Here is a 57671-nt window from a genome sequence, read left to right on the forward strand (position 1 = left end):
GGTTTTTTAGCTACGGAAAGCTCAAACCAAAACTGACCCTCAGGTAGTACCAACTCAAATTGCTTGCCTTGTGACCTACCTGCAACATCAGCCTCGTATATAGCTGACATTACAACATTTGCCGTACTTTCTGGCATAACGTCATGCACAGTTTTTCCGATTAAATCTTCTGACGGAATAGGTAACAATTGTTCACTGGGAGAATGAGCAGAAAAGTATCGACCATAGATATCAATTTCAAACAACAAGTCTGGAATAGCATCGATAGTCGCTTGCAACCTAACATCTGAACGTTGTTTTTCTTCCTCAGTATGTTTTAGTTGAGTCACATCAAACATCGCTATGCGTAATATAGGTTGATCAACCTCATCATCCATGCGCAGACAATTGAGATTTGCTGTGGCGATTGCACCGCTGACATGTGTCAATTTAATATCGAAATTTAGCTCTTCCCCACCATCTATCTCTTGCATACTTAAAAATAAGCTTTGCCAACGAGTTTTTTCTTCATCTACCACAAACTCGCTAAAATACTGCTGGTAAAGTTCACTACGCTTAACACCTAGCATTGAAGTCACTTTCCAATTTACTTGAGTGATCATGCCTTGCTTGCTGATTGACAAATAGCCTATAGGCGCGAACTCATAAAGATCTCGATAACGATCGCGTGATTCAGCCGCCTCTAATTGCGCGATCTGCAACTTATCGTGTGCCAAGCGACGTTGCGCTTCGCGATCGAAATTATCCAAGGCAAAACTAATGTCAGATGACATTTCACTCAGTAACGCTATTGTTTCTTTATCGAATGCATCTACTTCAGGACTGTAAACAATAAACATGGCATATGGCTTACCATTTCTAGCAATAGGGAAATGTCCTGAAGCGTTCCAGCCAAATTGTAGTGAATAATCTCGCCATGGCTGGGTGAGCGTATCTTCTAAAAAATTATTAACAACAACGTAATGATTTTCTCTAAATGCAATACCACACGGGCCTTGGCCTTCTTGAATGTCTGCACGACTCGAAATGAGAAGACTATCTAAGAACTCTAAGCCGTCACCATAAGTGCTAACAGGTATAATCAATTGCGTAGGTTCATCTAAAACTCCCACCCAAGCCATTTGCATACCACCAAATTTAACAGCGCACTTACATACCAGAGGAAATAAATCATTTTCGTCCGACATGCGAACAATGGCTTGGTTAGTTTCACTCAGGGCTTCATATAGATTGTTTAATCTAACAATCCGCTGTTCATTCTTTTTACGATTTGTCAGATCATGCAAAATAGCAAAGTAAGTTTGGCTATCTAATTGACGCGCATTCACCTCCGCAATAAACGTAGTGCCATCCTTGCGCACATGCGCCCACTCTTCCGTATGGGACTCGCCAGCCATGAGGCTTTCTAAAACGCGATTCAATCTACTTTTCTCTGTATCTAGCAGTATGCTGGGTAAGTGAAAACTTAAAAGTTCTTCGTGCCTATAACCAAGCATCGTTAGTGCCGCTGGATTTGCTTCAAGTATACGTTGCTCTCGATTGAGCATTAAAATACCAAAGCCCGACTGTTTAAAAAGTTTGAGATAACGGTTCTCTGCAACCTGTTGACCTTTGACTAATACCCAAGATAGCAAAGCCAACATTAAAGATAAGGCTAAGCCCGCGCCAGCAATAGTTTTAGACTGATTAAGATTTGAAACTCGAGATTCAAATTCTGGCGTGGTATTTAATAGCAATGTCCAAGTATGGCCTGCAAAATCCAGCTGGCGTTTAGTTTGTAGCATGCCCTCAGCGTGACTATATTTAGCCAACTTTGTAGAGGAATACATACGAGATTGATCGGAAATCGCATTGCCATCATAAATCTCAAGACCTACATCTTGGTCAAATTCGCCCTTAAGTCCAGCCATTAAATCATTAATGCGGAATGGCACATCCACCCAGCCTGTAATATTTATGCGCCTAGCATTAAGCGTATCAAGATTTGCACCCGATTTAAAAATTGGCAAATACATGACAAATGAAAATACGCTTGGCTTTCCTTCATCTTGCGCCAAGGTAAAGTGATTTGAAATAACGACTTCATTTGTGTCGCGCGCCCTCTCCATTGCCGCTCGGGCAAATGGCACAGCAAGCAAATCCAAACCGAGAGCCTTAAGATTATCCCCAACCATCGGTTCCATTCGAATGATTGGAGCATATAATTGACGGTCACCTTCTGGCTTAATTTTGTAATCGGACAATCCTAGTTTACGAATATTCTCTAAATGCCGATCTTTATCATTACCCAGCACAATCGTGACAAGCCCTATTCCTAAAACGCCGGATTCTTTTTCTTTTAATTTTAAGGCATCTATGTAAGATCGGAACTCAGTGACAGTAACAATATCTGACCCGTCAATTAAACCTTTAACACCCCGCATCACTGTTTCGTAGGCATGTAGACGAGCACGTATATTGTTTTGAGTTTGATCAGCGGCATAGTTTAATGCCGCATTTAGATTCTCAGTATGGTTTTTTTTAGCTTCCCACCAAAGTGTTGTGGTAATGGTTAGCCCAACAAGCAAGACAATAGCTGAAATTAACCATGGTTTAAGCTTAGGTTTAATTGAATCTAACAAACGTTTTTTGTACAAAGAAGCCATATCCTCAATTCGTAAAATTGATTTTTATTTAATTTCCAGCTCTTTTAATACCCTCATAACCATTCATACCATGATACCCATGTAAAACTATGAAATACAATAAATCATAATTATTCAAGTTATTAATGCCTAGCTTATGTGCATTACTATCGGCAACTTAATATAAAAATTGATATCTAGTTTAGTCTGCACAAAATTTTCGTTTTGAATCAATACGTAATAACGAATATTAAATAACGATCTTTTTTTGCACTAACATTGCGGCACCTATAATTCCTGCTTGATCGCGCATACTAGAGATGCTTACATTCACTTTACCGCGTAAAACTGGAATTAAATCTTCGTTTAATCGCTGTGTAAAAGCAGGTTCTATAAGTAACCAAGCAGCGCTCATACCGCCGCCTATCACTATATTGGTCACATCGAGCACTTTTAAAATGTGCGCTAATGCTTGAGCAAGTGTTTTACCCGCTAAAAAATACGCAGCAATAGCATGTGTGTCACCTTGATGAGCGAGGTTAGCAATCTTATGCGCGCTAAACTGTTGACCCGTCGCTTCGAAATAGCTAATAGCTACGCCACTGGCTGAGGCGTATTGTTCCATACAGCCATGATTACCACAGCCGCATAATCTACCATTTGGTTGAACGGTAATATGCCCAACTTCCATAGCTACTCCATGCTGACCTTGAAACGACTGACCATTTAAGATCAAGCCACCTCCAACTCCAGTGCCTAAGCCCAAATAAATGAGATGGTCGATTTGGGCCATGCGCATGACATATTCGCCATAAGCAGCCGCTAATGCATCATTCTCCGTCATGACAGGCAGTTCAATCAGTTGACTTAAATCAGTGCTTAAATCGACATCGATTAAACCAGGCAGATTGGGAGATTGCGAAATTTTTTGTGTATGTGGATTAATAAATCCTGGAAAACCTATCCCAACAGCTGATATTTCTGGATATTTTACATGCATGCTGTCTATTGCCACTGCTGTGGCATTTAAAATGGCTCGCCAAGCTTGCTCGGGAGGATGAATTTTACAAAAATTAGAAAAGTCAGTTTGAAAACGCTTCTCCTCTATCAAGCGAGGGTGAGCATTTGTGGCAGTTTCATCATAATCCACCACGCCCAAACGCAAATTTGTACCACCAACATCAATGCCGATTAATACTGCCATGCTGACATCTCAATCATTTTGACCTCTTCCTGTTCTAGCATTCACTTCAGCAATACTTTCTATTTGAGCCTGAGTTAATTGTTGCCAATTAAAACGCCAATGCCAATTGTCTGAGCATGTGCCCGGGGTATTCATACGGTGACTAGAATCTAGCGCTAATATATCTTGCATAGGAACAATCGCTAATTGTGCATGAGAATCAAATGTCATGTTAATCAAGTCAAAAGGCATGTGCGCCTCATGATCTTCAGAACGTGAAGAGTGCATATAGGCCTGCACAAGGCCACGTAGATGATCATCTAAACTGTTATACCAGCCAAGTGTGGTGTCATTATCATGAGTACCCGTGTAAGCCACACTATTGGCTTCAATATGATGTGGTAAGTATGGGTTATCTTCTTGACCACTAAACGCAAACTGCAAAATTTTCATACCTGGCAAGTTAAATTGAAGTCTTAATGCATCAACTTCGGGCGTGATAATTCCCAAGTCTTCTGCCACTAAACAAATATGAGGTAAGGCTTTAAAAATGGCTGTCAGCAAAGCTTCACCTGGCGCCACCACCCACTGACCATTAATCGCAGTCTCTTCACTCGCAGGAATTTCCCAAGCCGCTTCTAAGCCTCTAAAGTGGTCAATACGCACGATATCAAATAAGGCATTTTGTGTGGCCATCCGCTTAACCCACCAATTAAAGTCATCAGCCAACATGGCATCCCAATTATAATGAGGATTACCCCAACGCTGACCTGTCGTGGAGAAGTAGTCTGGCGGCACGCCTGCTACTACTCCCATATTCTTATATTCATCTAACTTAAATAAATGCGAGTGCGCCCAAACATCGGCACTGTCGTATGCAACAAAAATTGGAATGTCTCCAAACAAATAAACATTCTTATCTGCAGCATAGGTCTTTAGCGCCTGCCATTGAGTGAAAAATATAAACTGCGTGAATTGGATAATGGTGATTTCTAATGCTAATTCTTTACGCGCCTGTTTAAGTGTGGCTGCGCTTCTATTCCGATAGCCATCAGGCCAGTATTGCCAGCCAGCTTGGTTAAACTTATTACGTAATGCTAAAAATAAGGCGAAATCATTCAGCCAATGCGCTTGTTTTTTGCAGAATTTTTTAAAATTTAGCTGTTCACTCTCAGCTAAAGATTCCGTTTGTTCAGCTTGGCTGCGAAAAGCCTCGTAGGCTTTAGCAAGTAAATCGGTTTTACTGGTTAACTCGCCGCTTAAATCACCTTTAGTGAGCAGCCCTTGTGATTGCAAGCTTTCCAAGCTAATAAAGTCTGGATTACCTGCAAAAGCGGATAAACATTGATAAGGAGAGTTATCTGCGTGCGTCATATTAATTGGCAACATTTGCCAAACACTGATGCCAACGCTATTTAAGAAATCTACAAAGCGGTAAGCTTCTGCACCTAGATCGCCCATACCCAAATCAATTGCGTCAGGTGAGCTAGGCAAAGAGCTAATATGTAACAACACACCTGATCGGCGCTGAGATAAAAGAGATAAATTAGTGTGTTTCATTATTACCTACATAAATTATGTTGACGTGAATCTGGTTAACACTAATTACATCTAAATGCATACCCTTACATTGAGCTTAAACCTGCCCTCTACGCATTGTGCCAGCATTATCTGCATTACCACCGCCTGCACTAATCGATTTATTCAAAATCATTGGTACTGGTTGTTGCAACAAGGTATACAAGTTAATTAAATTGCGACGATAGAGTTGATCAAAGCTCGCCACGCTATCAGATGAGTTGTAATCTCCAAACCACCAAAACCAATCTGATCCTTCACAAATAGACAACTGACGTTCACAGGCCTTCAATTGATTGGCGTCTAAAATATTACTCAACATCACATCATCGTAAGTTTTTTTCGCAGCACAGAGTAAATCCCATGCTAAGTTTTTATCTTTACTGCCAATCCAAGTACTAAATGTGCCGTATACCCAACTACCTGCCGCTATTTGCGACAATGCGGGGGCGGATATTCTATGAGTTTTATATTCTTTGGATTGATATAAATCAACGACATCACTAAAAGTTGTCATTTCAATATCTGGGTGATTGGTCAATGCCGCATACAATTCGTTCAAAAAGTAATAACCATTGTAGGGATAATATTCCCAAGCATTTTCACCATCTAGTATTACGCTAACAATCTTTGCGCTTCCATTTGAATTTGCTTGATGAATGCCCTCAAGTGTTTGAATGAAATCTCGCACCGCATCAGGCGTGTGCATTTTTGCATATTCAAAGCCAATTTTATCTGAAAGATTATCGTCTCTAAAAAAGCATAAAATATCTTGTTTTCCGTTAGTCACACGATATGGTTGGTAGAGATATTCGCTTTTGTCTTGTAAACCCATCTGCGATTTCAACAAACTATTGGCCAATACTGCCTGGCCTGTAGCTGCCCATTCCACGCCTTGTTCCGCCATTAAGGAGAGCGTAGCATTCGATACTCCACCCTCTGCAGGCCACATTCCACGAGGTACTTGGCCAAATAAATTGGCATGATATTTACTCGCAGCAATCACATGTGCCGCAGCGCGTTCTTGCCCTCCCGCATATCTGGCAAATTTAGGTAAAGGGGCATACGGCATGGCATCTATCGTAGATTTAAAATCAATTAATAATGGCAATATTGGGTGATAGTATGGCGTGGTGGAAATCTCAATTTGCTTAGTTTTCATCAGCGCTTTATAGCGCGGAATCAAGTTTGTAATGGTTTCGGCTATCACGTCAAACAGTTCAACTCTATCCTCTAAAGTAAAGTTTAGCCCCTTTGTCATTAGCGCTTGCACTACTTTGTTATTACGTCGCAAACTCTCGCCACACCAAGCTAAGTGATACCACACTAATAAATCCGCTTTATATTGTGCTGATAAATAATGGAATTCCTCTTTATCATCCGCAATTGGCTCTATAAGCTGGTAAAGATGCAGTAAGCGTTGATAATGCGGAAACGGACTCAGCATTTTCTCGTGATGGCTCTTGAAGCAGCTTTTCACAATTAAATGACATTGTTCATAGCTAATATTGCCTAAATCTGGCTCTACTAACAAAGCCAATAGTGGATCACGAATATGCTTTTGTTTAAACTGAGTGGTGTAATCTTCTAACTGCTCAAGCAAAATGGGCACAAAATTAAAGCTGACGCGCGCTTTTGGGTTGGCTTCTAGGTGATATGCCATATCACTATAATCTTTTATCGCATGCAAATATGTCCACGGCAGCACGTATTCATTGCTGACAATGTCCCGGTAATCTGGCTGGTGCATGTGCCAATAAAGATTAATATAAAGTTTTGGGCGTGTTGGTTTCATTTCAATTAACAACCTTAAATTAAATAAAAATAGTTAAAAATTATTTTTTAACTATTTAATTTATATTCAATCAATTACATTAAATTACCCTATACAAATCTTGTCCCAACATATCTGGCGTCACAAGAGTGATACCTTTTTCTGATACATAAAAACGTTTAGCATCTAAAGCCAAGTCCACGCCTATTTGCATACCTTCAGGAATACTACAACCCCGATCTATCACTACATTTTTGAGTATCACATTACGATGAATGGTCACTTTTGGCAAAATAACCGCACCTTCAATATCACAATAACTATGCACACGAACATCAGAAAACAGCACAGAATCAGTCACAGAGGCACCGCTAATTAAGCATCCGCCAGATACTAAGGAATCTGTTGCCTTGCCCGTTCTACCCTCGTCATTAAAGACAAATTTAGCTGGAGGTAACTGTTCTTGTGAAGTCCAAATCGGCCATTCTCTATCGTATAAATTAAGCTCTGGAATCACTCGAGTTAATTCCATGTTTGCTTCCCAATAAGCATCAATCGTACCAACATCGCGCCAGTAGTGGTTATCGTTTTTAGCGCCTACACAGCTTTCGGTAAAACGATGGGCTTGGACTTTATATTTTTTGATAATGTAAGGAATAATATCGCCACCAAAATCGTGGGTTGATTTTGAGTTGCCAGCATCGCGGATGAGTTGTTCATAGAGGAATTTAGCATTAAATACATAGATACCCATACTCGCAAAAGCCTTGGAAGTATCGCCAGGCATATGCTTTGGATTGTCTGGTTTTTCAGCAAATTCAATGACGCGGTCAGTATCATCTACCGCTAAAACACCAAAACCTTTGGCATCTTCTAATGGCACGTTGATGCAAGCCACGGTCATATCAGCATTGCTTTTGACATGGGTGGCTAACATTTTACCGTAATCCATTTTATAGATATGGTCACCCGCTAAAATCAGAATATATTCACCGCCGCCTTCACGTAATATATCAATATTCTGATATACAGCATCTGCGGTGCCCTTGTACCACTCTTCAGAAATTCGTTGTTGAGCTGGAATAATATTCACATACTCATTAAATTCACCACGTAAAAATCCCCAACCGCGTTGCAGATGTTGAATTAAACTTTGCGCTTTATATTGAGTAGCTACGTTAATACGGCGAATACCAGAGTTGATACAGTTTGATAGGGGGAAGTCAATGATTCGGAATTTACCACCGAATTGAACGGCAGGTTTTGCGCGCCAATCGGTTAAGTTTTTTAAGCGGCTCCCACGTCCACCTGCAAGAATAATAGCAGTGGTGTTTTTGGTTAATGTACTAATAAAACGGTCTGAATGCTGATCTTTCGGCATGGTGCCCTCCTGAAGTTTAATTAATCATTACTTAACTAGCCGGGCTCACTAGTTTAATTTTTTGTTCTTACAGTGTTCGTTTACATTATAATCAGCTTAAAGCACTATAATCCAGCTAATCACTAGCAATCTAGCAAATATTATTAAATATATTTTTTAGAAAAAATGAAGGGAAATGTATCTTGGATAAATCTGAAGCGACTCCTGTTGATTCAACAACCAAAGTAGCCGCAAAAACACGCGCTAAAGCCACATCGGTCTCTAACGCAAATTCAGATGCTTTGAAACTGATTTTAAAAGCACAACATCACGATCCTTTTAGTTTTTTAGGTTTACATGCTATTGAAAACTCCTATATTTATCGGGTTTTTCTTCCAAGCGCATCTGAAGTTTGGATTAAGAACTCTAGAACATGGACCAAGCTAAATAAAACACACGCTGATGGTTTATTTGAATTTGTCAGCGAAACCGCTTTCAAAATGCCATGCCTTCTAAAAGTTAACACTGGTGCTAACGAGTACGAAACCTATGATCCATACACCTTTTCATCAAGCCTGACGCAAGATGAACTTCACTTGTTCGGCGAAGGCCGACTATTGCAAGGCTATAAAACGCTTGGTGCACAATGTATCTCTCAAAAAAATATTGAAGGCGTTCGCTTTGCCGTTTGGGCACCTAATGCTGAACGCGTCAGTGTAATTGGTAGCTTTAATAACTGGGATGGCAGAGTACACTCCATGCGGGCACATGGCTCTAGCGGTGTTTGGGATATTTTTATCCCTCATTTAACCACAAATGACACCTATAAATTTGAAATTCGCAACCGTAACACTGGCCATATTTTAGCTAAAACTGACCCTTATGGCTTTGAGTTTGAACCTCGTCCTGGTACTGCTGCAAGAATCAGCAAAAGCAATCATCAATGGCAAGATAAAAACTGGTTAGATGCACGCCAAAAGCGTGACTGGCTTCATGCGCCATTCAACTGTTACGAAGTGCATTTAGGTTCATGGCAACGCAATGAACAAGGTCACTTTTTAACGTATCGCGAACTAGCAAGCAAATTAGTGCCTTATGTCACTGAAATGGGCTATACGCATATTGAGTTGATGCCAATTTCAGAACATCCGCTTACTGAATCTTGGGGCTACCAAACCACAGGTTACTTTGGCGTAACTAACCGATTTGGCTCTCCCGATGATTTACGTTTTTTGATTGATGCATTTCATCAAGCTAATATTGGCGTGATTTTAGACTGGGTGCCAGGTCATTTCCCAAAAGATGATTGGGCATTAGCACAGTTCGATGGCACAGCATTATATGAACACGCAGACCCGCGTTTAGGAGAGCATCAAGACTGGGGCACACTGATTTTCAATTACGGCCGTAATGAAGTCCGTAATTTTTTGATGTCTAATGCCTATTTTTGGCTAAATGAATTTCATATTGATGGTTTACGTGTGGATGCCGTTGCATCTATGCTTTACCTAGACTACTCACGTAAAGCTGGTGAATGGTTACCAAACAAATTTGGTGGGCGTGAAAATCTAGAAGTTATTGATTTCTTAAAACAACTTAATGTGATGGTCGGCGAAGACTTCGCAGGCGTTTTAACTATCGCGGAGGAGTCTACCGCATGGCCTGGCGTATCACGTCCAGTATATTTAGGTGGTTTAGGCTTCAATATGAAATGGAACATGGGCTGGATGAACGACACCCTTGCTTACATTGAACATGACCCAATTCATAGACGTTATTATCACGACATGCTGACCTTTGGTCAGTTATATGCTTATTCCGAGAACTTTGTACTGCCCTTCTCGCATGATGAAGTGGTACACGGCAAGCATTCACTATTAGACAAAATGCCGGGTGACGCATGGCAAAAATTCGCTAACCTCCGTTTGTTAATGACTTATCAAATGACAACCCCAGGGAAAAAACTTAATTTCATGGGCAATGAGTTTGGTCAAGGACGTGAGTGGAATGTTAACAGTAGCCTTGATTGGCATTTGCTAGGCCAAGACTATGAAGGTCATCAGTGGCATCAAGGTGTTAAACAAGCCACAACTGACTTAAATAGAATTTATAAGAGTATTAATGCGCTACATGCGCTTGATTTTGAAGTGCATGGTTTCGAATGGATAGACTGCCATGATAGCGATCAATCGATAGTTAGCTATATTAGACGTGGCTTAGACAATAGTTTTGTTATAATAGTGTTGAATTTTACACCTGTGCTACGAAATGAGTATCGCATTGGTGTGCCGCAAGCAGGTAACTATCATGAAATTTTTAACAGTGACGCTCATTGCTATGGCGGTAGTAATCAAGGCAATGGCGCTGGACTACAAACTGAGAGCATTGCTTGGATGAATCAAAATCAATCGCTTGTCATCACACTGCCACCTTTAGCAGGTATCGTTTTACAATTAAACTAATTTTTTTAACATCAAATTTAAAGTAATTTCACAAATGGCTGCATTAACTACTCTTCCAGTCTGGCAAAAACTTTGCCAGCATCAACTAGCAATCGCAAAAACTCATATGCGCGATTTATTTGCAAACGATGCAAATCGTTTTGATAAATATAGCCTAAAATTTACCGATATATTGTTTGATTTTTCAAAACATCGCATGAATGACGAAACGCTACCTTTGCTTATGCAACTGGCACGCGAAGCGAATATTGAAAACTGGCGTGATCGGATGTTTGCTGGTGAAAAAATCAATATTACTGAAAATCGTGCGGTGCTACATACAGCACTTCGTAACCGCAGCAATACCCCAGTATTGGTAGATGGCAAAGATGTGATGCCCGATGTAAACGCGGTACTTGCGCAAATGCGCCAATTTACAGACAAAGTGCGTAATGGCACATGGCTTGGCTACACCGGCAAGCGCATCACTGATATTGTTAATATTGGTATTGGTGGCTCTGATCTTGGCCCAGTAATGGTCTGCGATGCGCTAAAACCCTATGCGAGTCCAGATTTAAACGTGCACTTTGTATCAAATATCGATGGCGCCCATTTAATGCGCGCCTTGGAAAAATGTAATCCTGAAACCACCTTATTTATTGTGGCTTCAAAAACATTTACCACGCAAGAGACAATGACTAATGCGATGTCAGCGCGAACTTGGTTTTTATCTACAGCACAAGATAATGCGCATGTAGCAAAACACTTTGTTGCCCTCTCTACCAATGCAAAAGCTGTACAAGAGTTTGGTATCGATATTGCCAATATGTTTGCATTCTGGGATTGGGTTGGAGGTCGCTACTCACTATGGTCAGCTATCGGCTTATCTATCGCCTTGTATGTTGGCATGGATAACTTTGAAGCATTGCTCACTGGTGCGCATGAAATGGATAACCATTTCAAAACTGCGCCTTTAGAGGAAAATATGCCTGTCATTATGGCGTTGATTGGTGTTTGGTATAACAACTTCTTCCATGTTGATACCAATGCAATATTACCTTACGACCAAGGTATGGCGCGCTTCCCTGCGTATTTACAGCAAGCCGATATGGAAAGTAACGGTAAATTTATTTGCCGCGATGGTAGTCGTGTTAAGTACAAAACTGGCCCAGTAATTTGGGGTGAAGCTGGCACCAATGGTCAGCATGCTTTTTACCAACTGATCCATCAAGGCACTCAAATTGTGCCATGCGACTTTTTAATGCCAGTGCATAGTCACTATGCGATTGGTAAACATGGTTATGCTCATCACAAGATTTTACTGGCTAACTTCTTAGCGCAAACACAATCTTTAATGCTGGGAAAAACCGCTGAAGAAGCTCGCGTTGAGCTTGAAAAACAGGGCATGAGCGGAGAAGCGCTAGAAAATCTATTGCCACACAAGGTATTTGAAGGCAACCGCCCTAGCACTTCTATTATGTTTGATAAACTTACGCCAAACACGCTTGGTAAACTTATTGCTTTATATGAGCATAAAATATTCGTGCAAGGCATGATTTGGGACATTAATAGCTATGACCAATGGGGCGTAGAATACGGCAAACAAATTGCCCAAGAAATTCTGCCTTTGTTAACCAACGATGACAAAATCAGCGACTTTGATAGTTCTACAAACGGTTTAATTAATTACACCAAAGCACGTAAATAATTACATTATTTCCGCGTATTTTGTAATAAAAAGGCCCAACTAAACTTTAGTTGGGCTTTTTTACATATAGAATCAACGATGCTTCATTAACAAACTTAAGAGAGATTCACGATGGCAAACTTCGATCAATATCGCGTTAACTCAAAAAAATTCTCGCTAAAAAATTACAATCCACAAGATAAAAGTGAGCGTTCGAAAACAAAGGAGCAAGACTTTTTAGAGTTAACGCAACTTGCCACTGAGATTAACAGCCTTCAAGACATTCTACATGCTGAAGGTAAACGTAAAATTTTACTAATATTGCAAGGCATGGATGCTAGCGGCAAAGATGGAACAGTGCGACATGTATTTAGTGAGTGCGACCCACTTGGCATAAGGCTAGCAAGCTTCAAAACACCAAGCAGCGAAGAGCTAGCACATGATTATTTATGGCGTGTACATCAAGAAATACCCAAAGCTGGCGAATTGGTCATTTTCAACCGCAGTCATTATGAAGATGTGTTAATCGTAAAAGTGCACGACTGGATTGACGATGCCGAATGCAAGCGTCGCTATGCGCAGATCAATGACTTCGAACGCTTACTCGCAGAAACTGGCACCGTTATTATTAAATGCTTTTTAAATATCTCTAAGGAAGAGCAAAAGGCTCGAATGCAAGAAAGACTAGCTGATCCAAGCAAAACATGGAAATTTAATCCTGGTGATTTGAAGGAACGTGAACTATGGCCGAAGTATATGCAAGCATATGAACAAGCGATTAAAGCCACATCCACAGAATATGCCCCGTGGTATGTGATACCTGCTGACTCTAAAACCAATCGTAACCTGCTAATTTCTAGACTATTACTAGATGCTTTAAAAAGCATGAACTTAAAATTTCCACCGGTACCTACAGAATACAAAAATATTGTCGTAAAAGACTAAGTCTAGATTTTCATAGTGCCATGCAAATTATTATGAAAAAAATCCATACACAATATTCGTCAAACACATTTGACGTTATCACCTCCGGAAATTAATAATAAATGAAACGCAACAATTTTATAGCATTGATCCTTTGTGGAATAACATTATCACCACAAAGTAATGCGACAAACGGCATCAATTTAATTGGTTACGGAGCAGAATCAACACTTATGGGTGGTGCAGATACTGCTGTAGCGCGTGACTCCAGTGCATTAAACACCAACCCAGCAGGTTTGGCGCAAATCAAAGGCAAGCTATTTGATGGTTATGGATCATTACTGCGTACTACCGATTTGGCGCATAAGGACGCACTCAATGATCAGCATGCCGACAATCGTTACGTTTTGCTCGCTGGCGGAGGTTATGCGCAACAATTGGAAGACTTGCCGTGCACAGCTGGCCTTGGATTTTTCTCTCAAGGTGGCGCAGGTGCAAAGTTTAAACATATCAAAACGCCATTTGGTACCGATGATGAAATGAACTCATTATTTGGCATTGCCAAAGTGACGCCAGGACTTGGTTGTCAAGTAACAGACAAACTTTCAATAGGTGGCTCGGTTAGCTTAATCTACGCAAGTATTGAACAAAAGTTTTTTTACCACACGCCTCCTGTCGGTAATTTTGCAGGCTTTGAAAATACAGGCGCAGATACCATCCGCTTCGGCTTTAAGCTAGGCGCTCAATATAAATTAGACGAGCAATGGACTTTGGGGGCAAGTTACACAGAAAAAACTGAATTACCGCTGACTGGCGGTACCGCCAAGTTTAATTTTGGCCCGCTAGGCATTGTTAAATATGACAATCTTAGTATTAAAGGATTTGCGCTACCACGCGAAGTAGCCATTGGTGCAGCGTTTAGACCCAATGCCGATTTATTACTATCAGCCAAAATCAATTGGATTAACTGGGCGGACGCCATTAATGATGTAACGACTAAATGGAGCGACCCTTCAAATACGCTTGCACAAGCAACTATGATAAGTGTCACCCCGCAAGATTGGCACAATCAAATCGTATATGCGCTAGGTGCAGCCTATGCTTATGATGACAAAACCACCTTATATGCCGGCTACAACTATGGCAAAAATCCTGTGCCAAAGAAAAACTCGAGTGCTTTGCTTGCTGCAACATTAGAAGACCACATTACACTGGGCTTTGCTCGCAAGCTAGATGAGACGTGGAAGCTAACCAGTGGTATTGAATTCTTATTACCTAAGAAAGTGACTTACGATAGTCCATTATTTGGTAATAATACAGAAGTACGTAACGAAGGGTTTTTTATACATTCCATGTTAAGTAAAAGCTGGTAATTGCTTTCCGTTATTCCCATCTACAAGTGAATAACGGAAGTAAAATTTACCATTAGTGACCTTTGCCATCAGCCAGCAAGCTAGAATTAAAATTGAATACCTTACCTGCCCAAATAAACACTACCCACACCAGCACGCCAAAGGGCAAGTAACCAAAAAATCCCAGTAATGGCATTTCCGCATGAATATGAATCACGTTCACATATGGAATATCGTACACCCAGTAATTCGGGTTGCTGACGGGAAGCACTGGGTGTGCGCTGCCAAAATTCCAAATTTCCCAAAAAAATCCGTTAAATAACGAACTTAAAGCAATCAGTAAAGTTGGGCTCCAATTGCCATTTGATATTGCGGTGAATGGCGTCCAAACATTTTGCATCATTAATATGCCTGCAATACCAATCAGCGGCGCAATCCACATTGCCCAAAATAGCGGATAAGGCCAAAAAGGAACTGCTGCAAACAAAATAAAGCTTAAATACAACATTGGCTTGCCTGGCAAGCTCAGTTTAGGACCTTGCGAATAACGATTGGCAATTTGAGGAAAGGCGTTAAGCAAGGTATACCACTCAAACACTGCTGGCCAAACGGTGCTGTAAGCAATGAAAAACAGCCCTACAATATTGGCATGACTTAAGCCAGGAATTACCGTGTTTGGGTAATACCAGTTACCTAATGCAAAATAGTCAAAATATTCAAAGAAAAACCAACCCCCAACAGACACAATCGCACTGATTAAAAATGTCTTTGGCTTACTTGCAAATAACGAATAACCGCCAGAATAGCGATAAGTCAGACCGTCTAATACAAAAATAAAACCCCACCATAAGGGGGTAAATGCATAGTAAACCAAGCTGCCAAATACTGTAGTACGTGTCCACATAAGCCACCAAAAAAACAAAGTAACGCCTAATCCCAGCCAGAACCAAATAGGCAAGGCTTTTAAAGTTGGTTTTGGAGGTGGCGCGACTGGCTTAAAACCAAACCATTGTGGAAAGACAAGAAAGGTAACAAAGGCTGCTTCAATTAATGCCACCCCTATAAAAACTATTAGATTAAATCCTGGCGGATCTTGTACAAATAATGGGGGAAATACCCCAAAACCTGGTGGCAAATGTATGACTGGGTAAGCGAACCAAGAGGCAATCAAGGGCAATATAATCATTGCAACCACGGCTGCTATTAAAGTTAGACGAGATGAGTCATTTGGCATACGGTTTTCCTAAATCATACCGATTTATTAAATTGAAAAAGTGCTCGTATATTATCTCTCTCAAGCTTGCGTAGTCGTTTATTTGCATACATGCGCTCATCAGACAAGCTCATAAGACTAGCAATATTATGCGCCTCATAGCTGTATGCCGAACCTACACTGGCACCTGCAAACTCAAACCCAGTCGCTTTCATGGTTGCTAGCGCTTCGTCCAGCGCATTTTCAATGAGAGGTATTTCTCCTTCATGACTGAGCACTGCAAACTCATCTCCACCAATTCGATATAATTTAAATGCATCACCAAGGCTATCTTGATAGCAATTAGCAAAACTCACTAATAACTCATCCCCACGAACATGCCCATAAGTATCGTTATAAAACTTTAAACCATCTAAGTCGACAATAGTAAGACTGCCGTGTGAGGGTAAGTGCACCACATCTTTGGTTAAGGCATGACGATTTGGTAAATTGGTTAATGCATCGGAGTATGCTGTTTTATAACTTGCATCGCGCTCTTCTAACGCTTTTTGTTTATCTGAATGCAAATCTGAAAATTGGAATGAGAGTACGAGCGCCAGTAAAATAACCTCAACAGCCACGCTAACTAAACCTATATGCTCAATATAATAGGTAAACTGACTGGTAATTTTATTGAGGCTGATAGCCACCAAGCCTAATATAAAGAAGATACCAATCGCTATAAGATAGCGCTTTGCAGTGGCATTGTTATTAAGGCTTTGTGTGATAGCAGCAATTAACCCATAACTTAAAAACATTGCAACGCCATAGCGGCAAAATTCTAAAGCCCAATTTGGATAGCCTATTGCCAAGCCTAAAAATAGCAACATGATTGCAATGATACTAATGCCTGCCCAATACAAGTGTTTATGTATGTGTTTTTTAATTTCCAATAAATGCATTACAAATAGAATATAGGCAATATTTGATAGCAGAACAGGCATGGAAACTAAATAAATTGAGTGAAAGCCTAAAATATCCGAAAATACTAATAAAGCAGCACTGTTAAAAATAAAGTTACCCGCAATAAAAATAGCATACATCGCCTCTACCTTTCGGTTGCGAGTAGTAGCCAGAGCTGCGTAGTAAATACCTAAGCCCAAAAATATGCCCAAACCAAAAAATGTAAGAGCGTTACCAACTTTAATCGCAACTTGATAATGTGCTCTATCATCAATATAAGGCTCTGGAATCGCCAAATAGTTAGCGGAAATAAGCTCGGTCGCTAAAGTATAATGACCAGGCGCTAAAGTTAAATCACGCCCATGTCTTACAAAATAAGGGTTAGAAACGGTGTTCTCAATACCACCTTCTAAAGTATGAATTAATTGATTTTTATCATTAAATACCTGATGCCTGAATTTTCCGATCGTGCTGGTATTTTTAAAGTCCAGTACGTATTCATCATATTTTGTGATGTTAATTGAAGCTATGTAAAGATAATGTCCGCCCGTGAGGCCAACGCTATTAACCACAGAGCTTTTTGATGCTAAAGGATTGTCAAGAAAATCGGCTTTGCTATTATCAGCCGAATAAGGGTGAATTAGATGCCAAGTACCTAGAAGGTGCTGTGGGGTTGCGTATGCAGATTGTATGCTGAGCTGAAGAGCTACAAGGCAAATAGCGATGGTGAGAATAAAATTGATGAGGGAGCGCAACTTGGCCATAAACACTTTATTATTCAATTATTTTTTTAGTGGCTAACCTAGGTAACTATAAAGCAAAATACTCAAGCTGTACACATTAAATAATGTTGTGGTAACAAGCATTTAGCACTATAGAGATTGTATTAATGCCATAAAATCACCCTTAAAAGAATAAGGTTTTTAAGAGATTTGAATGATGTAAGAGTGAACAGGTTCACCCTTACATCACATTTCTTGCATATCATTCAAACAGAATCTATTACACCCTTATAACTTATCGCAACTGTATGCCTTTTGTTAGCGCATCAAGACCAACCTCCTTTGCCATACTTGCCCCTATGCGCTTTGCGATGCGACTTGTAAAGTCTTCTTGAGCGGTAAAGTCGACGATCTTATCTTCTTTAATGACATCTCTAGCAACATAATCTGTGCTACCGAGTGCATCTGCTAGACCCATTTTAATGCCTTCTTCGCCACTCCAGAACAAACCACTAAAGGTTTCTGGTGTTTCTTTTAAACGACTACCACGACCTTGACGCACTACTGTTATAAATTGTTCGTGGATTTGATTCAACATCGCTTGTGCTAAAACTTGATGTTTTGGATTCACTGGTGAGAATGGATCTAACATCGCTTTATTTTCTCCAGCAGTCATCAAACGGCGCTCAACGCCAACTTTTTTCATCACCTCTGTAAAACCATAGCCATCCATTAACACGCCTATTGACCCAACGATACTGGCTTTATCCACATAAATCTTATCAGTCGCCGCCGCAATGTAATAGCCGCCCGAGGCACAAATATCTTCCACTACCGCATAAACTGGTATTTTAGGATGCAATTTCTTTTGGCGCTTAATTTCATCATTAATAATGCCTGCCTGGACAGGGCTGCCACCTGGGCTATTAATGCGTAAAATAATGCCTTTAGTATTTTTATCGTCATAAGCATCGTGCAGACTGCTCATAAACGAATCTGCGTTTACCGCACCACCCGCTTCAATCACACCAGCTACTTCAATCAACGCAGTATGTGACCCAGTGCTAGCTTTGCCGCCACCTAACCAGCCTAGCGCATAAAATAAGATAATAAATAAATAAGCAAACATGAGTCCCTTAAAAAAGATGCTCCAGCGTCGCGCTGTTCTTTGTTCGGTTAAGGCTGAACCAGCAAGCTTTTCAATTGCATCACGTTGCCATTTAGTATCTTCTGGCTTAGTGTTGTTTAGCGACGTATTTTGTTGGCTATCTTCTGACATTATTAGCTTTCCTTAGTGTTTCTAAATGAATACTACTTAATTGAATCTAGGTTATTGAATCTAGATTGATTAATATTTCTTGATTTTGTTCAGTCACTTCAATTGCTTTTAAACTTTTACCTTTACACGGCCCCATGACGCAAAAGCCATTATCAGGTCGGTAATGCGCGCCGTGCGTAGAGCAAATCAAATAATCTTTTTGAGCTGTAAAAAAGTCGCCTTCGTTCCAGTCTAATTCTATTGGCACGTGCGCACATTGGTTAACATAAGCATAAGGCTTGCCATGAAAACGCACAACAAAACCTGAGACAAACTCACCTAATGCAGGTAAAGGAAATCTGATTCCTTTAGCACCATCTTCAAGTGCCTCACTTTTTAAAATAACGGTGTTTTGTGTCATAGCACTTGCATCATATCAATGGATTAAGCATGTTCAAGCAACCATGTACTCAAACCAGCAAAGTCATAAAACTGCTGCACAGGTTTGAAATGCTGCCATTGCTCAGCGGTTTGAGCGCCGTAAGTCACTCCCACAGCGCTAACACCTGCATTTTGTGCCATTTGCAAATCATAACTGGTATCGCCAATCATCAAGGTACGTTCAGGCATAACAACCAAATGCTCCATCAACTCATCTAGCATTTGCGGATGTGGTTTAGAAAAGCACTCATCAACGGTGCGGGTAGAGTGAAAATACTTAGTTAAACCAGAATGCTCTAAAGCTAGATTAAGCCCCCGCCGACCTTTACCAGTGGCGACCGCCAATTTAAATCCACGTTTATGAAGCGCCTTAATGGTATCAGTAGCGCCTGCAAATAGAGGAATCTCGCTTTCACCTGCATAGTAATTCGTCGTATATTGTGCAGCGAGCGCTTGTGCCTGCTCAACAGGAATATCACCATATAAGGACTGAATAGATTCACGCAAACCAAGCCCAATAATATTACTCGCAGCCTGAGGTGTTAATGCTGGCAGCCCTACTTGCTCTGCCGCTTTTAAAAGTGCATTGGTAATCATCCCTGTAGAATCGGCTAAAGTACCATCCCAATCCCAAACAATTAAATCAAACTGCTTTGTCATTCAAACTTACTCTTTCTCGAACTTAAGACTCTAATTTTACTAAAAACTTACTTAACTCAGCTGGCAACGGCGCAACTAACTCAAGTTTATCATTGGTCAAAGGATGGCGTATTTTTGTGACAGATGAATGTAAAAACATGCGTTTTAAGCCACTTTTTACTAATGATTTGTTCACGGCAAAATCACCATATTTATCATCGCCAACAATCTGAAAACCTAAATGCGCCAATTGAACACGTAGCTGATGCGTCCTACCTGTTACCAACTGTGCTTCAAGCAGACTAAACTTACCTAATACTGGATGACTATAGTTTTTTAACAGTTTAAACATCGTTTCAGAGGATTGACGCTCATTATATTTATCTTTTGAAATATCCGTCACCACGTTTACACGTCGCTCGCCATTAGGTAAGAGATACTTTTGCAAGTCTAATACCACGCGTTTCTTTGCTTCTAGCCACTCACCGCGAACCAGCATTAAATAACGCTTATCTGTTTGGTTATTACGTATCGCTTGATGCAAAGCAACTAGCGCGCTACGTTTTTTTGCCAGCATCAGTACACCAGAAGTTTCACGATCTAATCTGTGCACCAACTCTAAGAATTTCGCTTTGGGGCGCTCTAAACGCATCTGCTCAATAACCCCTCGGCTCACACCACTGCCACCATGCACCGCAAACCCAGCAGGTTTATCGATGACCAACATCGCGTCATCTTCAAAAATAATCGTGTTTTCGAATTTAGAAACGGCTGGTACATTTGACTCAACATGCTCAACAATCGTTGCACGTATTGGTGGTACTCTCACCACATCGCCAATCGTTAATCGGAAGTCGGCATCAATGCGTTTTTTATTAACGCGCACCTCACCACTACGCAAAATTCTGTAGACATGGCTTTTTGGTACACCTTTAAGGGTTTTGGTCAAGAAATTATCAACACGCTGCCCCTCGCTCGCTTCATCGACCGTGAGAAAAGCTGCCGCTAATTCACTTACCTTATTCTTTAACTTATCCATACTATGATGCTGATTTTGTGGTGTTATATTGTTCATACTTTGCTTAAATGTTTGTAGTAGCCTATACTTACACGATTATCTATTAAGGTTAAAATTAATTGATAATAAAGAATACTCTCAATTACTTAAAAAGCGTTTTATAAAACGCAAGCTTATGTAATTAATAGTAAAACAGACACTTGGTTAACGCCGCTCGCCATAATTATAAAGTAGCAGCAAGTAAAATAGCGCTCAAGCCGCCGCAGATAAATAAACATAAAGCGCGACTTAAGGGAAAGTTTAATTTAGCTGTTAGCTAAATTTACATTTACTGAAGACAGAATTTTAACGAATTTAAGCCTCAACAGGCATAAATTTCAATAATTAGTTTGATTTAACGAAATAATAAACGCGTTTTAATCTGATTTATTCAATTAAAACAAGCCATTAAAAACTGAGGCTAGCTCTAAAAACTTACTGAGGTAAGTTGCACACTTAGCAATTCTTTAAGCTAAAGCTTTTAAGAATCATTTTTTAAGAACTATATTAAGAGTACTGCGACATTTGTCACCTACTCTGAATTTTATCGTTAGATTTCACATTTGCGCACCGCGCCTTCAGTATCTCGGCCAGCACCTCTGGCACCTACCCTTAATTAGCCTTCAATATCAATCGCTTACTTAATAAGCATTGAATCTGCCACCTGAGCCTAACAGGAGCAAAAAAATGAAACGCATGTTATTTAATGCAACGCAATCTGAAGAGTTACGCGTTGCGATTGTAGATGGTCAAAAACTCATCGATTTAGATATTGAACACGCTGGTAAAGAACAACGTAAGAGCAATATTTATAAAGGTGTTATCACCCGTATTGAGCCTTCACTAGAAGCGGCCTTTGTCGATTATGGTATGGATAGACACGGCTTCTTGCCATTCAAAGAAGTAGCGCGTAGCTACTACAAAGAAGGCGCAGATGGAAAATCTCGCATTCAAGACGCATTAAAAGAAGGTCAAGAACTCATCGTTCAAGTAGATAAAGATGAGCGCGGCAACAAAGGCGCAGCACTCACAACATTTATTTCACTCGCTGGTCGTTACTTAGTATTAATGCCAAACAATCCTCGTGGCGGTGGTGTTTCACGCCGCATTGAAGGCGAAGACCGTGACGAATTGCGTGATGTATTAGCGCAATTAGAAGTACCAAAAGGCATGAGCATCATTGCTCGTACTGCTGGTATTGGCCGCAATGCAGAAGAATTACAGTGGGATTTAAATTATCTAACGCAGTTGTGGACAGCGATTGATGGTGCGTCCGCAATGCAAGCTGGTGCTTATTTAATCTACCAAGAGGGTAGTTTAGTGATTCGCGCGATTCGCGATTACTTTAGCTCTGACATTGGCGAAATTTTAATTGATACGCCAGATATTCACGAACAAGCCGTGCAGTTTATGAATCACGTGATGCCTGGCAATGTGAACCGTGTAAAGCTTTACCAAGACGAAATCCCACTATTCACGCGCTTTCAAATTGAACATCAAATTGAATCAGCATTTGCACGTGAAGTGCGCTTGCCTTCAGGTGGCGCAATTGTGATTGACCATACTGAAGCTTTGGTTTCTGTTGATGTTAACTCTGGCCGCGCAACCCGTGGTAGCGATATTGAACATACTGCTTTCAATACCAATATTGAGGCTGCTGAAGAAGTGGCTCGCCAATTGCGTTTACGTGATTTAGGCGGCTTGGTAGTGATTGACTTTATTGATATGGAAAGCCAACGCAATCAACGTGAAGTTGAAAATGCACTTCGTGACGCTTTACATGTTGACCGGGCGCGCGTACAAACAGGTAAAATTTCACGCTTTGGTTTACTAGAATTATCACGTCAACGCTTACGTCCAAGTTTGGGTGAAACTAACCATATCCCTTGCCCACGTTGTAGCGGTACTGGACACATTCGCGGTATTGAATCTACCGCATTGCACATTTTGCGTATTACGCAAGAAGATGCAATGAAAGAAAACAGCGCAATTATTCAAGTGCAATTACCTGTTGAGGTCGCTACATTCTTACTTAACGAAAAACGTGCTGACATCCACAAAATAGAACAACGCATGGGTGTTGAAGTGGTGCTAATTCCAAACATTCATCTTGAAACGCCTAACTACAATATCGTGCGCATCAAACATGATGATGTAAATGAGGAAACTAATCGTGCAAGTTACCAACTGGTAGAAATGCCGGCTGAAACTACGTTTATTCCTACTGCAGAAGAAACAGCAAAAGCAGTAAGACCTGTGGCTGCCGTAAAAGGCATTACACCTGCGGCACCTGCGCCGATTGTGGAGGAAAAAGAAGCCGAAGTTGTCGCTGCGCCAAAAGTGTCATTCTTTGCGAAAATTAAACGCTTTTTTGGTGCTACGCCTGCCGTGGTAGAAACACCTAAAACTGAAGCGGAAAAAGCTGAAGATACGCGTCGCGAAAACAATCGTAATAGTCGCAACCGTAACAATCGTAACCGCAACGAACGCAGCCGTGGTGATCGCCCAGAAAAAGACATCAATCAACAAAATCGTCCAATTCGTAACAACGAGAACGCACGCCCTACAGAAGCTAAACCTCAAGAACCGCGTCAACAAAAACCTCAGCAAGCTAAAAATGAGCAAGTACGTCCAGACCAAAGTCGGGGTGAAAAGCCTCGTAATATCCAGCCGACCAATGTTCCGTCAGAGGCTCCTGCAAGTAACGCACCAGCTGCCATTGTAACTGCTGAGCAAACAGGTGAACGTGCTGGCACTCGTCGTAATCGCAATAACCGCCGTGGTCGTCGTGATCGCGACGATTCAGTGGCTCGTGATGCCAATCGTCCTTTCGTTCCCAATGAGGAAATGATTGCTGATCAGCCAAACGTGAATGTTGACATGGCAATGACAGCTACTGAACAGATCAAACTAGAAGAGCAAGCCAAACCAAATGCTCAAGAAGTAATTACTTCAGTTGAAAATGTTGCGAATGAAAGTGCTCTACCAGCTTTAGAAACTAAAGTGAACGAAGCACCCAAAGCAAGTAGCAGAAAACCTAAAACAGCTAAAGCGCCCGCTCCTAAAGCCGATGTTAATAATGACATTGAAAAAGCCGAGACGGTAGAAGCTATTCCAGCCAAAGCGGACAACAAGCGCCCTGCACGCCCACGTAAACCAAAAGCTGAAGCGAAACCCGTTGACTTAACTGCTTCAGGTTTGCAATTAGTAGAAACTAAAGCAGACGCGCCAAAAGCAGCAACTGTTGAAGAGACTAAACCAAAAGCACCACGTAAAGCCGCAAACTGGCAGAAAAATGCTAAAGAAGATGCAAGCGCAGAACCTTTAGTCATGGTGGAAACACAAAATAAGTAAAAAAATGCATTAAGGTGAGAACCTAGCAATAAAAAAGCCCTGAGTCTTCAGGGCTTTTTTATTGCTAGGTTCTTAATGTAAAAAAATTAGTGCTAATGCATATTAGCTGCGTATGATTTGCACTGTATATATACCCAATCCTGTCATAGCTAACGAGCCCAATACATGAATTAATATATGCATTGTTGCCCAGCCATATTCCCCTCGAGTTAAAAGAGTCACGGATTCAGAAGAAAAAGTAGAAAATGTTGTTAACCCGCCTAGCAATCCCGTCACCAAAAAAAGTCTAACTTCTGGTGCTAAAGTTGAAGAAAGTACCGAAACTCCCATGAATAACCCTATAAGATAACCGCCCACCAAATTGGCCACTAATGTGCCTAATGGTAAAGCTGGAAAGCTTGCATTAAGCATGAGACTTAATCCCCAACGCATCCATGCGCCTATGGCAGCACCAATGCCAACTGCTAAAAATCCATTAAATCCCATGCTCGCCCCTGAAACAATGTCATTGCTGTTATTTTATACAATATAATAAGGCATCTATGTCATTTTGCAGAAAGTATATTTTGCGCGTTTTATTTGTCACCTCTGAAGTATTTCCATTAATAAAAACTGGCGGCTTAGCTGATGTAAGCGGCTCACTACCTTCCGCATTACAGAACTTAAATGTTGACGTACGTATTTTAGTGCCTGGTTATCACTCAGTATTAAAGCAACTTGATGACTTACATCACCTCGCTATGCTAAAAAATTTACCCGTCATTGAAAATGCTGAACTTATGATGGGAACAATTTTAGATACTGACATCAAAGTCATGGTGATAAAAGCAGCAGGTTTATATGAACGCGATGGTGGCCCTTATATGGATGCAACGGGGCAGGAGTGGTTAGATAACCCGGTGCGCTTTGGTATATTATCAAAAGTAGCTGCGGTGATTAGTGGCCCTAACAGCCCAATTCCTGATTGGCAACCTAACATTGTGCATTGTAACGACTGGCAAACAGGTTTAACACCAGCGTATATGAAGCTAGTAGAGCACTCGCCAGCAAAGTCGATTATTAGTTTGCACAATATGGCATTTCAAGGCTGCTATGCGCCAGGTTGGCTGACAACCTTAGCTTTACCTCACAGCAATTTCACCTTGGAAGGTTTTGAATACCATGGTCAATTATCCTTTTTAAAAGCTGGCATTTTCTATGCGGATGCTATTACAACGGTAAGCCCAAGCTATGCAAAGGAAATTCAAACTGCAGAGTTTGGTTTTGGTCTTGAAGGCTTACTCAGCAAACGCAGCAATGAACTAAAAGGCATTCTTAATGGCATTGAAACTGAGGAGTGGAGCCCTGAGACAGATTTTCATCTAAGCAGTAACTATAGCGCAAGTAAATTAGCTGGCAAAAAAGAAGTTAAAAAGGCTTTGCAGCAAAGACTTGGGCTTCAAATTGATGCAAATGCACCATTATTAGGCGTAGTTAGTCGTCTAACTCATCAAAAAGGCTTAGATATGCTGGTGCCTATCGTACAAAAACTGGTGGATGCTGGTTGCCAATTAGCCTTACTAGGGAGCGGCGAAAGTGCACTTGAAAATGCCTTCCGTCATCTCGCGAATGATAATCCCAATAAAGTCAGCATCACTATTGGCTATAACGAACAGTTATCACATCAAATCATGGCTGGTTGCGATATGTTCATCATGCCATCACGTTTTGAACCCTGTGGATTAAACCAATTGTACGGCTTGGCATACGGCACCCCGCCTATCGTAAACGCCACTGGTGGGCTTGCTGACTCAGTGATTGATACCAATATCATCACCTTTAAAAACAAAACGGCGAATGGATTTGTGATGAGCGAAGCCAGCCCTGCAAGCTTGTTAAGTTGTATTAAACAAGCCTTAAATGTATTCACTAATGATACAAAAGCTTGGCAGCAGATTCAAAAGAATGGCATGCAACAGAATTTAAGCTGGGATAAAAGTGCTTTAGAATACTTGGCCGAATATAGAAAATTGCTTGTAGATAACTAAAACATAGTTAAAAAATTGTTAAATCCAAGGAGCTTATAAACTTGGCACGCTAAATGCTTTATTTATACTATGCTTCTCCAAAGCAAGTTTCTCCTCCCTCTAGGGCGTCTTAACAGACGCCCTCTTTTTTGCTTAAGCCATTTCTAATACTTACTTAGCAATATAACTTTTACTTAACAATAAAGTGCTCACGATAATATTTTAATTCATCGATAGACTCATAAATATCAGCCAATGCCTCGTGCTTACTGGCCTTTTTAAATCCTGTGTAGATTTCTGGTTTCCAACGACGAGCCAACTCTTTAAACACACTGACATCCAAATTACGATAATGGAAATAGCTTTCCAAATCTGGCATATAACGCGCCATAAAACGTCTATCCTGACAAATTGAGTTGCCGCACATTGGTGATTTATTAGCAGGTACAAATTGCTTTAAAAATGCAATCATTTGAACTGTGGCTTGAGCTTCATCCAAAGTTGAAGCTTTCACTTTTTCAATCAAGCCAGAACGACCATGCGCCCCCTTATTCCATGCATCCATACCGTCTAAAACCGCATCACTTTGATGAATTACAAACACTGGTGACTCACCTAATACATTCAAGTCCGCATCGGTAACAACCGCAGCAAGTTCTAAAATACGGTCAGAATCTGGCAACAAGCCACTCATTTCCATATCAAGCCAAATTAAATTATTCTGATTGGTACTACTAGTTGTTTCAGCCATCATGATTTCCATTAAAATATAAGTTATTAAGCAAACTTGATGAACTAACATCAAGAAAATGCTTCACAATACCAACATATTAACTTATTTCACTTCACCTTACATTTAACGATTACACATATCTATCCATCAATGATAGTTAGATATTAATTAGAGACATTTAAACACATGCCTTTTGCACCAACATCAATCCTAACCTATACATTCGTCAGCTTACTTGTTGCCACGACTCTAGTTCGCATATGGCTAGCGCGCAGACATATTGCCCATGTACAGCATAATCGCAATCAAGTGCCTATGGCGTTTAAAGATAGTATTGCCTTGGACGCTCATCAAAAAGCGGCTGACTACTCCACTGCTAAAACAAAATTGGTCATTACCGAAACCGTAGTGCAAGCTTTGTTACTAGCAACGCTTACCCTAGGTGGCGGCTTACAGTGGATTGATGACATTTGGCGCAATATACTTCCAACACAGGAAATCATTCGCGGTGCATTGGTCATTTGTAGTGCAATGTTGGTTAGCAGCGCAATTGACCTGCCTTTTGAATACTACAAAACATTTGTTGTGGATGAAAAATTTGGCTTTAACAAAATGACACCCGTCATGTTTTTTAGCGACCTTGTTAAGCATAGCTTAGTAGGATTAGCGCTAGGCGCACCCATTTTATTTGCGGCTTTGTGGCTTATGCAAGGTGCGGGGCAATACTGGTGGTTGTACCTTTGGGTAATCTGGAGTGTGTTTAATCTTTTGATGTTGGCGGTATATCCCACATTTATTGCACCCTTATTTAACAAATTTTCTCCATTAAAAGATGAAAATCTAAAACACCGCATTGAAACCTTACTCACAAAATGTGGCTTTAAGTCACAGGGTTTATTTGTTATGGACGGTTCATCACGTAGTAGTCACGGCAATGCTTACTTTACTGGCTTCGGCTCGTCAAAACGCGTTGTGTTCTTCGACACCTTACTCGAAAGATTAAATGTAGACGAGATTGAAGCGGTGCTTGCGCATGAATTAGGTCATTTCAAACATCACCATGTCATCAAACGCATTATCTTATTGTTCTCTATGAGCTTTTTAGGCTTGGCTTTATTGGGCTGGTTAATAAATCAACCATGGTTCTACGCAGGCTTAGGCGTAACACAAATCAGCAATTACATGGCATTGATACTCTTTTTGCTCGTCTCGCCCATCTTTTTGTTTATACTACGTCCGCTAATGGCTAGTTACTCACGTAAAAATGAGTTCGAGGCCGATGACTATGCTGCCAATCATGCTAGCGCTAATGACTTAGTAAAAGCCTTGGTTAAACTTTATCGAGATAATGCCTCTACACTGACGCCAGATCCCTTGCATTCAGCTTTTTATGACTCACACCCACCTGCTAGCATTAGAATTTCTAAGTTAGCAGCGTATACTAGCTAATGCAGAAATGTAAGGAAGTAATGATGAAGTCAATAATTTTGAGCTGTTTAATATCAATAAGTTGTTTCGCATCTGCAGAAACGCTTATATCTGCAGACGCTAACGCGGGCAAGGCACTTGTCGAAAAGAATTGTGTTAGTTGCCATGCTGAAAGTTTCGGTGGCGATGGTTCGGGCATTTACACGCGTGAATTACGCAAGGTAAAAAATTTGAAGGAATTAGTCGCACAAATACGTAGTTGCCATACTATGATTGGCCTCAAATGGTTTGAAGACGAAGAATTGAATGTCGCCAAATATCTTAACCAAAGCTACTATAAGTTTACAGAATAATTTGACTAATATTCCAGTGCTAACAAGCAACAAAACCTCACACAACAAAGACTCAATTATTAAAGGCACAGTAGTTGCTGCTTATGGCAAACGCTTTCAAGTTGAGTTAACCGACAAAAAACGAATTAGCTGTGTGACTCGAGGCAAAAAAACCGATTTAGCATGCGGCGACGTCGTTATAATAAAACTCACCGATAAACACGAAGGTGTTGTTGAATCAACATTGCCACGCAAAACCTTGTTATATCGTAGCAACGCCTTCAAAAGTAAGATGCTTGCTGCTAATGTGACACAGATTATTATTGTTCTTGCCACACAACCCAGTTTTTATGAAGCTTTGCTCAACCGCTGCCTGATTGCTGCGGAAGCAGCAAATATCAAGGCATTAATAGTGTTAAATAAATGTGACTTAGCTGACAATGATGATGCTAAACAGAAACTAAAGCTTTATACGGATTTAGGTTATCGCGTACTTTCACTTTCAGCAAAAGAAGATATTTCAATACTCAGACCTTACTTGCAGAATGAAGCGAGTATTTTAGTTGGTCAGTCTGGCATGGGTAAATCGACCATTATTAATGCGCTTTTACCTAATGAGGATGTGCGCACGCGCGAAGTCAGCCATGTTTTAGATAGTGGAAAGCACACCACTACGGCCGCACATCTATATCATCTAGATGAGTATAGCCAATTAATTGATTCACCCGGCTTGCAAGAGTTTGGTTTGCATCACCTCAGCACCGATGAGCTTGAACACGCATTTCTAGAATTTAGACCGTATTTAGGTAAATGCAGGTTCAATAACTGTAAACATTTACAGGAGCCAGATTGTGCGATTACATCTGCGGTAGATGCTCACAAAATAAGACCTGAAAGACTCGCTACTTATAAAATGCTGCGTTTAGAAATTTAACCAGAGCAATCTTTAAACTTACTAAAATAAAATTTACTATAAGCGCTTGGAAAAAGGCAAAACGCAGATAAGTACATGTAAAATTACAGGCTATGAAATTTAAAAATTCAATAAATTAATGACATGCAATATAATTTCATTGTCTATGCACGTAATGACTGAACCAACAAAAAGCGACTTTGCATGATCGACATTAGACGCGAAAAAATACAAGTATCCTTACTAGATATCGGGATGTTTGTATGTGAGCTGGACAGGCCTTGGTTGGGTACACCTTTTATGCTTGAAGGCCTACTTATTGATGACAATGAGCAAATCAACACGATTGCATCGTTGTGCGATTTTGTCTATATTGACCGAACCGTATCGGTTGGCCAGCATTTTGCTGCGGTGCCTAAAGAACAGGTTGCTATAAAGCGTGAAGGCACCATTAATAGAGTGATTTTAGACTCTAGCACAGTCAATAAAGCCAAAAACTCAACGAAACTCGATGCACCAAACGTTAAGTTTTCTTTTCTTGAAATTCTTAAAGAAATTCACTCGGGAAATCAAGCAGTGCTATCTGGTGAAACCAAAACGTCTAATTCTGAGGACATATTTAAAGTACAGTATATCAGTGATAAACAAATCATTGAAATCAGTGATGATAAAATTGCGGATACCACAACACTAGGCTCACAAATTAAAACTGATTTTTCTAATTTCATTTCTGGATTAACTAGTTGGGGTGGAAAACAGAGAAAACTAAAGTCTAATAAAGATAATAAAAATTCAAAAGCTGATTTAGCAAAAAATGAAAATATTCAGGATGGTTATTCAATCACTATCTTTGATGATGCCCCGCCCGTTGAGGACGAAATAGCCGCTATTTACCCGATTTATGAAAAATCACAAATTGCTACCAAAGAGATGTTTGAAGCGTTAGCGCTAGATCATGAAATTGATTTAACAAAAATTCATGAAGCCCTAGATGGTATGGTTGAAAGCATAGAGCGAAACCCTGACGCATTATTATGGCTTGCTAAACTGAAGCAAACTGACGATTATTCCTACAATCATGCTATGAGTGTGTCAATTACGTTAATGGCATTTGCAAACTTTGTGTCGTTGCCTAAAAACCAGGTGAAAGATTTAGGCTTGGCCGGATTACTACAAGATATAGGCAAAGCAAAAATTCCAATTGAGCTTTTAAATAAACAGGACAAAATTTCGCAGGAAGAATTTGAGATTCTGAAGCAACATGTTGAACATGCACTTACTTTATTAGCTGACACACAGAATATTTCTAACACTGTTATTCGGACGGTTGCGGAGCATCATGAGCGCATTGATGGAAGCGGCTACCCTTATAAGCTATCAGGCAACCAAATTAGTTTGACAGGTCAAATGGCAGGCCTGATAGATACATATTGTGCGCTGACCACAAATAAAGTGTATGCAAGAGGTGTTTATAATCAAATTGCTTTAGAGGAAATTCACACTATGCGTGGTGTGAAATTTAACGGCGTTTTAATTGACCAACTTGTTCAATTTTTAGGTATTTATCCAGTAAGCTCACTAGTAGAGCTCAATTCTGAAGAGGTTGGCGTTGTCATACAACAAAATAGCGTTCGTCGCCTTTTACCAAGAGTAATGATTTTACTCAACCCAGACAAAACTAGAAATGAATTCCCTGCGATTATAAATTTAATCAATTCCCCATCTACACCTTCAGGTGAGCCTTATAAAATTATAAGAGGATTGCCGCCAGATAGTTACGGTTTGAGTGCTAACAATTACTATGCCTAACCTTACCAATATCACCTTACATGATGCGCATCAATCAAACACTACAACACTATATCAAGATTTTGTAATTGAATTAGACTCAAACTTACTTTTGCAGTTGATGGCTAGTTACAGCCTAAAAGCAGCTGATGTCACAGGTGATTATGTTTTTAACGCTCTTGTGTTCGAGCAGTTTATTAAAACTGAGCCTTACAACAGTGGAAATAGTGTTTTAAAAAACACCACAAACGCTATAAGCAGTTGGCCGCAGAACTTAAGTTGGTCTCATCTTAATCAACATATCAACCATTTTTTGCTTGCTTGGCTTAATGATTACAAACTAGGTGCAAATATAGATGCAGCCTTTCTACTATCGCGCTGTTTAGAATTAAAATCTAACAAGAACACTCAATTTCAAAGCTTGCTTATCCATTTAATTGCGCGGGTCACACATCAACTAGAGCAATATAAATTCAGTTATGTACAAAATTTTGATTTAGATACTGGTCTCCCCAATCAACGTTTATTAATCAACTTACTTAACTTAGGTTTAAGCCATAGCCCGAATTTAAATAACAACTTACAGAGTAATTTATCTAGCTCGGATGATTTAGTTGAATCAACTCATTTAGGGTTAATATTAATCAATCTTAATATCAACTTTGGCGAAGTTTCCCAACAAATCTCAGCATCTTCCACCTTAATGCTGGCGGTTATGCATACCATACAACGACACTTAAATGAAGATGCTACCTTATTTCACATAGGAGCCACAGACTTAGCAATTTTGATTAACCCGCTGAAGTCGCCATCGCAATTGAATATCATTGCAACGAAACTCTTACACGCATTTGAAACAGCCCTACCACTAGACAATGTAACTTTAATTTTAAACCCTCACTTTGGTGCAATAAGTACTTTTAACGTTCATACAAATGGCATTTCTCTATATGAATACGCTAGATTGGCTCTAAATCAAGCCATCGCAAATAATGAACAAATTAAAATTTACGACAAGAATATATCCTCATCATTCGTAAGTTCCCAACTTCTTGAAGAAGCTATTATTGAAGCATTCCAGCAAAATGAGCTATCGCTGTTTTTACAGCCTATAGTCTGTATTAATGATAAAGTTAATAACAAAGGAATTCGTAATTCCGAATTCTGCAATAGTGCAGAGGGTTTATTGCGTTGGCCAAGCCAACAAGGGCAATCAGTTTCACCTCAGAGGTTAATTGATGTTATTTATAAAAAAGGTTTCGGCAAAGTATTTATACGCTGGTTAATTAATAGTGCGTGTCAACATTGCGCTGAATTAGCATCTACCTATCAGCACCAAATATCCTTAACACTGAATTTTAGTAGTAGCGACTTATTAGATTCCGACTTACCCGAATTACTTTCACAATCTATTACGCTTTGGGGAATCTCTGCAAGCAGCCTAACCATTGAAATTACTGAGAGTGACATTCTAGCTGACGAAGTAAAGGTATTGCAGGTACTTGATGACATTGTACAATTAGGTTGTAAAATTGCGCTAGATGACTTTGGAACGGGCTACTCATCCATGACACGTCTACGCAATTTGCCCGTAAGCATCGTCAAAATTGATCAGAGTTTTGTGCGGAATATTTCAAACTCAACTCAAGACCAAGCCATTGTTAAATCTATCATTAAATTAGCCCATAGTTTAGATAAAGAAGTGATTGCAGAAGGTGTTGCAGATTTAGCATGTTTGAATATATTAAAAGAAATGAAATGTGAAAAGATGCAAGGTTATTACTACGGAAAACCCATGTCGTTCAATGAGTTTGTCACTTGGCTAGACGCATTTAAAACGCTATAGTTCGCTTAAGCTCCAAAACCGCCTTAAATTTTTGAATTGCACTTAACTCAAAATAATTAACAGTCAGCGTATAATTGCCATAACTCACAATTAAGTCGTTACCATGCAAATTACCACCCGCCTAGAATTTGACGCTGGGCATCGTATTCCAAGCCATAAAAGCCAATGTAAAAACTTACATGGGCATCGCTATGCTATTGAAATCACCCTCTCGGGCGATATCATTCGGCTTGAAAACGCTTCTGAGAATGGCATGGTCATGGACTTTTCTGATGTGAAAGCCATAGCAAAAAGTGCCGTTGTGGACGTTTGGGATCATGCATTTCTAGTATATCAACATGATAAAGAAATATTGGACTTTTTAAACTCTCTACCTAACCATAAAACGGTGGTATTCCCTACCGTTCCAACTGCAGAAAACATGGCTGCTGAAGCATTTAAAATACTTAAAAGTCAGTATCAAGATACTTATGGCAACCATTTAAAGTTAGAAAAAGTAAGGTTATATGAAACACCCAATAACTGGGCAGATGCACTAGGTTAAGTTTATATACTAAGTTAAGTCCTATATTTCAGCTTAAATCCTGATTCTTATTATTCTTAATTAGCTCTGGAAGCTTATATTTATATCGCTTCCAGAAACTTATTCTTAAGCCAACTCTTCGCCACGCTCGGCATAGTGCTTGGCTACCCAGTGACGGTACTCACCACTTGTCACATTAGCCACCCATTCTTGATGATCAAGATACCAATTTACGGTTTTCTCAATCCCCGTCTCGAAGGTTTCTTTTGGTTTCCAGCCTAACTGTGTTGCTATTTTTGTAGCGTCAATCGCATAACGTTGATCATGCCCTAAGCGATCTTCAACATATGTAATTTGATCGATATATGACAAACCATCTGCGCGTGGTTTTTTTACATCCAGCATTCTGCAAAGTATTTTTACCACCTCAATGTTAGGTTTTTCATTCCAGCCACCTATATTGTAGACCTCACCTACCTGCCCTGCTTCTAAAACACGTCTGATTGCTGCACAATGATCCTCCACGTACAACCAATCACGAATCTGCTGACCAGTACCGTAGATTGGCAATGGTTTGCCAGCAAGTGCGTTATGAATGACTAAAGGTATCAGTTTCTCGGGGAAATGATGAGGGCCATAGTTGTTAGAACAATTTGTGGTTAAGGTTGGCATGCCATAAGTATGGTGATAAGCCCGCACCAAATGATCTGAAGCCGCTTTAGAAGCCGAGTAAGGGCTATTTGGTGCATAAGGATGAGTTTCAGTAAATGCAGCATCTTCTTTACTAAGGGAGCCGTATACTTCATCAGTTGAAACGTGTAAAAATCTAAAGTCTTGACGATTCTCTAAACTTAAGCCAGCCCAATAAGTACGCACGGATTCTAACAAATGGAACGTACCCACCACATTGGTTTGAATAAAATCTTCAGGGCCATGAATAGAGCGGTCTACATGGCTTTCTGCAGCAAAATTGACCACTGAACAAGGCTTATGTTTGGCTAATAACTCAGCGACCAGAGCGTGATCACCAATATCACCATGAACAAAAATATGCTCAGGATTATGCTGAACTTCGACAAGGTTTTCTAAGTTACCTGCATAAGTCAATTTATCAAGATTAACTACTGGACCTAAGCACTGCTTAATCCAAGCTAATACAAAATTTGCACCAATAAAACCAGCGCCGCCAGTCACAATAATCGTTTTGTTCATACAATTAACTTTCAATATTTTGGATTTAATTTATTAGATATCATATTGATATATTTAGTATTTTTATGTTTACTACTCTGTCGCATTTACTTCTAATTTAGCCCATAAACAATCGCTAGACTTTGCTAATGATGCGATGTATTCATCATGCGCAGTAATCTCTGCTTGATTAGCTAACTTAACTAATACTGGTTGCTTAATCTGTTGCAATGCATCGCTACTTTTTTGTTGGGGTTTATCCAACTCCATCATTAAGCTGTCTTGACCGCGCGTCATCGCCATATAAACATCGGCAAGTAACTCAGCATCTAGCAATGCACCATGCAGCGTACGCTTAGAGTTATCAATGCCATAATGTTTGCATAGCGCATCTAAACTATTACGCTGACCTGGGCGCATTTCTTTGGCAATTTTAAGCGTATCGGTAATTTTTGCAGTAATCGACTCAACGGATTTCTGCTCGATTAAGCCAAACTCTCTGTTCAGAAAGCCTACATCGAACGGCGCGTTATGCATGATTAACTCAGAATCTGCAATAAATGCAATTAACTCATTCGCAATATCAGCAAACCGTGGTTTGTCTTGCAAAAACTCCAATGAAATGCCATGAACTTCTTGGGCACCTTGGTCAATTTCGCGGTCTGGATTTAAATAATAATGAAAGTGTTGCTTAGTTAACCGACGATTAATGACCTCAACTGCTGCCACCTCTATTACACGGTGCCCTTGCGCATGATACAAGCCGGTGGTTTCGGTATCTAAAAAGATTTGACGCATTATGCTACAACTCCTTGTAAAACTTGCTCTACACCTTTATTTGCGAGCATATCTGCCCGCTCATTTCCTACATTACCCGCATGCCCTTTAACCCAAATCCATTGCACGGTGTGTTGCTGTGCTAACACATCCAAAGCACGCCATAGATCATCATTTTTAACTGGTTTTTTATCTGCCGTACGCCAATTACGCGCTTTCCAGCCGACCATCCATTCCGTCATCCCCTTTTGCACATACACAGAATCGGTAAATACTTTAGCGTGACACGATTGATTTAGCGCTTCTAAGGCTCGAATAACTGCAGTTAATTCCATACGATTATTAGTCGTCAATAACTCTCCGCCAAACAATTCTTTTTCACGTCCTGCGTAGCTAATCCAAGCCCCCCAACCACCAGGACCCGGGTTACCTTTACATGCGCCATCTGCATAAATTTCAACTTCTTTACTGTTGCTCATAACTCTTTAGTTTTCTTTACCACTTTGTTTTAATAAATTTTTTTGTGTAGGTTTTGACTGGGTTGGACTTGGAATCAATGTCGACTTCAAAGGTGAACGCTTCCAGTTTGGTTTAATTGGCATCATACCCACTACGCGCTTTTTAGCGACAATGAAATACACGCCGCCAAGCATAGCACAGCGTCTACTGCTAATCTTATCAAAAAATGAAAAACGCTTTTGCCAAGACGGCTGTTCAAAAGGTGGAATATGGCAGCACATTTCAACCGACACCACTTCAAAACCGAGTAATGCCAACCAATCTTTTAAACGTGTTAAGCCTATAAATTTGCCATTCCAAGGATAGGATAGTTGATTTGAAACTTTTTTCTTAAAGCCTGCCGTTACTCCCCATAAGCTTAAGCGATTGAAACCTGAAATTACTAGATGCCCGTCAGGCATCATCACCCTCGCCGCTTCACGCAAGGTTTGATGGGGGCGCTCACTGAACTCAAGTCGATGCGGTAATAACAATAGGTCTATGCTCATATCTGCAAAAGGTAAAAAGTCATCGCTACAACTAAGCTGATAATTTGCAGTATCAGTAGCAAATTCAGAAGCTACAAATCGATTAGGAATTCGTGAGTTTCGTAATAAATTCATTTGAGCACAACCCATTTGCAAGGCATTAAAGCCAAACAAATCCACTACTGCTTGGTCGTACAAAACCTGTTCTTTAGCTTGTAAATATTGACCCGCTGTAGAGGAAAGCCATGCCTGCAGTTGTTGCTGATTTGAGCGATACGCTATTGACATTTGAGTACACAGGCCAAATGATAGATAGTATGAATCATAATCTGCAAATTATACCAATTCCAGCATTTAAGGATAATTATATCTGGCTTATGCATAACGGTGCGCAATGCACTGTAGTAGATCCAGGAGATGCAGCGCCTGTGATTGAAGCTTTAAAGCGTTTAAACTTAATACTGACGACCATTTTAATCACCCATCATCATCATGACCATATTGGCGGTGTGACAGAGTTGCTTGAAGCTTTTCCCAAGGCGCTCGTTTACGCACCCGCACTTGAGCAATACGATTTTAACCACATCGCCATTAACGAAACGAACACAATTGAACTAAAAGACTTAAACATCCCGTTTACTATTTTAGATTTACCAGGACACACATTAGGTCATATTGCTTATTATTCTGCCGCCCATAAACTTTTATTTTGTGGTGATACTTTATTTGGTGCGGGTTGCGGACGATTGTTTGAAGGCACTCCAACTCAAATGTATCACTCACTTCAAAAACTAGCGGTATTACCATCTAACACCGCCGTTTACAGCACGCATGAATACACCCTGCATAACCTTAGCTTTGCATTAATGTTTGAGCCTCACAATCACAAGTTGCTAAATCGACAAAAAAGCACGCAAGAACTACGTGGAGCTGGTATTCCAAGCTTACCATCTACCATAGAACTAGAATTAGCAACTAATCCTTTTTTGCGCTGCAATAATAAGGAAATCCATTCGGCGCTTAAACTAACAAGCGCAACAGAAATTGAAATTTTTAGTAAATTAAGAGAACTTAGAAATCATTATTAATCATATAGTTAAATGATATTATTAAAGTTAATTTTAATAATAATTAACTTGACTTTAAACGTCACATTTTGTTAACATTTGCCAACTTTTTGACAATAGTGCTTAAATATTAAATTAAATTTTGCACTAATGCATCAATTTAACTTCAACCAACATCGAATTATCTCGAGAACTCATATCAAACTTTCACGCAAGTTAATTTGGTCAACATTAATGGCTATTTCCGCTGTATTACCTAGCTTAGCAGCAATTGCGGAGACCAATGTATTGGGCGAAGAAATCATTATCTTTGCTGATGATAGCTTTAAACCTGCACCAAAAGACTTAGGCCCAACTGATAAATCTAACAACGAAAAAGTTAGCAGCGCTAAAAAACCAGAGGTAAATCACTTAGGCGATTCGTTTGAAACAGAGCTTCACGTCAACGATATCGAGACGCAAGAATCGATTGTAGTTAACAACGATGATTTATGGCAACGCATACGTAATGGTTATGCGATACCTGACAGCACTTCTAGATTAGTTTCAAGGCATGAAGAATGGTATAGCACCCGCCCTGACTATATAAAACGCATGGTTGAACGTAGCCAAAAATACTTATTCCATATAGTAGAAGAGGTTGAAAAGCGCAAAATGCCAACGGAAATTGCGCTATTGCCAATGATAGAAAGTGCCTACAACCCTCAGGCCAACTCTACTAGCAGCGCTTCTGGCATTTGGCAATTTGTACCCGCAACTGGCAAACACTTTGGGCTTAAACAAAATTGGTGGGTAGACAATAGACGCAATGTGACATTTGCTACTGACGCCGCACTGACTTATTTGCAAAAACTCTATGGCATGTTTGGCGCTTGGGATTTAGCATTAGCTGCGTACAACGCTGGCGAAGGTACGGTTGGCAGAGCCATAGAGCGAAACCGCAAGTTAGGTTTGCCTACTGATTATGAAAGCCTAGATCTCCCCGCAGAAACAAAAAATTATGTGCCTAAGTTACAAGCCATTAAGAATCTAATGACCAATCCCGAGAAATACGGGCTCAAAATTCAAACCATTGCTAATACACCTTACTTTGCTAAAGTTTCTGCTCCCGCGCAAATTGATGCGCATTTAGCAGCAAAACTTGCCGAAATTAGCGATGAAGAGTTTTTAGCACTTAATCCAAGCAGCAAGCGTCCTGTTATTACTAGCAATGGTGAAAAGCATGAGTTGCTATTACCGATATTATCTGCACAAACGTTTAGAAACAATCTTGCTGGCTATGACAAGCCCTTAGTGAGTTGGCGCACGTATTTAGCTAAACGTGGGGAGCGCATGGAAAGTATTGCTTCTAAATTCGGCATGCAACTTTCTCAGTTGCGCATAATTAATAATCTACCCAGCCAGAATAAAATTAAAAATTCTGGCACTATTTTAGTACCAAATGGCAATAAAAACGATTTCTACACAGCTAAATCTATCCCTAAATCCAACGATGTTATAGCGTTACCACCTTTGGAGAATAATGAAGAGATCAACGCTAAACAAGGCTCAGCAAATATTGACCTTAACAACACTGAAAGCCCTGTCGAAAACTATATTGAAAGAATTGAACCTGCTAAACAAGTCAGCGTCACACACAAAGTTAAAAAAGGTGAGAATATACAAACGCTCGCTAAGCGCTACGATGTTAGTGTAAAGCAAATCATGACTGCAAACTCACTTAAAAATGACAAGCTAAAGATTGGTCAAACTATAAAAATAGAGCTTGAAACGGTGAATGCGGCATCCCCAAAGAAAGTACCAAAAAGTAAGTTAAACGATAAAAACGCCAAATATAAACTAATTAAAAAAAATCAAAACATCAGTGAAAGTAAAATTAAGAAGAAAAGCAAAACGACACCAAAATAATCAGAGTGAAAATAAGACAGTGTATAAATAATTCAGCGTAAGAGTCTTCATATAAACTACAACGAGTTAGGCAATGTTGATAAAGGCAAGAATAAGAATGATGTATAGATACATTAATTTAGGCAGCATTAAACTAGCATTTATTGCCCTACTCACGCCTTTAATAATTGCAGCTTGCGGTGACTCATCCTCAAGCAATCAAACTAACAATAAGATTGATTACACAAAAAACTACCCTGCTAGTAACAGCGGCACTCTCATAGATGCAATGACGGGTGAACCCAGCGGTTTGATTGCCATGATTGCAGGTGAATCAGCGGCATCTGCGATTGCAAGCAATATTTTTAACAGTTTATTAAAATATGATAAGAATCTTGAATTAACAGGCGAGTTAGTCGAATCTTGGGATGTATCAAACGACCAAAAGACTATTACCTTTCATCTAAAGCCAAATCTTAAATGGGCAGACAATCAACCATTAACCAGCAATGACGTGCTATTCACTTGGCAAAAAGTCACTGATGAAAAAACCCGTACACCTTATGGTTCAGACTTCAAATTAGTCACTAAAGCGGAAGCTCCAGACGCTAATACTTTTCGAGTGACTTATGCTGCACCTTATGCACCAGCGCTGGATACATGGGCAGGCTTACATATTTTGCCTAAGCATTTACTTAAAGACCAAGATATCAACACGACTGCATTTGCACGTAACCCTGTCGGCAGCCATTACTACAAGTTAGAAAAATGGAAGAATGGTCAATTTTTAAAATTGACACGTAACGAAAATGCTAGTCAAGGCCAAGCTAAGATAAACAAATTACTATCACGCATCATTCCAGACAAAGCTGCACAATTCTTAGAGTTAAGTGCGGACAATATTGACTCGATGGGCTTAAACCCAATTCAGTATGCAAGAATCTTTCCTGCAAGACCTGACCTCAACAAAAACATAGCACTTTACAAAGAGCTAGGTAATAGTTACACCTATTTAGGCTTTAATCTTAAGCGTAAGCCGTTTGATGACGTTCGTGTGCGTCAGGCGATTAATTACGCTATTAATAAGCAAGAAATCATAGACGGCGTACTCTTAGGCCTTGGTGAACCTGTGGCTTCACCTTACAAGCCAGGTACCAGATGGAGCAATCCTGAACTTAAACCTTACCCGTACGACCCCAACAAAGCAAAGGCATTATTAAAGACAGCTGGATATGAAGATCATGATGGTGATGGCGTTTTAGATAAAGATGGCAAACCTTTCACGTTTGAAATTCTAACTAATCAAAATAAAGAACGTGAAATGACTGGTGTATTAATACAGCGCCGCCTGAATGAGATTGGGATTAAAGCTAACATTCGTGTATTAGAATGGGCAAGTTTCCTAGGTCGTTTTATCAAACCTAAAGAGTTTGATGTAGTCGTGCTAGGCTGGAGTTTGTCGTTAGATCCTGATCAATACAGCATTTGGCACTCTAGTCAGCAAGCACCAGGACAGTTCAATTTTATAAGCTACAGTAATCCGCGCGTAGATAAACTGCTCGAAGAAGGTAGGCTAGAACTTAATCCAGATAAGCGCATGAAAATTTATCACGAGTTTTCAAAAATCTTGTTGGAAGACAGTCCTATCGTTTATTTATCAGCAGGTTACGGCTTAACAGCTATTCATAAACGAGTCCGAGGCATTAGTAACCCTGCTCCACCCGCAGGCATTGGTCACAACACATATGAATGGTATATTCCGAGTGCCTACGCCCGCAATGAAATGAGTGATCATTAAATGATAGACATAAATCCTAATGCTTAAATACTTAATCAAACGTATTTTTTGGATGATTCCGCTACTCATTGGAATCAGCTTAATTTCATTCTTTATTATGCACTTAGCGCCTGGCGACATTACCACCAGCGAAGCCGGCTTCAACCCAAAAGCGAGCGAAGAGTCACGACAAAAACTACTTGAACTCTATAGCCTAGATAAACCCGTAATTGTGCAATATAGCCTGTGGATTAAACGCATGGCTACGCTAGACTTTGGTAGCTCATTTGCATCACATCAACGTCCTGTGTTTTGGCAAACAAGAGATAAGGATGGAAATATCACACTGGGCATGATTCAAGAAGCATTACCTATCACATTGTTAATAAATGTACTCAGTTTAATACTTATTATCAGCGTAGCCCTGCCGCTTGGCGTGATTTCCGCACTAAATCAAAATCAGCCAACAGATCGGGGTATCACCCTATTTGTATTCATAGGTTTTGCTATACCAGGCTTTTGGCTTGCTTTAATGCTGATGTATTGGACTGGCGTACAGCATACTTGGCTTCCAATTTCTGGATTGCAAAGCATTGGGCATGAAAACATGAATTGGTTCGGGCAAATCAGAGACACTTTAAAACACTTAGTTCTTCCTGTATTTATTTCTGGAATTACGGGCTTGGCTGGTATTTCGCTATTTGTAAGAAACGGTATGCTTGAAGTACTGCATCAAGATTACATCACGACTGCCCGTTCAAAAGGTTTAAGCGAAAAACGCGTGATTTATGGTCACGCCTTGCGCAATGCGCTATTGCCGCTCATTACCATTTTCGGGTTAAGTATTCCAGGCTTAATTGGCGGCTCTGTCATTGCTGAAAGCATTTTTGCTATTCCAGGCATGGGCAAGCTGTTTTACGATGCAGTATTAATGCGCGACTTCCCAGTCATTATGGGCATTCTTACCATAGGTGCAGTGTTAACTTTAATTGGTAATTTAATAGCTGATCTGGCTTATGCATGGGCCGACCCCCGCGTAAGACGTGGAGTTGTGCAATGAGAAAGCTTTTTTCCAACCCATTAGTTCTAATCGGCTTTATTATAATTGCCAGTATTCTCTTACTTGCAATCATAGCCCCATTGATTGCGCCATATGACCCCGACGCGATTGATGTAAAAGCGATATTGCTTTCCCCCAACTCTCAACATTTAATGGGCACAGATGGTTTAGGCCGAGATGTATTCTCCCGCATGCTATACGGTGCCCGTATATCGCTAATGGTCGGCTTTGTAGCTGTTGGTATTGCTACAGCCATTGGCATCGTCCTAGGCGCAATTGCAGGCTTTTATAGAGGCTGGGTAGATACTCTAATCATGCGAATTGTTGATGTGATGTTGTCTATTCCCACATTCTTTTTAATTTTAGCGGTCATCGCATTTTTAACGCCATCGATTTGGAACATTATGATTGTGATTGGCTTAACGTCATGGATGGGAGTTACTCGTTTGGTTCGTGCGGAATTTTTAAGCTTACGAAATCGAGAGTTTGTATTAGCGGCACAAGCACTAGGCGCCAAAGATGGCCGCCTTATTTTCACTCATTTACTACCAAACAGTTTAACGCCAATTATTGTCAGCTCAATTCTGGGCATCGCAAGCGCGGTACTTGTAGAATCTGGCTTAAGCTTTCTCGGCTTAGGCGTACAAGCCCCACAAGCGTCATGGGGTAATATCTTAACGGATGGCAAAGAGTATATTCAGTTTGCTTGGTGGCTTTCACTTTTCCCGGGCCTTGCAATATTGATTACGGTGTTAGGGTATAATCTGCTTGGAGATGGTTTGCGCGAGGCGTATAACCCCAGAAGCAGTCAACATTAATATTCAACATATTTAAGAGTTAAACATAGGAATAATGTCATGGGATTTTTAGCAGGTAAAAAAGTATTAATCACAGGTTTATTGAGTAACCGCTCAATAGCTTACGGTATTGCAGCCGCAATGAAGCGCGAAGGTGCCGAACTAGCTTTCACTTACCAAATGGAAAAACACCAAGAGCGTGTTGCAAAACTAGCCGCAGACTTTGACTCAACATTAGTATTTCATTGTGATGTTGCCGAAGACACCTTGATTGATGCCCTATTCCCTCAAATTGCTAAACATTGGGATGGCATAGATTCAATTGTTCATTCAATTGCGTTCGTACCAAAAGACGCGCTTGATGGCGATTACCTAGAAAAAGTAACACGTGAAAATTTCCGCATCGCGCATGATATCAGTTCATACAGCTTCGCTGCGCTTGCTAAAGCCGCATTGCCAATGATGCAAGGTAGGAATGGCAGCTTATTAACATTGAGCTATTTAGGTGCAGAGCGCACAATGCCTAACTACAACGTCATGGGCTTAGCGAAAGCCAGCCTTGAAGCCAATGTACGCTATATGGCACAAAGCTTAGGCCCTAAAGGCATACGTGTTAACGCAGTATCTGCAGGTCCCATTAAAACACTCGCAGCTTCTGGTATTGGTGATTTTGATAAAATGATTAGCTTTAACGAAAAACATGCAGCGTTGCGCCGCAATGTAACAATTGAAGAAGTTGGTAACGTATCTGCATTTTTATGCAGTGATTTAGCCTCAGGTGTTACAGGCGAAATCACTTATGTTGATGGTGGTATGAATATTACGGCTGCGGGCGTGATTGATTAAAAGTGGGTTAAGTTTAACGGTACCGTCCTAAAATAAGTTGACAGTTATTCACCTGTTTTAGGTCTATTTAAAAACGCCTGATGTACTGCATCGGGCGTTTTGCATATTAGGCTTAGATGCTGACTGCCCTCATTATAAATCTGGATGGATTATTTCACCATCTTTCTAGCCTCTACCAAATCCCTAGGTTTACTGAGTAGAAACTCGTTCTTTAAGATGCCATTCATGCTCTCAGCTAATGCATTTTGATAATAATCATACCCCTCTGTTATTGAACGCCTGATTTGATGAAGCTGATGACCGGTTTGATATTCGGCTCAACAATACTGAATACCCCGATCAGAACGGTGAGTCAATGGCGATGCATAGCGTCTTGTAGTAATCGCCATTTTCAACGCTTGACTCTCCGCACTGGTCTGCATATTCTGGTCTTTCAGATATAACTTGTGCAGTCCTAGCTTGAGCAAGTTGGGGGGGTAAAAGCGATGACAGCTGTGCGTAGTAAGCTATAAACAGTGCACACGGCCCATCTTAATCTGGCGCTCAGCTAGCGGAGCTTAGAACTGATGTTGCAACTTGCGAGTTCATTTGACTCTCCTTAATTTGATTCAGAAAGTGTCAACTTATTTCAGGACGGGTCATAGGCAATAAAAAAAGGCACTCTAGAGTGCCTTTTTTTATTGCCTAAATTAAACTATTTAGCGGCATTACTTAACAACAGGCTTTCGTTCACTGTCACTTTAGCTTTTTCACGAAGTGACTGTTTATATGCCGCAAGATATTCATTTGCTAAAGCCGCGTTTAACTGTGCCTTAGCTGCCTTTTTAGCTTCTTCATTCGCTAATGAAGATGTATCAACTTTAATCACCTTAACCAACAAATAACCTTGCTTACTATCAGCCAATCCTGAGTAAGCCGGCAATTTTGCAGTATTGGTTTTGAATACTTGATTCATAGCCAAATCTGTTAGGCCTTGAGCATTTTTACGATCTACCGTTACTTCATTAATCCACTCGATACCTTCAACATTTTTGCCATCACGCAAGTCTGTAAGTGCGGCCTCACCTTTTTTGACTGCAAGCTTAGACGCTGCCTCTAATTTAAGCAAAGCTTCAATACCTGATTTCACTTCATCAAAGCTCTTTGGAGCAGCAGCTTTATAATCTATTACACGTGCTGCAACCATATTATCTGTAGAAACTTCTATAGCCTCAGTATTACGACGCTCTTTAAGCACTTCATTTGAAAAAACCAAACTCATGATTTTGTCATTATTTTTAAAGAACTTAGCTCCCGATTCACGACTAAGCCAATCAGACTTCTGCACCTGACCACCGAAAGCTTTAGCAGCGGGCTCTAAACTACCTGATTCCGTATAAACAAGGTCACTAAATACTTCTGCTTGTTTAGCAAATTCATCTTTAGCTTTTTGAAACATTAAATCGCCTTTGATTTGCGGTTTTAAGCTATTGAAATCAGCAGTTTGACCAGAAATTTCTGTGACTTTAATAATGTGATAGCCGAACTCAGACTCAACTAAATCGCTCACTTGATTAACTTTCATGCTAAATGCAGCATCTTCAAATGGCTTTACCATCGCACCATGACCAAAGCTGCCTAAATCACCACCTTTAACTGCAGAGCCAGGGTCTTGTGATTCCTTAATAGCTAATTGCTCAAACTTGCGTGGGTCTTTTTTTATTTGAGCTAAGATATCCTCAGCTTTAGCTTTTGCTTGTTGTTTTTGCTCAGGCGTAGCGCTCACGCCGAAGGCAATTAAAATATGACTAGCACGTCTTTGCTCGTTACCCTGAAATTTCGCAGCGTTATCATCATAGTATTTCTTAACGTCCTCATCGCTAACATTCACATTGCGCATAAAGTTTACTGGCGCAAGTGATAAAAACTCAATTTTCACTTGTTCTGGAACGATAAGTTTACTTTTGTGTTGCTCGTAATAAGCCTTAACGTCTTCAGGCTTAACTGTAACTTGATCAACAAAATCTTTTGTTTTGATTTCAGACACAGTTACTACACGTTGTTGATTAGCCAATTTAAGCACTTCATCAGCGCGCGTGTTAGAAATAAAGCCTAATCTAGTAATACCATCCTGTGCTTGTTGCGCTAGCAAATCAGTACGCATGGCCGCTTCAAATTTAGTAGGTGATAGTTGATTCTGTGACAAGGTAAGATCATAAAGCTCTTGTGAAAACTTACCATCTTTCTGAAACTCAGGCATTCCAGTAACGTAAGTAGCCAACTGTAAATCACTGATAGCGTAATTAGCATTATGTATTTCATCATTTAATAATTGCTTATTAATAAGCTGATCTAACACTAATGACTTTACTTCAGGACTATCTAATTGAGCTTGCTCAAATTTGCCCTCAGACTGCAAGCGATTACGCATATTTTTTAAAGCGTTATCATATGCTTGCACAGAGATATTATTACCGCCGACTTTAGCTACAGTGGCATTATTACCAGCGCTACTCAAATACGAGTCAATACCAAATAATGCAAAAGGAATAGTAATTAAAGCTAATAGAGCTTTGCCAACCCAACCTTGGGCTACGGTACGAATTTGATCTAACATAAAAACTTTCTATCCTTAATAATTACACATTCTCTAGACTTTAAGTCCACTCAAAATTCAGACTTTAAGCTTTAATAGTCATTGAAAGCTTTGGATTAGGACTACGTGAAAATCCAAAACGTCACTAATATATCATAAGATAGGCTTAGTAATTTTCTTAGCTGCACAATAGATTTGATTTACACAGTTGCTTGTCGGTATACAGCAAAAGTACAAATAAAAATAGCGAGTCATAAGACTCGCTATTTTTATTTGGCGGAGCGGACGGGACTCGAACCCGCGACCCCCTGCGTGACAGGCAGGTATTCTAACCAACTGAACTACCACTCCATAAAACTTTAAGTATCAACGAACCTAAATTAATACGTTTTTACAAATATCACTTAAAATGTGTGCTTTTATTTTTTACAAAATAAAAGAGTGCTTAAAAACCAGCACTCTCAAATTTGAAATCAGGAACGGCTTAGTCACACTTTTTGTATTTTTGGTGGGTGCTAACGGGGTCGAACCGCTGACATTCGCCTTGTAAGGGCGACGCTCTACCAACTGAGCTAAGCACCCTGCTTAACCAACAAAAACGCTAGTTTACAGCATCTTTAAGAGATTTACCAGCCCTAAATTTAGGAGAGTTTGCTGCGCTAATCTTAATAACTTCACCTGTACGCGGGTTACGACCATTACGTGCTTCGCGCTTACCCACATAAAATGTACCAAAGCCAATTAATGTTACTAAATCGCCTTTTTTCATTGCAGCTGTAATTGCGGCTGTAGTAGCATCTAACGCACGACCAGCTGCAGCTTTTGAAATGCCCGAAGCACTTGCAATACTGTCTATCAGTTCTGATTTATTCACGAGTAGTCCCCTCTTAAAGGTTGTTAATAAAAACTAATTTGATTTGGGGTATTTACTACCCGTTTAGCTTTATATCAAGCCTTTAAAGGCTATGTCAAGCGTTTTAAATTGAAGATTCACACTTATTGCCACTAGTGCTTAATAGCCTCTACATCTGCACTTTTATTTTCCACTGACTTATCAGCAGCTTGCACGTCTTTTGTAACAATGTCATGAACTTGGGGTATTTCTGACAATGGTATTGGCTGTGAAGCCAGCGCGAGCGCTAGCACTTCATCAATCCATTGCACAGGATGAATATCTAAATGGTTTTTGATATTCTCAGGGATATCAGCCAAGTCTTTCACATTCTGACTAGGAATTAACACAGTTTTAATGCCGCCGCGATGCGCTGCCAGCAACTTCTCTTTTAATCCACCAATGGGTAAAACTTCACCACGCAAGGTAATTTCGCCTGTCATCGCAACATCCGCACGTACAGGAATGTTAGTTAAAATTGATACTAAGGCGGTAGTAATAGCAATCCCTGCACTTGGACCATCTTTAGGTGTAGCGCCTTCAGGAAAGTGAATATGGATGTCGTTTTTTTCGTAGAAGTCATCGCTAATACCAAGACGTTTAGCGCGACTACGAACAACACTCATTGCAGCCTGAGTTGATTCTTTCATCACCTCACCCAGTTTACCGGTAGTAGTCGTTTTACCTTTACCCGATAACAAAACAGCTTCAATCGTTAATAACTCTCCACCAACGGATGTCCAAGCCAAGCCTGTCACTTGCCCAATCTGATTTGCTTTTGCTGCAACTCCATAGTCGTAGCGTTGCACACCTAAGTATTGATCTAAATTTTTAGGTATAACAGTGATTTTTTTAGGTGCTTTTGCACCTTCTTTAGCTTTAACCGTAATCAGCTCTTTAACTATTTTACGGCATACTTTTGCAATCTCTTGCTCAAGTTTACGCACACCAGCTTCACGTGAATAATAGCGAATGATATCGCGCACAGCAGCCTCAGAAACGCTGGCTTCCTGCTCTTTTAAACCGTGTGATTTAAGTTGCTTAGGCAATAAATAACGCATTGCTATATTCACTTTTTCATCTTCGGTATAGCCAGAAAGATGAATGATTTCCATACGGTCTAATAAAGCCGCAGGTATATTCATTGAATTGGCAGTTGCCACGAACATCACATCTGATAAGTCATACTCAACTTCGACATAATGATCTGCAAATGTATGGTTTTGCTCAGGATCCAACACTTCCAATAATGCAGAAGAAGGATCACCACGCATGTCTTGACCCATTTTATCGACTTCATCGAGTAAAAATAATGGATTTTTAACACCTACTTTACTCATGCTTTGCAAAATCTTACCTGGCATAGATCCAATGTAAGTACGTCTATGACCGCGTATTTCAGACTCATCACGTACCCCACCTAAAGCCATACGCACAAACTTGCGATTTACAGCTTTTGCAATACTTTGACCTAATGAAGTTTTACCGACACCTGGTGGGCCAACCAAACATAAAATAGGCGCTTTAATTTTTTCTACACGCTGCTGAACTGCTAAATACTCAACAATGCGTTCTTTAACTTTTTCTAAACCATAGTGGTCATCGTCTAAAACTTTCTCAGCGGCTAACAAATCCTTACTGATTTTCGTCTTTTTCTTCCAAGGCAAATTAATCAGAATATCAATATAGTTACGCACCACTGAAGCTTCCGCAGACATCGGTGACATCAATTTCAGCTTTTTAAGCTCACTGGCAACTTTAGTCAGCGCTTCTTTAGGCATGCGAGCCGCTTCTATGCGCTTCTCAAGCTCTTCCATTTCGGCATTTTCATCTTGCTCGCCCAATTCTTTTTGAATTGCTTTTACTTGTTCATTTAAGTAGTATTCACGCTGAGTTTTCTCCATTTGGCGTTTTACACGCCCGCGAATACGCTTCTCAACTTGTAAAATATCAATCTCACCCTCCATCAAATGCAGCAAATGTTCTAAACGTTCAGCTACACTAAACATTTCTAATATTTTCTGTTTTTCATCTAACTTAAGTGTTAAATGTGCCGCAATAGTGTCAGCTAAGCGCCCTGCCTCATCAATAGTAGCAAGTGAAGTTAATATTTCAGGTGGAATTTTTTTGTTAAGCTTAACGTATTGATCAAACTGAGCGAATACGGTCCGCATTAAGGCTTGAATCTCTACATCATTGACAGATTCGGCGATAAGTTCAGCATTAGCGGCAAAGCACTCTTCAGTCTCAATAAAGCCTGTAACCTTGGCGCGTTGTACGCCTTCAACTAATACCTTAACCGTGCCGTCAGGCAACTTCAACATTTGAAGTACAGTTGCTATGGTGCCGACTTCATACAAGTCAGCAGCATCTGGTTCATCTTTATTAGCTGATTTTTGTGCAACCAATAAAATCTGTTTATTACCTTCAGAGGCAATTTCTAAGGCCTTTACAGACTTTGTGCGTCCAACGAATAATGGAATTACCAAATGCGGATAAACAACCACGTCTCGCAACGGCAATACTGGCAATAAGCCATTATCAGGAGTATATACAGGTAATGATTTTGTCATGGAGACTTCCAAATTAAGCTAAAGAGTAAGCCATTTATGCCTACAGAATCATTTATGGGGCTGAAACCTTAGAGTTCAAGTCTAAAGCTTCAGCAGATGCTTTAATTTTCAAACAAAATAATTTAAAGACAAAAGCAATGAAGTGAATTAACTACGCTTAACCAACCGCTTCTTCTGTAGGTTTATCTGCATAAATTAAAATGGCTGGCGAGTCGCCACGAACAACACCTTCGTCAACCACAACTTTGCTCAAATTCTCTAAAGAAGGTAGCTCATACATAATATCAAGTAGAGAGTGCTCTAGAATTGAACGCAGGCCTCGCGCACCTGTTTTACGTTCGAGTGCTTTTTTAGCAATTAACAGTAAGGCTGATTCTCTAAACTCCAACTCTACGCCTTCCATCTTGAATAGCTTGATGTATTGTTTAGTAAGCGCATTTTTAGGTTCAGTTAAAATAGTCATGAGCGCCGCTTCATCAAGAGACTCTAATGTTGCGACTACTGGTAAACGACCAATAAACTCTGGAATTAAACCAAACTTAATCAAATCTTCAGGCTCTACATCGCGTAGCACTGCGCCAACCTGACGAATATCTTTTTTACCTTTTACTTCGGCACCAAAACCAATACCACCCTTTTCAGAGCGCAAGCGTATCACTTTTTCTAAACCGTCAAAAGCACCGCCACAGATAAAGAGTATATTTGTTGTATCAAGTTGAACAAACTCTTGATTTGGATGCTTACGGCCGCCTTGTGGGGGGATAGAAGCAACTGTACCTTCTATCAACTTGAGCAAGGCCTGTTGTACGCCTTCACCTGAAACATCACGTGTAATAGAAGCGTTTTCAGATTTACGTGAAATTTTATCCACTTCATCAATATAAACAATACCTCGTTTGGCTTTTTCAACATCGTAATCACATTTCTGCAATAGTTTTTGCATGATATTTTCAACGTCTTCACCTACGTAACCCGCTTCAGTCAAGGTGGTAGCATCAGCCATCACGAATGGCACATCTAGTAACCTAGCCAATGTTTGCGCTAATAATGTCTTGCCTGAACCTGTTGGTCCAATCAAAAGAATATTACTTTTCGAAATTTCAACTTCGTCTTTTTGACCACCATCTGACAGATTATTATGACCCAGACGTTTATAGTGGTTATACACCGCAACCGCTAAGTTCTTTTTAGCGTGCGTTTGACCAATCACGTATTGATCTAAAATTTTACAAATTTCTTGCGGCGTAGGTAAGCTCTGATCCGTTGATTTCAAACCATCAGTACTCTTTACTTCTTCTCTGATGATGTCGTTACACAAATCTACACACTCATTACAAACGAACACTGAAGGTCCAGCAATGAGTTTTTTTACTTCATGTTGGCTTTTGCCACAGAATGAACAATAGAGTAGCTTGTCGCCGTCGGCTTTATTCGCCATGTGTAATTCCTATTTAAATGGTAACTTTTTTAACAACATCACTATCATTACAACTTCAACACTTTGAACTTTAAAGTAATATTATGCCGCTTCTGTACGACTTTCAATCACTTTATCAATCATGCCATACTCCACTGACTGCGTAGCGCTCATAAAGTTATCACGCTCAGTATCACGGTCAATCTCTGCAGAGGTTTTGCCTGTATGGTGCGCCAAAATATCATTTAATCTCGCACGCAAATACAAAATTTCTTTTGCATGAATCTCAATGTCGGTAGATTGACCTTGGAAGCCACCAGACGGCTGATGAATCATCACTCGTGAGTTTGGCAAACTAAAGCGTTTACCCTTTGCGCCAGCAGCTAATAAGAACGCACCCATACTTGCTGCTTGACCAATACACAAAGTGCTTACATCGGCTTTAATGAACTGCATAGTGTCATAAATCGACATACCCGCAGTCACAGAACCACCTGGAGAGTTAATATAGAGAGAAATATCCTTATCTGGATTTTCAGCCTCTAAGAATAGTAATTGAGCAACTACAAGGTTTGCTGACATATCATTGACTGGGCCAACAAGAAATATCACACGCTCTTTTAGTAAACGCGAATAGATGTCATAAGAACGCTCACCACGACCACTCTGCTCCACAACCATTGGGATATAACCCAAACCCTGAGGGCTCAGATCTAACGTTGACTGCGATTGTTGCAATCCATTCATATTAAAACCTGTCATTTAGGCATTTCCCATTAAATCATCGAATTTAACTTTTTTATCAGATACTTTAGCTTTGGACAACACATACGCCACGGCGTTCTCTTCAGTAGCCAAAGCTGATGGTTCATCTAAACGTTTAGGATCTGCGTAGTACCAAGTCACCACGTCAGCTGGACGCTCAAAACTTTGTGAGAACACATCAACCATCGCACGAATTTGATCTGCATTGGCGTGTAAACCATTAGTATTGATTAACTCGCCTAAAATTAAACGAAGAGTAGTGCTACGTTTAGCCTGCTCTTCAAACATTGAAGGCTCAAGTTTTATGGTACTCAAATCAGCGCCACGTTGTTTTAGATTTTGCGCAGTCGTTTCCATCATGCGATTAATTTCAGAACCAAGCAATATACGAGGAATCTCAAAGTCAGCGCTATCGACCAAAGCTTGGAATACTTGCTCTTTCAATTTAGCACTTACGCGCTTAGTTACTTCTTGATTCAAACTTTCAGTGATTTCGGCTTTCATTTTTTCAACATCACCATCTTCAATACCGAGACTTTTAGCAAAGTCAGCATCTAATTCAGGCAATTTTGGCTCAGAAACGCTCACATAAGTCACATCATAAGTAACAGTTTTACCAGCTAATTGTTCTGGTGTGTGGTCTGCTGGGTAGCTAATATCAAACTGTTTTGAAGTACCAGTTTTGCCACCAGTAAGTTCCGCATCGAATGTCTCTACACGACCAGCCTCACCCAACACTAAATCAATGCCTTTATCGCCAGTTGATTCAACCTCTTTACCATCAATAGAAGCTTTAAGTGTCACGTTAACGCGATCACCTTTTTTAGCCGCGCGTTTAACAAGTGAATAGCTCACGCGTTGCTTTACTAAAACGTCTAATGTTTTTTTAACATCAGCCTCACCCACTTCAATCACTGGGCGCTCAATTTTCATTTTAGCTAAATCGCCATAAACAACGTCAGGAAATACTTCAAAAGTAGCCGTATATTCTAAATTCTGAGTAGCAGCATCGAACGGCTTATGTTCAATATTCGGATAACCTGCAACGCGCAATTTAGCTTCATCCACTGCATCACCAAAGCTTTTTTCAACCGCACCAGAATATACTTCATCACGCACTTGGTCACCATAATGCTGATTCACCAAACCCATAGGTGCTTTACCTGGCCTAAAACCAGCGAATTTTGCAGTACGTGACATTTGAGACAAACGCTGATGAATCTGCGCCTGAAGTGGTTGGAGTGGAACTGAAATCGTGATACGACGTTCTAGTTTACTGATAGTTTCAACATTCAATGCCATGCGGTTTATTCCTAAAGTCAATATTCTAAGTTTTCAAGTACGAATGTGGATAACACTCTATTACAGGTGATAACCAAAGCCGTTCTTACAAGTAAGTTGGTACGAAAAAGAGAGCGTCAAGACCATGCTAAGCAGCAACTATACTAGACTTTAAACAAGCCTTGTCTATTTTTGCCATTCTCAATAACTCTATTGGCTCAAAAATTCGCGTAAATTAAGCGGGAAACTATAGCATATTAGACTTTCCTTCACAAACAACACCTGCATTTTTTCACTATGACTTTAACATCATTTAGAAAAGTGTTGATTCTTAGTTTTAGGCGGAGTATTTAATCTAAACATCCGTTAAAACTCTGAAGTTAAGTATAGCTGCAGAAGCTTCAAAAGAATCCTCAGCTTTATTAGCAATTTGATGATTACCCATAAAAATGCCAACACCATTATCAAAGTAGCTGCATAGACAGAGAAGTCAGCTTCAAGAAGATTCCGCTCTAGACTTAATGGCATCGCCGAATGTAATATCAAACCCAGAATAGTTTGTATGCGAATTTTTAAAACTTGTTTTAAAAATTAGGATGATCTTAGGTAACAAAAAGGGCTTCCCTTGGGAAGCCCTTATATATGGTGCGAAAGGAGAGACTCGAACTCTCACGCCTTACGGCGCTGGAACCTAAATCCAGTGCGTCTACCAATTCCGCCACTCTCGCAGGTAGATAACGACTAAAATAACCGTCGTTTCAAACAAGCGGGCATTATATATCAACTAGTGAAAATGGGAATAGATAAAATAAAATATTTCTTTATTTAAGCATAAATGCATTTTTGCCTGTGTTTGTGGCTGATTTTCTAGCAGAGCGAGCTACGATTATGCGAGAATGTCACCTAAAGTTATATGAATCATTAATACCATTAATATAGAGTCGAGACCATGCAAACTAACATCAATCAAAACGAAATCAATATGCTGCGTGCTGAATTAGAGCTATTAATGCGCGAACGTCAATCATTGTTGAAAGTAACGGGTGCTGCTGCAGGCTTGATTGCAGAAATGGATAGTCATGACTTATCTGTTTCTACTATAGAAGCCGCAGACTTACTAGCTACGACAATTAACGGCTTAAATGAAGAGACTCTGCAAGATGCTTTAACTGCTGTACATGCAGAAATCATCGATTAACTCTCCTTAATAATGATGCCTAAATTACTGCATTCATTATTTATACTATCGCCATTGCTACTGTTTTGATTAAGCACGCGCATCTAAACACATACGATCAACTCAGGCCAATTAAAATAATTGCCTTAGCAGCTTGCTTTTCAACAGTTTTAACAGCATGTAGCTTTCAAAAATATGTTGCTAAACCCATTGAACCTTCAACTGCTATAGCCAAATTTGAATTAAAAGATCCTTTTGGCAAGCCGTTTATTGAATACCTCTCAATTAATGGTTATACAAGCGATGAATTGCCAGTTCGTCAATGGGGGCTAGATGAGCTTACTTATTGTGCCCTTTTCTTTCATCCCAGTTTAGATGTTGCCCGCGCACAGTGGCGTGCTACTCAAGCATCAGGAGCCAGAGCTGCACAACGCTTAGCGCCTACACTTAATGGTAACTTAGCACACAGCGATGATCCCGATCCATCAAAAAAGCCATTTGCCTTCGGCTTAAGCATTGATATACCAATAGTAACCGCGAATAAACGTGAAATACGTATAGAGAACGCCCAACATTTATCAAAAGCAGCCAAGCTTAAAATTGCGCAAATCGCTTGGCAACTACGCAATAACATTGCGCAAACGCTGACTGAATATGCATTCAATGAAACTCAATTACACTTACTGCATATAGAAGAGTTACGCCACGAAGAAATAGTGAATATCTACCAAAAGCGTGTCAGCGTTGGCGTAGCCTCTAATATTGAGTTAAGTAATGCTAAACTACGATTACAAACCATCAGCTCTACAGTCAACTCTGCGCAGCAAACTAAACTGATTCTGCTATCTAAACTTGCTAGCAATATAGGAGTCCCGCTTGCAAATGTAGTAACAATGTCACTAGATATTGATCAGAAGCGACCAGAATACAACCTCACTAACACCGAGCTTCAAACCACGACATTACTTAACCGTCTTGATATTAGAATTGCGCTAGAGCGCTATGCGGCGGCAGAAGCTAAATTGAAATTGGAAATTGCTGGGCAGTATCCTGATCTGGTTATTAGTCCAGGTGCAGCTTATGAATTTGGCGATAACATCTGGTCACTTGGTTTATCTGGTCTGCTTAGCTTGCTGAATAAAAACAAAGTGGCAATTGCTGAGGCAACTATGTTACGCGAGGTTGAGGCTGCCCAATTTGAAGACTTGCAAACCAAAGTCATTTTAGAGGCAAATATTGCTAATGCAGAAGTCATTCAAGCTAAGAAGGCGCTAGAAAATCAGCAGCGCTTACTGGCTCAACAGCAATCTAACACCCAACGCATGCAACGCAAGTTTACCGCAGGGGATATTGACAGGTTAGAAATGACTTATGCTCAACTAGAAGTTATAAATGCGGAGAAGAATGTAGCCTTAGCCAACTTTCAGCTAAACAAATCATTAGACCAATTAGAAAATACTTTGCAAAAGCCGCTAGCGAGTGAAGTTTCTGCGAGTTCAAAAAGTGTTAACGCTGCGTTTAATTTAGAGGGTGAGAAATGAACCGTAAGGCAACCATTATTATCGGCCTGCAAGCGGCTTTAATTGTCATTTTGTTTTGGTTTTTAATTTTCTACGGTAAAGACGAATATGAAGCAGCGACCACCAATGGCGAAGAAGAAGTTGAGACTAAAACACTGGTAGTCGATAATCACGTAAATGAAAAAGGTGTAGCAACGCTCATTTTACCTGTCGCATCACAACAGCAAAGCGGCATACAGACTATTAAACTGCACGCCACTCAATATCAAGCGGTAACAGCCTCATTCGGCACGGTTGAAGCTATGAGCAGCTTAATTGAAATGCGCACCCGTTATTTAGCCGCGCTTGCCGAAGGCAATGTGACACGTTCAACCATGACAAGTGCTGAGCAAAATTTACAACGTTTGCAGTTATTAAACCAAGATGATAAGAACGTGTCCGACCGCGCAGTACTAGAAGCACAAGCAATTTTAAATGGTGAAAAAGCAAAATTAAGCACTTCCGCTACATTAGCCAATGGCATTCGCGATAATATGCGCCAGCAATGGGGCGCCACGCTCGCTAATTGGGCAACACAAACTACAAGCAATCCTGAGTTTGAATCACTTTTGCAGTCACAAGATGTCTTATTAAAAATCTCATTACCTTTTGATGTGACGCCAAGTAAAAATACCACACTACAAATTGTACCAATGGGTTCGCAAACGCAAGTGATTAAAGCGCAATTTATCTCAGATGCCCCACAAGCTGATAGCACCCTTCAAGGTAAAACATACTTTTATCGCGCGCCAGCTGGCAGTCTGCGTGCTGGAATGCGCGTAACAACGCGCCTTAGCACAGAGGGCAAAGCTAGTTCTGGCGTGATTGTGCCGCACGAGGCTGTGGTTTGGTACGCTAACCAAGCATGGGTTTACCAAAAAATTGGTGCAGATAAATTTGTTCGCAGACGGATTAGTACTGAAGTT

General features: G+C 40.2%; 45 protein-coding genes and 3 tRNA genes (2 of these 48 cut by a window edge). 21 read left to right on the plus strand and 27 right to left on the minus strand.

What is annotated here, in order from left to right:
- The 5 genes from PSV17_RS08905 to glgC all read right to left on the minus strand — a co-directional run.
- Positions 1–2636 carry the 5' portion of an EAL domain-containing protein gene (locus PSV17_RS08905; RefSeq protein ID WP_300481703.1) on the minus strand. Its footprint begins 2128 nt before the window's first position, so only the first 2636 of its 4764 coding nucleotides appear in the window; its start codon is at positions 2634–2636; the stop codon falls past the left edge of the window.
- Between the two features lie 238 nt (positions 2637–2874).
- Positions 2875–3828 carry an ROK family protein gene (locus tag PSV17_RS08910; protein WP_300481705.1) on the minus strand — a complete coding sequence of 318 codons (954 nt, stop codon included), beginning with the start codon at positions 3826–3828 and terminating at the stop codon, positions 2875–2877.
- Positions 3829–3837: 9 nt separating this feature from the next.
- A complete protein-coding gene (gene malQ, locus PSV17_RS08915) occupies positions 3838–5367 on the minus strand; it encodes a 4-alpha-glucanotransferase (RefSeq protein WP_300481707.1) in 1530 nt (509 codons plus the stop codon).
- Between the two features lie 76 nt (positions 5368–5443).
- Positions 5444–7180, minus strand: coding sequence for a glycoside hydrolase family 57 protein (locus tag PSV17_RS08920; protein ID WP_300481708.1), 1737 nt, complete (start codon positions 7178–7180; stop codon positions 5444–5446).
- 79 nt (positions 7181–7259) lie between these two features.
- Positions 7260–8540: a glucose-1-phosphate adenylyltransferase gene (gene glgC, locus PSV17_RS08925; protein ID WP_300481709.1), complete on the minus strand. Its 1281-nt coding sequence runs from the start codon at positions 8538–8540 to the stop codon at positions 7260–7262.
- 182 nt (positions 8541–8722) lie between these two features.
- Between glgC and glgB the strand changes: the two genes are divergently transcribed.
- The 4 genes from glgB to PSV17_RS08945 all read left to right on the plus strand — a co-directional run bounded on the left by glgB (position 8723) and on the right by PSV17_RS08945 (position 14944).
- Positions 8723–10981 (plus strand): 1,4-alpha-glucan branching protein GlgB, encoded by a 2259-nt coding sequence (gene glgB, locus PSV17_RS08930; RefSeq protein WP_300481712.1) that lies wholly within the window; start codon positions 8723–8725, stop codon positions 10979–10981.
- 34 nt (positions 10982–11015) lie between these two features.
- A complete protein-coding gene (gene pgi / locus PSV17_RS08935) occupies positions 11016–12668 on the plus strand; it encodes a glucose-6-phosphate isomerase (protein WP_300481715.1) in 1653 nt (550 codons plus the stop codon).
- A gap of 111 nt (positions 12669–12779) precedes the next feature.
- Positions 12780–13592, plus strand: coding sequence for a polyphosphate kinase 2 family protein (locus PSV17_RS08940; protein WP_300481717.1), 813 nt, complete (start codon positions 12780–12782; stop codon positions 13590–13592).
- Between the two features lie 101 nt (positions 13593–13693).
- Positions 13694–14944, plus strand: coding sequence for an outer membrane protein transport protein (locus tag PSV17_RS08945; RefSeq protein ID WP_300481718.1), 1251 nt, complete (start codon positions 13694–13696; stop codon positions 14942–14944).
- Positions 14945–14996: 52 nt separating this feature from the next.
- On the opposite strand, the gene PSV17_RS08950 is transcribed toward PSV17_RS08945, so the two are convergent.
- From PSV17_RS08950 to PSV17_RS08975, 6 genes are all read right to left on the minus strand, one after another.
- Positions 14997–16157: a mechanosensitive ion channel protein MscS gene (locus PSV17_RS08950; RefSeq protein ID WP_300481720.1), complete on the minus strand. Its 1161-nt coding sequence runs from the start codon at positions 16155–16157 to the stop codon at positions 14997–14999.
- 14 nt (positions 16158–16171) lie between these two features.
- Complete coding sequence (locus PSV17_RS08955; protein WP_300481722.1) at positions 16172–17842, minus strand: diguanylate cyclase; 1671 nt, start codon at positions 17840–17842, stop codon at positions 16172–16174.
- A gap of 253 nt (positions 17843–18095) precedes the next feature.
- Entirely contained in the window at positions 18096–19079 is a 984-nt protein-coding gene (locus PSV17_RS08960) for a S49 family peptidase (RefSeq protein WP_300481723.1), read from the minus strand.
- A 46-nt stretch (positions 19080–19125) separates the two neighbouring features.
- Positions 19126–19479: a Rieske 2Fe-2S domain-containing protein gene (locus tag PSV17_RS08965; protein ID WP_300481726.1), complete on the minus strand. Its 354-nt coding sequence runs from the start codon at positions 19477–19479 to the stop codon at positions 19126–19128.
- A gap of 23 nt (positions 19480–19502) precedes the next feature.
- On the minus strand, positions 19503–20159 hold the full coding sequence (locus PSV17_RS08970) for an HAD-IA family hydrolase (protein WP_300481729.1): 657 nt from the start codon (positions 20157–20159) through the stop codon (positions 19503–19505).
- Positions 20160–20181: 22 nt separating this feature from the next.
- Entirely contained in the window at positions 20182–21177 is a 996-nt protein-coding gene (locus PSV17_RS08975) for an RluA family pseudouridine synthase (protein WP_300481925.1), read from the minus strand.
- Positions 21178–21882: 705 nt separating this feature from the next.
- Between PSV17_RS08975 and PSV17_RS08980 the strand changes: the two genes are divergently transcribed.
- Positions 21883–24549: an Rne/Rng family ribonuclease gene (locus PSV17_RS08980; RefSeq protein WP_300481732.1), complete on the plus strand. Its 2667-nt coding sequence runs from the start codon at positions 21883–21885 to the stop codon at positions 24547–24549.
- Between the two features lie 102 nt (positions 24550–24651).
- Here the strand turns inward: PSV17_RS08980 and crcB are convergent, their stop codons facing one another.
- Positions 24652–25035: a fluoride efflux transporter CrcB gene (gene crcB / locus PSV17_RS08985; protein WP_300481735.1), complete on the minus strand. Its 384-nt coding sequence runs from the start codon at positions 25033–25035 to the stop codon at positions 24652–24654.
- Positions 25036–25091: 56 nt separating this feature from the next.
- Between crcB and glgA the strand changes: the two genes are divergently transcribed.
- Complete coding sequence (glgA, locus tag PSV17_RS08990; protein WP_300481738.1) at positions 25092–26576, plus strand: glycogen synthase GlgA; 1485 nt, start codon at positions 25092–25094, stop codon at positions 26574–26576.
- Between the two features lie 169 nt (positions 26577–26745).
- Here the strand turns inward: glgA and orn are convergent, their stop codons facing one another.
- Positions 26746–27306 (minus strand): oligoribonuclease, encoded by a 561-nt coding sequence (gene orn / locus PSV17_RS08995; RefSeq protein ID WP_300481739.1) that lies wholly within the window; start codon positions 27304–27306, stop codon positions 26746–26748.
- Positions 27307–27474: 168 nt separating this feature from the next.
- Here orn and PSV17_RS09000 point away from each other — a divergent pair, with 168 nt between their 5' ends.
- From PSV17_RS09000 to queD, 6 genes are all read left to right on the plus strand, one after another.
- Complete coding sequence (locus tag PSV17_RS09000; protein WP_300481740.1) at positions 27475–28737, plus strand: M48 family metallopeptidase; 1263 nt, start codon at positions 27475–27477, stop codon at positions 28735–28737.
- A gap of 23 nt (positions 28738–28760) precedes the next feature.
- Positions 28761–29069, plus strand: coding sequence for a c-type cytochrome (locus PSV17_RS09005; RefSeq protein ID WP_300481743.1), 309 nt, complete (start codon positions 28761–28763; stop codon positions 29067–29069).
- Between the two features lie 55 nt (positions 29070–29124).
- Positions 29125–29982, plus strand: a complete 858-nt coding sequence (gene rsgA, locus PSV17_RS09010) for a ribosome small subunit-dependent GTPase A (protein ID WP_300481927.1) — start codon at positions 29125–29127, stop codon at positions 29980–29982.
- Positions 29983–30165: 183 nt separating this feature from the next.
- A complete protein-coding gene (locus tag PSV17_RS09015; protein ID WP_300481745.1) occupies positions 30166–31770 on the plus strand; it encodes an HD-GYP domain-containing protein in 1605 nt (534 codons plus the stop codon).
- Complete coding sequence (locus PSV17_RS09020) at positions 31763–33595, plus strand: GGDEF domain-containing phosphodiesterase (protein ID WP_300481747.1); 1833 nt, start codon at positions 31763–31765, stop codon at positions 33593–33595. Before PSV17_RS09015 ends, PSV17_RS09020 begins: the two co-directional genes overlap by 8 nt.
- Positions 33596–33698: 103 nt before the next feature.
- The gene (gene queD, locus PSV17_RS09025) at positions 33699–34139 is read left to right on the plus strand and encodes a 6-carboxytetrahydropterin synthase QueD (RefSeq protein ID WP_300481749.1); all 441 of its coding nucleotides are present in this window, start codon (positions 33699–33701) and stop codon (positions 34137–34139) included.
- A 105-nt stretch (positions 34140–34244) separates the two neighbouring features.
- Here the strand turns inward: queD and rfbB are convergent, their stop codons facing one another.
- The 4 genes from rfbB to PSV17_RS09045 all read right to left on the minus strand — a co-directional run bounded on the left by rfbB (position 34245) and on the right by PSV17_RS09045 (position 37360).
- Entirely contained in the window at positions 34245–35330 is a 1086-nt protein-coding gene (gene rfbB, locus PSV17_RS09030; RefSeq protein ID WP_300481752.1) for a dTDP-glucose 4,6-dehydratase, read from the minus strand.
- 72 nt (positions 35331–35402) lie between these two features.
- On the minus strand, positions 35403–36107 hold the full coding sequence (gene dnaQ / locus PSV17_RS09035; protein WP_300481754.1) for a DNA polymerase III subunit epsilon: 705 nt from the start codon (positions 36105–36107) through the stop codon (positions 35403–35405).
- Positions 36107–36565 carry a ribonuclease HI gene (gene rnhA, locus PSV17_RS09040; protein ID WP_300481757.1) on the minus strand — a complete coding sequence of 153 codons (459 nt, stop codon included), beginning with the start codon at positions 36563–36565 and terminating at the stop codon, positions 36107–36109. The genes dnaQ and rnhA overlap by 1 nt, the downstream gene beginning before the upstream one ends.
- Positions 36566–36571: 6 nt before the next feature.
- Complete coding sequence (locus PSV17_RS09045; RefSeq protein WP_300481759.1) at positions 36572–37360, minus strand: methyltransferase domain-containing protein; 789 nt, start codon at positions 37358–37360, stop codon at positions 36572–36574.
- 17 nt (positions 37361–37377) lie between these two features.
- On the opposite strand from PSV17_RS09045, the gene gloB reads away from it, so the two are divergent.
- From gloB to fabI, 6 genes are all read left to right on the plus strand, one after another.
- Positions 37378–38160, plus strand: coding sequence for a hydroxyacylglutathione hydrolase (gene gloB, locus PSV17_RS09050; RefSeq protein ID WP_300481929.1), 783 nt, complete (start codon positions 37378–37380; stop codon positions 38158–38160).
- A 213-nt stretch (positions 38161–38373) separates the two neighbouring features.
- Entirely contained in the window at positions 38374–40047 is a 1674-nt protein-coding gene (locus tag PSV17_RS09055) for a transglycosylase SLT domain-containing protein (protein WP_300481762.1), read from the plus strand.
- Positions 40048–40144: 97 nt separating this feature from the next.
- The gene (locus tag PSV17_RS09060) at positions 40145–41824 is read left to right on the plus strand and encodes a peptide-binding protein (protein ID WP_300481764.1); all 1680 of its coding nucleotides are present in this window, start codon (positions 40145–40147) and stop codon (positions 41822–41824) included.
- Between the two features lie 19 nt (positions 41825–41843).
- Positions 41844–42863, plus strand: a complete 1020-nt coding sequence (locus PSV17_RS09065; protein WP_300481766.1) for an ABC transporter permease — start codon at positions 41844–41846, stop codon at positions 42861–42863.
- Positions 42860–43681: an ABC transporter permease gene (locus tag PSV17_RS09070; protein WP_300481769.1), complete on the plus strand. Its 822-nt coding sequence runs from the start codon at positions 42860–42862 to the stop codon at positions 43679–43681. Before PSV17_RS09065 ends, PSV17_RS09070 begins: the two co-directional genes overlap by 4 nt.
- Positions 43682–43720: 39 nt before the next feature.
- Positions 43721–44506, plus strand: coding sequence for an enoyl-ACP reductase FabI (fabI, locus tag PSV17_RS09075; protein ID WP_300481772.1), 786 nt, complete (start codon positions 43721–43723; stop codon positions 44504–44506).
- 149 nt (positions 44507–44655) lie between these two features.
- Here fabI and PSV17_RS13945 read toward each other — a convergent pair whose 3' ends face one another.
- From PSV17_RS13945 to PSV17_RS09120, 10 genes are all read right to left on the minus strand, one after another.
- Positions 44656–44790 carry an integrase core domain-containing protein gene (locus PSV17_RS13945; protein WP_366910544.1) on the minus strand — a complete coding sequence of 45 codons (135 nt, stop codon included), beginning with the start codon at positions 44788–44790 and terminating at the stop codon, positions 44656–44658.
- Positions 44791–45200: 410 nt separating this feature from the next.
- Positions 45201–47102, minus strand: a complete 1902-nt coding sequence (locus PSV17_RS09080; protein WP_300481774.1) for a SurA N-terminal domain-containing protein — start codon at positions 47100–47102, stop codon at positions 45201–45203.
- 253 nt (positions 47103–47355) lie between these two features.
- A tRNA-Asp gene (locus tag PSV17_RS09085) sits at positions 47356–47432 on the minus strand.
- A 155-nt stretch (positions 47433–47587) separates the two neighbouring features.
- A tRNA-Val gene (locus PSV17_RS09090) sits at positions 47588–47663 on the minus strand.
- A gap of 19 nt (positions 47664–47682) precedes the next feature.
- Complete coding sequence (locus tag PSV17_RS09095; protein ID WP_300481777.1) at positions 47683–47955, minus strand: HU family DNA-binding protein; 273 nt, start codon at positions 47953–47955, stop codon at positions 47683–47685.
- Positions 47956–48086: 131 nt separating this feature from the next.
- The gene (lon, locus tag PSV17_RS09100; protein WP_300481778.1) at positions 48087–50546 is read right to left on the minus strand and encodes an endopeptidase La; all 2460 of its coding nucleotides are present in this window, start codon (positions 50544–50546) and stop codon (positions 48087–48089) included.
- Positions 50547–50703: 157 nt separating this feature from the next.
- Positions 50704–51984 carry an ATP-dependent Clp protease ATP-binding subunit ClpX gene (clpX, locus tag PSV17_RS09105; protein ID WP_300481779.1) on the minus strand — a complete coding sequence of 427 codons (1281 nt, stop codon included), beginning with the start codon at positions 51982–51984 and terminating at the stop codon, positions 50704–50706.
- 81 nt (positions 51985–52065) lie between these two features.
- Positions 52066–52725, minus strand: coding sequence for an ATP-dependent Clp endopeptidase proteolytic subunit ClpP (clpP, locus tag PSV17_RS09110; protein WP_300481782.1), 660 nt, complete (start codon positions 52723–52725; stop codon positions 52066–52068).
- Positions 52726–54030, minus strand: a complete 1305-nt coding sequence (tig, locus tag PSV17_RS09115; protein WP_300481784.1) for a trigger factor — start codon at positions 54028–54030, stop codon at positions 52726–52728.
- A gap of 622 nt (positions 54031–54652) precedes the next feature.
- A tRNA-Leu gene (locus PSV17_RS09120) sits at positions 54653–54737 on the minus strand.
- Between the two features lie 221 nt (positions 54738–54958).
- Here PSV17_RS09120 and PSV17_RS09125 point away from each other — a divergent pair.
- The 3 genes from PSV17_RS09125 to PSV17_RS09135 all read left to right on the plus strand — a co-directional run.
- A complete protein-coding gene (locus PSV17_RS09125) occupies positions 54959–55207 on the plus strand; it encodes a hypothetical protein (protein WP_300481786.1) in 249 nt (82 codons plus the stop codon).
- 287 nt (positions 55208–55494) lie between these two features.
- Positions 55495–56727 carry a TolC family protein gene (locus PSV17_RS09130; protein WP_300481788.1) on the plus strand — a complete coding sequence of 411 codons (1233 nt, stop codon included), beginning with the start codon at positions 55495–55497 and terminating at the stop codon, positions 56725–56727.
- Positions 56724–57671, plus strand: the 5' portion of a protein-coding gene (locus PSV17_RS09135; RefSeq protein ID WP_300481790.1) for a hypothetical protein. Its footprint extends 138 nt past the window's final position; the window shows 948 of its 1086 coding nt (coding positions 1–948); it begins with the start codon at positions 56724–56726; its stop codon lies off the right edge, out of view. The genes PSV17_RS09130 and PSV17_RS09135 overlap by 4 nt, the downstream gene beginning before the upstream one ends.

The sequence above is a fragment of the Methylotenera sp. genome, assembly GCF_029946165.1.
In the GTDB taxonomy this organism is placed as follows: Bacteria; Pseudomonadota; Gammaproteobacteria; order Burkholderiales; family Methylophilaceae; genus Methylotenera.

What these genes read in the sequence shown, in the direction of transcription:
- gloB (WP_300481929.1), top strand. Translation starts at nt 37,378, where the DNA reads ATGATAGATAGTATGAATCATAATCTGCAAATTATACCAATTCCAGCA.
- PSV17_RS09055 (WP_300481762.1), top strand. Translation starts at nt 38,374, where the DNA reads ATGGCTATTTCCGCTGTATTACCTAGCTTAGCAGCAATTGCGGAGACC.
- PSV17_RS09125 (WP_300481786.1), top strand. Translation starts at nt 54,959, where the DNA reads ATGCAAACTAACATCAATCAAAACGAAATCAATATGCTGCGTGCTGAA.
- PSV17_RS09005 (WP_300481743.1), top strand. Translation starts at nt 28,761, where the DNA reads ATGAAGTCAATAATTTTGAGCTGTTTAATATCAATAAGTTGTTTCGCA.
- PSV17_RS09020 (WP_300481747.1), top strand. Translation starts at nt 31,763, where the DNA reads ATGCCTAACCTTACCAATATCACCTTACATGATGCGCATCAATCAAAC.
- PSV17_RS09015 (WP_300481745.1), top strand. Translation starts at nt 30,166, where the DNA reads ATGATCGACATTAGACGCGAAAAAATACAAGTATCCTTACTAGATATC.
- PSV17_RS08955 (WP_300481722.1), bottom strand. Translation starts at nt 17,842, where the DNA reads ATGGCCAAGTTGCGCTCCCTCATCAATTTTATTCTCACCATCGCTATT.
- PSV17_RS08950 (WP_300481720.1), bottom strand. Translation starts at nt 16,157, where the DNA reads ATGCCAAATGACTCATCTCGTCTAACTTTAATAGCAGCCGTGGTTGCA.
- glgC (WP_300481709.1), bottom strand. Translation starts at nt 8,540, where the DNA reads ATGCCGAAAGATCAGCATTCAGACCGTTTTATTAGTACATTAACCAAA.
- rnhA (WP_300481757.1), bottom strand. Translation starts at nt 36,565, where the DNA reads ATGAGCAACAGTAAAGAAGTTGAAATTTATGCAGATGGCGCATGTAAA.
- queD (WP_300481749.1), top strand. Translation starts at nt 33,699, where the DNA reads ATGCAAATTACCACCCGCCTAGAATTTGACGCTGGGCATCGTATTCCA.
- lon (WP_300481778.1), bottom strand. Translation starts at nt 50,546, where the DNA reads ATGACAAAATCATTACCTGTATATACTCCTGATAATGGCTTATTGCCA.
- PSV17_RS09065 (WP_300481766.1), top strand. Translation starts at nt 41,844, where the DNA reads ATGCTTAAATACTTAATCAAACGTATTTTTTGGATGATTCCGCTACTC.
- PSV17_RS09080 (WP_300481774.1), bottom strand. Translation starts at nt 47,102, where the DNA reads ATGTTAGATCAAATTCGTACCGTAGCCCAAGGTTGGGTTGGCAAAGCT.
- PSV17_RS08940 (WP_300481717.1), top strand. Translation starts at nt 12,780, where the DNA reads ATGGCAAACTTCGATCAATATCGCGTTAACTCAAAAAAATTCTCGCTA.
- PSV17_RS08965 (WP_300481726.1), bottom strand. Translation starts at nt 19,479, where the DNA reads ATGACACAAAACACCGTTATTTTAAAAAGTGAGGCACTTGAAGATGGT.
- PSV17_RS08945 (WP_300481718.1), top strand. Translation starts at nt 13,694, where the DNA reads ATGAAACGCAACAATTTTATAGCATTGATCCTTTGTGGAATAACATTA.
- PSV17_RS09000 (WP_300481740.1), top strand. Translation starts at nt 27,475, where the DNA reads ATGCCTTTTGCACCAACATCAATCCTAACCTATACATTCGTCAGCTTA.
- crcB (WP_300481735.1), bottom strand. Translation starts at nt 25,035, where the DNA reads ATGGGATTTAATGGATTTTTAGCAGTTGGCATTGGTGCTGCCATAGGC.
- PSV17_RS08910 (WP_300481705.1), bottom strand. Translation starts at nt 3,828, where the DNA reads ATGGCAGTATTAATCGGCATTGATGTTGGTGGTACAAATTTGCGTTTG.
- PSV17_RS09060 (WP_300481764.1), top strand. Translation starts at nt 40,145, where the DNA reads ATGATGTATAGATACATTAATTTAGGCAGCATTAAACTAGCATTTATT.
- clpP (WP_300481782.1), bottom strand. Translation starts at nt 52,725, where the DNA reads ATGACAGGTTTTAATATGAATGGATTGCAACAATCGCAGTCAACGTTA.
- clpX (WP_300481779.1), bottom strand. Translation starts at nt 51,984, where the DNA reads ATGGCGAATAAAGCCGACGGCGACAAGCTACTCTATTGTTCATTCTGT.
- PSV17_RS08970 (WP_300481729.1), bottom strand. Translation starts at nt 20,159, where the DNA reads ATGACAAAGCAGTTTGATTTAATTGTTTGGGATTGGGATGGTACTTTA.
- PSV17_RS09045 (WP_300481759.1), bottom strand. Translation starts at nt 37,360, where the DNA reads ATGTCAATAGCGTATCGCTCAAATCAGCAACAACTGCAGGCATGGCTT.
- PSV17_RS08975 (WP_300481925.1), bottom strand. Translation starts at nt 21,177, where the DNA reads ATGGATAAGTTAAAGAATAAGGTAAGTGAATTAGCGGCAGCTTTTCTC.
- pgi (WP_300481715.1), top strand. Translation starts at nt 11,016, where the DNA reads ATGGCTGCATTAACTACTCTTCCAGTCTGGCAAAAACTTTGCCAGCAT.
- orn (WP_300481739.1), bottom strand. Translation starts at nt 27,306, where the DNA reads ATGGCTGAAACAACTAGTAGTACCAATCAGAATAATTTAATTTGGCTT.
- PSV17_RS08920 (WP_300481708.1), bottom strand. Translation starts at nt 7,180, where the DNA reads ATGAAACCAACACGCCCAAAACTTTATATTAATCTTTATTGGCACATG.
- tig (WP_300481784.1), bottom strand. Translation starts at nt 54,030, where the DNA reads ATGGCATTGAATGTTGAAACTATCAGTAAACTAGAACGTCGTATCACG.
- dnaQ (WP_300481754.1), bottom strand. Translation starts at nt 36,107, where the DNA reads ATGCGTCAAATCTTTTTAGATACCGAAACCACCGGCTTGTATCATGCG.
- PSV17_RS08980 (WP_300481732.1), top strand. Translation starts at nt 21,883, where the DNA reads ATGAAACGCATGTTATTTAATGCAACGCAATCTGAAGAGTTACGCGTT.
- fabI (WP_300481772.1), top strand. Translation starts at nt 43,721, where the DNA reads ATGGGATTTTTAGCAGGTAAAAAAGTATTAATCACAGGTTTATTGAGT.
- PSV17_RS08960 (WP_300481723.1), bottom strand. Translation starts at nt 19,079, where the DNA reads ATGTCAGAAGATAGCCAACAAAATACGTCGCTAAACAACACTAAGCCA.
- malQ (WP_300481707.1), bottom strand. Translation starts at nt 5,367, where the DNA reads ATGAAACACACTAATTTATCTCTTTTATCTCAGCGCCGATCAGGTGTG.
- PSV17_RS09070 (WP_300481769.1), top strand. Translation starts at nt 42,860, where the DNA reads ATGAGAAAGCTTTTTTCCAACCCATTAGTTCTAATCGGCTTTATTATA.
- rfbB (WP_300481752.1), bottom strand. Translation starts at nt 35,330, where the DNA reads ATGAACAAAACGATTATTGTGACTGGCGGCGCTGGTTTTATTGGTGCA.
- glgA (WP_300481738.1), top strand. Translation starts at nt 25,092, where the DNA reads ATGTCATTTTGCAGAAAGTATATTTTGCGCGTTTTATTTGTCACCTCT.